The sequence below is a fragment of the Micropruina sp. genome (genome assembly GCF_047606365.1).
In the GTDB taxonomy this organism is placed as follows: domain Bacteria; phylum Actinomycetota; class Actinomycetes; order Propionibacteriales; family Propionibacteriaceae; genus Micropruina.
Genome location: NZ_JASGEN010000132.1, coordinates 1 through 43924, shown reverse-complemented (window position 1 = coordinate 43924; position 43924 = coordinate 1). Strand labels below are relative to the sequence as shown.

The 43924-nt window shown below is 68.7% G+C and carries 47 protein-coding genes; 20 read left to right on the top strand and 27 right to left on the bottom strand.

The window, feature by feature from the left end; translation table 11 throughout:
- The 3 genes from QM624_RS15400 to QM624_RS15390 all read left to right on the top strand — a co-directional run.
- Nucleotides 1-259 (top strand): hypothetical protein (locus QM624_RS15400; protein WP_415093361.1); only part of this gene is annotated, 259 nt, incomplete at its 5' end.
- A gap of 70 nt (nucleotides 260-329) precedes the next feature.
- Complete coding sequence (locus QM624_RS15395) at nucleotides 330-920, top strand: TetR/AcrR family transcriptional regulator (RefSeq protein ID WP_415093359.1); 591 nt, start codon at nucleotides 330-332, stop codon at nucleotides 918-920.
- Nucleotides 921-1042: 122 nt separating this feature from the next.
- Entirely contained in the window at nucleotides 1043-3256 is a 2214-nt protein-coding gene (locus QM624_RS15390; RefSeq protein ID WP_415093357.1) for a hypothetical protein, read from the top strand.
- Between the two features lie 12 nt (nucleotides 3257-3268).
- Here QM624_RS15390 and QM624_RS15385 read toward each other — a convergent pair whose 3' ends face one another.
- Together QM624_RS15385 and QM624_RS15380 are read right to left on the bottom strand one after the other, a co-directional pair.
- Nucleotides 3269-4681 carry an FAD-binding oxidoreductase gene (locus QM624_RS15385; protein ID WP_415093355.1) on the bottom strand — a complete coding sequence of 471 codons (1413 nt, stop codon included), beginning with the start codon at nucleotides 4679-4681 and terminating at the stop codon, nucleotides 3269-3271.
- A 50-nt stretch (nucleotides 4682-4731) separates the two neighbouring features.
- Nucleotides 4732-5766 carry a methyltransferase gene (locus QM624_RS15380; RefSeq protein WP_415093353.1) on the bottom strand — a complete coding sequence of 345 codons (1035 nt, stop codon included), beginning with the start codon at nucleotides 5764-5766 and terminating at the stop codon, nucleotides 4732-4734.
- Nucleotides 5767-5996: 230 nt separating this feature from the next.
- On the opposite strand from QM624_RS15380, the gene QM624_RS15375 reads away from it, so the two are divergent.
- A complete protein-coding gene (locus tag QM624_RS15375; RefSeq protein ID WP_415093351.1) occupies nucleotides 5997-6581 on the top strand; it encodes a dihydrofolate reductase family protein in 585 nt (194 codons plus the stop codon).
- A gap of 15 nt (nucleotides 6582-6596) precedes the next feature.
- On the opposite strand, the gene QM624_RS15370 is transcribed toward QM624_RS15375, so the two are convergent.
- On the bottom strand, nucleotides 6597-7745 hold the full coding sequence (locus tag QM624_RS15370; protein WP_415093349.1) for a MalY/PatB family protein: 1149 nt from the start codon (nucleotides 7743-7745) through the stop codon (nucleotides 6597-6599).
- A gap of 62 nt (nucleotides 7746-7807) precedes the next feature.
- On the opposite strand from QM624_RS15370, the gene QM624_RS15365 reads away from it, so the two are divergent.
- Nucleotides 7808-8431, top strand: coding sequence for an L-threonylcarbamoyladenylate synthase (locus QM624_RS15365; RefSeq protein ID WP_415093347.1), 624 nt, complete (start codon nucleotides 7808-7810; stop codon nucleotides 8429-8431).
- Nucleotides 8432-8452: 21 nt separating this feature from the next.
- Here QM624_RS15365 and QM624_RS15360 read toward each other — a convergent pair whose 3' ends face one another.
- The 3 genes from QM624_RS15360 to QM624_RS15350 all read right to left on the bottom strand — a co-directional run bounded on the left by QM624_RS15360 (nucleotide 8453) and on the right by QM624_RS15350 (nucleotide 11542).
- Nucleotides 8453-9136 (bottom strand): DNA-binding response regulator, encoded by a 684-nt coding sequence (locus QM624_RS15360; protein ID WP_415093345.1) that lies wholly within the window; start codon nucleotides 9134-9136, stop codon nucleotides 8453-8455.
- A 77-nt stretch (nucleotides 9137-9213) separates the two neighbouring features.
- Nucleotides 9214-10074 (bottom strand): polyphosphate kinase 2, encoded by an 861-nt coding sequence (gene ppk2, locus QM624_RS15355; protein WP_415093343.1) that lies wholly within the window; start codon nucleotides 10072-10074, stop codon nucleotides 9214-9216.
- 76 nt (nucleotides 10075-10150) lie between these two features.
- Nucleotides 10151-11542, bottom strand: a complete 1392-nt coding sequence (locus QM624_RS15350) for an MDR family MFS transporter (protein WP_415093341.1) — start codon at nucleotides 11540-11542, stop codon at nucleotides 10151-10153.
- Between the two features lie 278 nt (nucleotides 11543-11820).
- Between QM624_RS15350 and QM624_RS15345 the strand changes: the two genes are divergently transcribed.
- Complete coding sequence (locus tag QM624_RS15345; protein ID WP_415093338.1) at nucleotides 11821-12219, top strand: VOC family protein; 399 nt, start codon at nucleotides 11821-11823, stop codon at nucleotides 12217-12219.
- Here QM624_RS15345 and QM624_RS15340 read toward each other — a convergent pair.
- From QM624_RS15340 to QM624_RS15330, 3 genes are read right to left on the bottom strand one after another with little or no spacing between them, the layout of a single operon-like run.
- A complete protein-coding gene (locus QM624_RS15340) occupies nucleotides 12200-12796 on the bottom strand; it encodes a metal-dependent phosphohydrolase (protein ID WP_415093336.1) in 597 nt (198 codons plus the stop codon). The two genes, QM624_RS15345 and QM624_RS15340, sit on opposite strands and share 20 nt — an antisense overlap.
- Nucleotides 12775-13197: a hypothetical protein gene (locus QM624_RS15335; protein WP_415093332.1), complete on the bottom strand. Its 423-nt coding sequence runs from the start codon at nucleotides 13195-13197 to the stop codon at nucleotides 12775-12777. The genes QM624_RS15340 and QM624_RS15335 overlap by 22 nt, the downstream gene beginning before the upstream one ends.
- Nucleotides 13194-13847, bottom strand: coding sequence for a hypothetical protein (locus QM624_RS15330; protein WP_415093330.1), 654 nt, complete (start codon nucleotides 13845-13847; stop codon nucleotides 13194-13196). The genes QM624_RS15335 and QM624_RS15330 overlap by 4 nt, the downstream gene beginning before the upstream one ends.
- A 161-nt stretch (nucleotides 13848-14008) precedes the next feature.
- Between QM624_RS15330 and QM624_RS15325 the strand changes: the two genes are divergently transcribed.
- Complete coding sequence (locus QM624_RS15325) at nucleotides 14009-14275, top strand: GlsB/YeaQ/YmgE family stress response membrane protein (RefSeq protein ID WP_415093328.1); 267 nt, start codon at nucleotides 14009-14011, stop codon at nucleotides 14273-14275.
- 98 nt (nucleotides 14276-14373) lie between these two features.
- Nucleotides 14374-15708: a dihydrolipoyl dehydrogenase family protein gene (locus tag QM624_RS15320; protein ID WP_415093326.1), complete on the top strand. Its 1335-nt coding sequence runs from the start codon at nucleotides 14374-14376 to the stop codon at nucleotides 15706-15708.
- 10 nt (nucleotides 15709-15718) lie between these two features.
- Here the strand turns inward: QM624_RS15320 and QM624_RS15315 are convergent, their stop codons facing one another.
- On the bottom strand, nucleotides 15719-16768 hold the full coding sequence (locus QM624_RS15315; protein WP_415093324.1) for an ABC transporter substrate-binding protein: 1050 nt from the start codon (nucleotides 16766-16768) through the stop codon (nucleotides 15719-15721).
- A gap of 86 nt (nucleotides 16769-16854) precedes the next feature.
- On the opposite strand from QM624_RS15315, the gene QM624_RS15310 reads away from it, so the two are divergent.
- From QM624_RS15310 to QM624_RS15300, 3 genes are read left to right on the top strand one after another with little or no spacing between them, the layout of a single operon-like run.
- Nucleotides 16855-17901 (top strand): FecCD family ABC transporter permease, encoded by a 1047-nt coding sequence (locus QM624_RS15310; RefSeq protein WP_415093322.1) that lies wholly within the window; start codon nucleotides 16855-16857, stop codon nucleotides 17899-17901.
- Nucleotides 17898-18968, top strand: a complete 1071-nt coding sequence (locus QM624_RS15305; RefSeq protein WP_415093320.1) for a FecCD family ABC transporter permease — start codon at nucleotides 17898-17900, stop codon at nucleotides 18966-18968. Before QM624_RS15310 ends, QM624_RS15305 begins: the two co-directional genes overlap by 4 nt.
- Complete coding sequence (locus QM624_RS15300) at nucleotides 18968-19771, top strand: ABC transporter ATP-binding protein (protein WP_415093318.1); 804 nt, start codon at nucleotides 18968-18970, stop codon at nucleotides 19769-19771. Before QM624_RS15305 ends, QM624_RS15300 begins: the two co-directional genes overlap by 1 nt.
- Before the next feature lie 108 nt (nucleotides 19772-19879).
- Here the strand turns inward: QM624_RS15300 and QM624_RS15295 are convergent, their stop codons facing one another.
- The 4 genes from QM624_RS15295 to QM624_RS15280 form a co-directional block, all read right to left on the bottom strand.
- On the bottom strand, nucleotides 19880-20893 hold the full coding sequence (locus tag QM624_RS15295; protein WP_415093314.1) for an LLM class flavin-dependent oxidoreductase: 1014 nt from the start codon (nucleotides 20891-20893) through the stop codon (nucleotides 19880-19882).
- A 19-nt stretch (nucleotides 20894-20912) separates the two neighbouring features.
- Nucleotides 20913-21572 carry a TMEM175 family protein gene (locus tag QM624_RS15290; protein ID WP_415093312.1) on the bottom strand — a complete coding sequence of 220 codons (660 nt, stop codon included), beginning with the start codon at nucleotides 21570-21572 and terminating at the stop codon, nucleotides 20913-20915.
- Nucleotides 21573-21630: 58 nt separating this feature from the next.
- The gene (locus tag QM624_RS15285; protein WP_415093310.1) at nucleotides 21631-22290 is read right to left on the bottom strand and encodes a M15 family metallopeptidase; all 660 of its coding nucleotides are present in this window, start codon (nucleotides 22288-22290) and stop codon (nucleotides 21631-21633) included.
- A gap of 74 nt (nucleotides 22291-22364) precedes the next feature.
- On the bottom strand, nucleotides 22365-22862 hold the full coding sequence (locus QM624_RS15280; protein ID WP_415093308.1) for a hypothetical protein: 498 nt from the start codon (nucleotides 22860-22862) through the stop codon (nucleotides 22365-22367).
- A 149-nt stretch (nucleotides 22863-23011) separates the two neighbouring features.
- Here QM624_RS15280 and QM624_RS15275 point away from each other — a divergent pair, with 149 nt between their 5' ends.
- Both QM624_RS15275 and QM624_RS15270 read left to right on the top strand, forming a co-directional pair.
- Nucleotides 23012-23530, top strand: a complete 519-nt coding sequence (locus tag QM624_RS15275; protein ID WP_415093306.1) for a GNAT family N-acetyltransferase — start codon at nucleotides 23012-23014, stop codon at nucleotides 23528-23530.
- A 13-nt stretch (nucleotides 23531-23543) separates the two neighbouring features.
- A complete protein-coding gene (locus QM624_RS15270) occupies nucleotides 23544-24254 on the top strand; it encodes a type 1 glutamine amidotransferase domain-containing protein (RefSeq protein ID WP_415093304.1) in 711 nt (236 codons plus the stop codon).
- Nucleotides 24255-24367: 113 nt separating this feature from the next.
- Here QM624_RS15270 and QM624_RS15265 read toward each other — a convergent pair whose 3' ends face one another.
- The 7 genes from QM624_RS15265 to lpdA all read right to left on the bottom strand — a co-directional run bounded on the left by QM624_RS15265 (nucleotide 24368) and on the right by lpdA (nucleotide 31268).
- A complete protein-coding gene (locus QM624_RS15265) occupies nucleotides 24368-25288 on the bottom strand; it encodes an NAD-dependent epimerase/dehydratase family protein (protein ID WP_415093302.1) in 921 nt (306 codons plus the stop codon).
- A gap of 143 nt (nucleotides 25289-25431) precedes the next feature.
- Nucleotides 25432-26412, bottom strand: coding sequence for a TerC family protein (locus tag QM624_RS15260; protein ID WP_415093300.1), 981 nt, complete (start codon nucleotides 26410-26412; stop codon nucleotides 25432-25434).
- Between the two features lie 187 nt (nucleotides 26413-26599).
- Nucleotides 26600-27061, bottom strand: a complete 462-nt coding sequence (locus QM624_RS15255; protein WP_415093298.1) for a VOC family protein — start codon at nucleotides 27059-27061, stop codon at nucleotides 26600-26602.
- A 46-nt stretch (nucleotides 27062-27107) separates the two neighbouring features.
- Nucleotides 27108-27914: a J domain-containing protein gene (locus QM624_RS15250; protein ID WP_415093296.1), complete on the bottom strand. Its 807-nt coding sequence runs from the start codon at nucleotides 27912-27914 to the stop codon at nucleotides 27108-27110.
- Between the two features lie 3 nt (nucleotides 27915-27917).
- On the bottom strand, nucleotides 27918-28475 hold the full coding sequence (locus QM624_RS15245; RefSeq protein ID WP_415093294.1) for a hypothetical protein: 558 nt from the start codon (nucleotides 28473-28475) through the stop codon (nucleotides 27918-27920).
- A 228-nt stretch (nucleotides 28476-28703) separates the two neighbouring features.
- On the bottom strand, nucleotides 28704-29678 hold the full coding sequence (locus QM624_RS15240) for a hypothetical protein (protein WP_415093292.1): 975 nt from the start codon (nucleotides 29676-29678) through the stop codon (nucleotides 28704-28706).
- A gap of 192 nt (nucleotides 29679-29870) precedes the next feature.
- Entirely contained in the window at nucleotides 29871-31268 is a 1398-nt protein-coding gene (gene lpdA, locus QM624_RS15235) for a dihydrolipoyl dehydrogenase (protein WP_415093290.1), read from the bottom strand.
- Nucleotides 31269-31383: 115 nt separating this feature from the next.
- On the opposite strand from lpdA, the gene QM624_RS15230 reads away from it, so the two are divergent.
- Nucleotides 31384-32904: a helix-turn-helix domain-containing protein gene (locus QM624_RS15230; RefSeq protein ID WP_415093288.1), complete on the top strand. Its 1521-nt coding sequence runs from the start codon at nucleotides 31384-31386 to the stop codon at nucleotides 32902-32904.
- Nucleotides 32905-32991: 87 nt separating this feature from the next.
- On the opposite strand, the gene pdxY is transcribed toward QM624_RS15230, so the two are convergent.
- Together pdxY and QM624_RS15220 are read right to left on the bottom strand one after the other, a co-directional pair.
- Nucleotides 32992-33846, bottom strand: coding sequence for a pyridoxal kinase PdxY (gene pdxY, locus QM624_RS15225; RefSeq protein WP_415093286.1), 855 nt, complete (start codon nucleotides 33844-33846; stop codon nucleotides 32992-32994).
- Between the two features lie 50 nt (nucleotides 33847-33896).
- The gene (locus tag QM624_RS15220) at nucleotides 33897-34268 is read right to left on the bottom strand and encodes a hypothetical protein (RefSeq protein ID WP_415093284.1); all 372 of its coding nucleotides are present in this window, start codon (nucleotides 34266-34268) and stop codon (nucleotides 33897-33899) included.
- A gap of 46 nt (nucleotides 34269-34314) precedes the next feature.
- Between QM624_RS15220 and QM624_RS15215 the strand changes: the two genes are divergently transcribed.
- The 3 genes from QM624_RS15215 to QM624_RS15205 all read left to right on the top strand — a co-directional run bounded on the left by QM624_RS15215 (nucleotide 34315) and on the right by QM624_RS15205 (nucleotide 36870).
- Nucleotides 34315-35097, top strand: a complete 783-nt coding sequence (locus tag QM624_RS15215; protein ID WP_415093282.1) for a glycerophosphodiester phosphodiesterase — start codon at nucleotides 34315-34317, stop codon at nucleotides 35095-35097.
- Nucleotides 35097-36467 carry an MFS transporter gene (locus tag QM624_RS15210; protein ID WP_415093280.1) on the top strand — a complete coding sequence of 457 codons (1371 nt, stop codon included), beginning with the start codon at nucleotides 35097-35099 and terminating at the stop codon, nucleotides 36465-36467. The genes QM624_RS15215 and QM624_RS15210 overlap by 1 nt, the downstream gene beginning before the upstream one ends.
- A gap of 73 nt (nucleotides 36468-36540) precedes the next feature.
- Complete coding sequence (locus QM624_RS15205) at nucleotides 36541-36870, top strand: RNA polymerase-binding protein RbpA (protein ID WP_298134079.1); 330 nt, start codon at nucleotides 36541-36543, stop codon at nucleotides 36868-36870.
- A gap of 105 nt (nucleotides 36871-36975) precedes the next feature.
- Here the strand turns inward: QM624_RS15205 and QM624_RS15200 are convergent, their stop codons facing one another.
- From QM624_RS15200 to QM624_RS15185, 4 genes are read right to left on the bottom strand one after another with little or no spacing between them, the layout of a single operon-like run.
- Nucleotides 36976-37539: an FxsA family protein gene (locus tag QM624_RS15200; RefSeq protein WP_415093278.1), complete on the bottom strand. Its 564-nt coding sequence runs from the start codon at nucleotides 37537-37539 to the stop codon at nucleotides 36976-36978.
- Complete coding sequence (locus QM624_RS15195; RefSeq protein ID WP_415093276.1) at nucleotides 37536-38339, bottom strand: polyprenol monophosphomannose synthase; 804 nt, start codon at nucleotides 38337-38339, stop codon at nucleotides 37536-37538. The genes QM624_RS15200 and QM624_RS15195 overlap by 4 nt, the downstream gene beginning before the upstream one ends.
- On the bottom strand, nucleotides 38336-39907 hold the full coding sequence (lnt, locus tag QM624_RS15190; protein WP_415093274.1) for an apolipoprotein N-acyltransferase: 1572 nt from the start codon (nucleotides 39905-39907) through the stop codon (nucleotides 38336-38338). Before lnt ends, QM624_RS15195 begins: the two co-directional genes overlap by 4 nt.
- A 33-nt stretch (nucleotides 39908-39940) precedes the next feature.
- Nucleotides 39941-40378, bottom strand: coding sequence for an Lrp/AsnC family transcriptional regulator (locus tag QM624_RS15185; protein WP_415093272.1), 438 nt, complete (start codon nucleotides 40376-40378; stop codon nucleotides 39941-39943).
- Between the two features lie 25 nt (nucleotides 40379-40403).
- Between QM624_RS15185 and QM624_RS15180 the strand changes: the two genes are divergently transcribed.
- The 3 genes from QM624_RS15180 to QM624_RS15170 all read left to right on the top strand — a co-directional run bounded on the left by QM624_RS15180 (nucleotide 40404) and on the right by QM624_RS15170 (nucleotide 43654).
- Entirely contained in the window at nucleotides 40404-41318 is a 915-nt protein-coding gene (locus QM624_RS15180) for a 5'-3' exonuclease (protein WP_415093270.1), read from the top strand.
- A 218-nt stretch (nucleotides 41319-41536) separates the two neighbouring features.
- Nucleotides 41537-41977, top strand: coding sequence for an HNH endonuclease (locus QM624_RS15175; protein ID WP_415093268.1), 441 nt, complete (start codon nucleotides 41537-41539; stop codon nucleotides 41975-41977).
- A 63-nt stretch (nucleotides 41978-42040) separates the two neighbouring features.
- The gene (locus QM624_RS15170; protein ID WP_415093266.1) at nucleotides 42041-43654 is read left to right on the top strand and encodes an MFS transporter; all 1614 of its coding nucleotides are present in this window, start codon (nucleotides 42041-42043) and stop codon (nucleotides 43652-43654) included.
- The last annotated feature ends 270 nt before the right edge of the window (nucleotides 43655-43924 follow it).

Below are 43924 nucleotides of genomic sequence, written 5' to 3'. Positions count from 1 at the left end.
TGCCGCAGCCGCCCGCGCCGCCGTCGACGCCACCGCGCCGCAGCGTCAGGCCGGGCACCGTCCGGACGCCGGCGTGGCACTCGCCGCGGCCCAGGAAGTGATCGCCGGCGAACCGGGCATCCAGGGCAATGTCAGCCTGGCCGCCGACGGCACCGTCCGGGTGACCACGTCGACCTCGGTGGACACCGTCCTGCTCAGCCTGATCGGGATCACCCGGCTGCCCGGCAACGGCAACGCCGCCGCCCAGCTCTACGACTGATTTCCACGACTGAGTGCTATCAGGGTGAGCGCCCCCGCCGTGGCTGATCGGGCGGAGGTACGGTGCGTGCATGGTCGAGGTCAAGCCGGCGCCGGCGAGAGAGCGCCTGATCGCAGCAGCGGGCGAGCTCTTCTACGCCCACGGGATCGCGGCGACGGGTGTCGACGCGGTCCTGAGCCGGGCCCGGGTTGCCCCGGCCACGCTGTATGCCCACTTCCCGGGCGGCAAGGACGCCCTGGTCGCGGAATACCTGCGACAGCGGTTCGCGCAGTGGCAGCAGCTGTGGGGCGAGATGCTCGACCGCAGCAGCGATGCGCCGGCGCGGGCGCTGTCGGTCTTCGATGCGCTCGTGGAGTACCGCAGGGCGGGCTACCTGCGTGGCTGCACGTTCCTCTCCGCCGCGGTGGAGCTGCCGGCCGAGCATCCGGGCCGGGAATGGCTGGCGGCTGATACCGCCTTCCTCCGCCAGCAGTTGCGGAGCCTGGCCGACGCGCTCGGCGTGCCCGACCCGGAGTTGCTGAGCCGCCAACTCGTCCTGCTCTACGACGGCGCGCTGGCCGACGGTCTCCGGGAGAGCCGCGAGACGTCCGAGGCGATCGCCGTGGTGCGCACCGCTCGGGCCACGGCTGCGCGGCTGATCGAAGAGGCCCGGCGCGCCTGACTCCTTGCCGGCCGGCCACCGGTGAGCTACCGTGGCATGAGGTGAAACGATCGTTATAGTCGTACGCCGTTGGCCCATGGCCTTGGGGTGCCAGCGAGCGGCGTCCGGCGGACGGGGGGCGCATGCTCCACGCACACAGAAGCGCGAGGAACCCGGCCTTCAAGCGGGGGACGGCCGAGGGCGTCCGCGCGTCCGACCCCGACTGCGGCACGATCGGCTCGTCGAACGGTTCCCGGGGGAGAGCGACGGCACAATCTGCGCCCCACCTGCGCGAGCTGCTGCAACGTGAGCGGAACAGACGTTTCGTCGGCCGGACGATCGAGCTGAAGGTCTTCAGCGATCACCTGGAGCGGACTCGCGGGGACGCCTCGCCCGCCGCGGTGTGGGTCCATGGACCGGGCGGCATCGGCAAATCGACCCTGCTCGAGGCGTACGCGCACGTGGCGCGGGCCGCCGGACGACGGGTCGCAGCCCTCGATGCCCGCCGCGTCGGCTCGCACCGGGAGGCGATCCGGGCGGCCCTGCTGAACGCCCTCGGCGCCGCCGATTCGGGTCTGGTCTGCGCAGACCGGCCGGTGGTGCTGCTGGACACCGTCGAGGCCTGGGCCGCCGACGAGGATTGGCTGCGCGAGGAACTGTTGCCGTCGCTGCCGGGGCAGAGCCTGGTCGTCGTCGCACACCGCCGACCACCCGGGCATCGCTGGCTCGCGGACGCCGGATGGCGACGGCTGATGTACGTGCTGCCGCTGAGTGACCTCGACCGGGACGCCGTGCGCGGGCTGTTGGCCATCGAAGGGTTTCCAGAGCAGCTGCTGCCCGACCTGATGCGACTCACCCACGGCCACCCGCTGGCCGCCGCACTGTGCCTGGAGGCGCTGCGGCGGTCCGGGACGCTGCAGGTGCCCGGATCGCTGGAGGACGTGCCCGGACTGGTCGATCAACTGCTGGAGGGCACCGTCGACGAGGCGCCCAGCGGCGGCCACCGGCTGGCGCTGCAGGCCACCGCGCACGCCGCGGTCACCACCGAGCCTGTCCTGCGCGCCGCCCTGCCGGGGGCTCCCGAGCACCAGGTTTCGCAGTTGTGGCAATGGCTGCGCGGGTTGCCGTTCGTGGAGGACGCGCAGGTCGGGCTCCGGCCGGCACCCCTGATCCGCGCCGTGGTCGAGGCCGATCTGCGGCGCCGCGACCCGGAGGGCTACGCGGACCTGCATGGCCGGCTGCGGACGCACCTGGTCGAGCAGCTGCGTCGCTCGGCGGACCATCCCGCGACAGCTCAGCAGGCCGCGGAGGAGCTGCTTTTTCTGGCCCGACCCCTGCTGGGCGACCAGCCGGACGGCCCGGAGCCCGACCTTCGACTCCTGCCGACGACCGCCGCAGGCCCGGCGGACGTCCACGACGCCGTCGCCCTGGCCCGCTCGGTGCGCGGCGCAGGGACGGGCCTGGCGCACTGGCTCCAGCGGCATGCCGAGTATCTGCGAGTGGTCCGGGACGACGCGGGCGTGTTGTCTGGATTCGGCGTCCGGCTGCCGCTGCAGCTGGCGCAACCCGACGACCTGGCTGCCGACCCGGAAATCGCAGCCCTGCTGGACCACGTCGAGCGGAACGCGCCCGCCCGGCCGGGGGAGCAGGTGCTGGCCTGGCTTTTCGTGATCGCCCCGGAAGCCGCACCCGGCGAACGACGGCGGGTGGCGGCAACCTTCCGCGCGTGGCACCTCGAGGACATCCTGCTCAGGGGATCGACCGCCTGGGAGTTCGTCGTCCTCGACGAGAAGGACACGGCGTGGGCGGAGCTGCTGAGCAACTGGGATTTCGACACCCTGCCGGGAGACGACTCCGGCGTCGTCCGGTTCGCCCACGACTGGCGTCGGATGGGGGTCGAGCTGTGGCTGGAGCGGACCGCCGTCCGCGAACTGGGGGAGCAGCTGCCGGACCAGACCTGGGACGAAGCGGCGGCCCTGTCGTACGAGGAGTTCACCGCGTCGGTCAAGCAGGTGCTGCGCGACCTGCACCGGCCGTCCGCACTGTTGCGGAACCCATTGCTGGCCACCGGTATCGCCCGGGCCCGGCGTCGCGCCGACCCCGAACTGAGGCCCGATCGGGTCCTGCGCGCCCTGGTCGCCGACGCCGCGCAGGTGCTCAAGGTGGATCCGAAGAGCGAGCATCTCTTCCGGGTTCTCGACCGCACCTACCTGCGGCCCGCGCCCACCCAGGAGAAGGCGGCCGAGATACTCGACCTGCCGTTCACGACGTATCGCCGCTATCGAGACCGTGCCGTCGCGCGGATCAGCGACTGGTTGTGGGAGTTGGACGTCGACAGCGGAGTGCTGTCCGCCTGAGGCGCTCCTCCCTCACTTCGACGGCGCGCCGTTCTCCCAGAGCCGCGGAATCGGGTGATTCGCCACGAACAGGCCATCCGGGTCGATCGCGCTGCGAATTCCCTTGAGCTGCAGCCAGGCCTCCTCCCGGAATCCCGGCGCGACCTCGGTCTCGTGCTCGACGAAGTTCAGGTACGCGGCACCCGTGCCGAACGGACGCAGTGCGTCGGTCAACCGGACGGCGTCCGCTCGGCCCCTGGCCTCGAGCTCCGCCGTCGGCGCGACGGCGGCAGCGAAGCCGGCGAAGGCGCCGTCCAGCCGATCGACTGCGCCGCCCCCGGCGCGGACGGAGAGGGCACCGCCCAACTGCCGCAGCTCTCCGACCAGCAGGCTGGTCTCCGCCCCGGGTCCGACCGCCGCCACGAACGCGTCGATGGCGGCGTCCGGCAGGTCACCGAGCAGAGTCGAATCCGACACCACGGCGGCTTCCCCCTCGGGGTCCATGTGCAGCCGGATCAACGAGGCCGCGGGGACGCGGGCGAAGGTGTCCCGCTCAGGACGCAGCGCCCGCAGACCCGCAAGGAGCTCGGCCCCCTCATCGTCGGAACCCAGCACCGCCCCGTCGATCATGACCAGCGAACGGCCGCGCAGGAAGTCCGGCATCTCCGGCAACGCGGGGAGCCGCAACGCGCGCAACGACGTGGTGATCGCGTCAGGGGCCTCGGGGGCCCATGCTGCCCACACCCGCAGCACCCGGTCGAGGTCGGCCAGATCCCACAACAGGAATCCCGCGTAGGCGGTGTCGATGGGGTACATCGCGAACTCGAGGGCGGTCAGCACGCCGAAGTTGCCGCCGCCGCCACGAAGAGCCCAGAGCAGTTGCGGATTCTCCTCGGCGCTGGTGCGCACCAGGGTGCCGTCGCTGATCACCAGTTCCGCCGCGACCATGCTGCTCGCAGCCAGGCCGAGCTTGCGCGCGTACCAGCCGATGCCGCCCCCGAGGGTGTAACCGGCGATTCCGACGTCGGGCGATGAGCCGTGCAGGACGGCCCTGCCGTGTGTGGCGGCCGCGGCGACCGCCGGCCCCCACAGGGCACCTCCCTCGGCACGGACGATCCCGCGGGCCGGGTCGGAGGTGACCCGGTTCATCCTGGAGGTCTTGAGCAGAACCGTGTCGTCAAGGCGCTGCGCAGCGAGCGGACCCGCATTGTGGCCGGTGCTCTGCGGCGCGACGCGCAGGCCGTGCTCGGCGGCGGCACGCACGACGGTGGCCACCTCGGCCGCATCGGCGGGCATCGCGACGGCTGCCGGCAACTGGTCGACAGCGACGTTCCACGGCGTCCGGGCCTGATCGTAGAGCCGGTCGCCGGGCAGATGGACATGGCCGTTGATGAGGCCACGCATCGGTGCGGCCGCGGCTGTGCGGCCTCGGGTTTGGTCGTTCATTGCAGGAATCTCCTTGGATGTGGGGGATAGGGGTGCGCGAGGTCGCGGTGTCACGGCTTCCGGCCGATCACCGCACCGTTCGCACCCGCCGCCTCGAACCAGACGGTGTCGATGTCGTGGAAGCCCAGGTCGCCCAGCCAGTCGGCGTATTCGCCTGGTGTGTAGTTGCGGCCTTCGGTTTCGACCAGCATGTTCAGGCTCATCAGGGCTGCGGGCGCAGGCCCCGTCCGCTCGTCGTTGACCAGCAGCTCAGCGATGATCAGCCGGCCGCCGCTGGGCAGCGCCGCCCAACACTTCCGCAGGATCGTGCGGCACCGGTCCTCCGCCCAGTCGTGCATGATCATGGACAGCAGGATCGTGTCGTGCCCACCGGGCAGCGACGGGTCGGCGAAGAAGTCGCCGGCCACCGTCCCGATGCGCTCGCTCAAGCCGGCGGCGTCGATCTTGCCGGCGGCGATGTCGGCGACCTGCGGCAACTCGTAGACCGTCGCCGTCAGTTGCGGGTAGAGCCGGCACAGTTCGATGTCGAACGCGGCGGAACCACCCCCGACGTCGAGCAGCCGGCGGACGCCGCTGAGGTCGACGGCCTGACCGAGCGCGCGGGCGCTGAACGTCGACAGCGAATGCATCGCCTCCCAGAACACCGCCAGCAGCTCGGGGTCCTCGCCGTCGAACAGCGAGCTCTGCCGCTCCGGATCCCAGGTGGTGGGGCGGTTGGTCCGAATGGCCTCCGTCAGCCTGCCCCAGCCGGGGTAGAGCCGCTGATCTGCCATCTGGACGAATCCACCGAAGTAGTAGGGCTTGCCGCGGACCAGGAACTCCTCGGCCAGCGCGCTGTTGAGGTAGCGACCGTCGCGCTTGTCGAGCAGCCCAAGCGCGGCACAGCCGGTGAGCAGCATCTCCGCCGGTCGCACGGCGATCCGCAGCATCGCAGCGAGTTCTTCGGCGGTGGTGCCGGTCGTGCCGGACAGGCGGCTGAACAGGTCGAGCTCGTCGGCCGCGGCGAGCGTCTTCGACGCCCAGAAGCCGGTCGCCAATTGCATCAAGGGGACGGGGGACAGGGTGCTGTCGGTGTCGGCAGTCATGGGACCTCCAAAGGTGCGCCGGGTATCTACACCGGCCACCCTCAGCCGCCCCGGTGACCAGCGACCAGGTCAGTCAGTGCCCAGTCGCTGCCACCTCAGGGTGCTGACGTCAGAGGAACGCGACAGCGGTGTGGCGCAGTGGCACCAAACGGACAGCGGGTGGCCTGGCCGTTGGTCAGCCGGTCCACGGAGCATCACGCCAGGTGAACAATCCGATGAAGGAGCAGGCAATGGGACGCGTGGTTTTCGACATCAGCATGTCGCTGGACGGCTTCATGACCGCGGCGGGGCAGACCGCGGAGGAACCGCTCGGCCCCGGCGGCCAGCGGCTCAACGAATGGGCGTTCGGGGGCGACCCACGTAACGGCGACTACCTGGCCGAGCAGGTGGCGGGTCTCGGCGCGGTGATCACCGGCCGCACCACCTACGACACCTCGCTGCCCTGGTGGGGTGCGGACGGGCCCAGCGGCGGCGCCCGCCGTCCGGTGTTCGTGGTGACTCACTCCGCTGCCTCCGACGCGCCGGAGAACGGTGTCTACACCTTCGTCACTGACGGCTTGGAGAGGGCGCTGCGCCAGGCGCAGGCCGCCGCGGGAGAGCGCACCGTCTGCATCATGGGCGGCGCGGACATCGGGCAGCAGTTCATCGCGGCAGGCCTGGTCGACGAGCTCTCGGTGCATGTCGTGCCGGTCCTGTTCGGCGCCGGCACCCGGATGTTCGACCACCTCGGCACCGACCACCTCCAGCTCGAGGCGCTGGACGCCGTGGCCACACCGACCGCCATCCACACCACGTTCAGAGTTCGCACCCGGTAGGGGTTGCGCGCTGCGTCAAACCCGGGGCGACTCCACGGATCGACGCAGCGCGATGGCCATCCGTTCGACCCCCTGGGTGATCATCGACGGCGAGGCGGCCAGGTTGATCCGCACCCATTGCCGGTGATCGGGGGAGAAGTTCTGGCCGGCCGAGAACGCCACCCGTCCGGCCTTCAGGAAATGCCGGTAGGGGTCGTCCAGGCCGAGTTCGGTGCAATCGACCCAGGCCAGGTAGGTGCCGGGCTGAGCCTGGTAGCGGGCACCCGGCACCAGAGCGTGCAGCAGGTCGCCGAGCAGCCGCTTGTTGGTGGCGATCTCGGCGCAGACCTGGTCGACCCAGTCCTGCCCCTCACGCAGCGCCGCGGCATGCGCGATCGCCCCCAGGTGGCCGGTCGAGCCGTAGGCGAGCGGAGGCAGGTTGCGCAGCAGCGCACCAGCCTCGGTGCCCACGATGTACAGCCCGGCCTTGAAGGCGGCCAGATTCCAGGACTTGCCCGCCGAGGTGACGACGGCCGCGTTCTGGGCCGCCGGCACGCTGAGCGTCGGCACGAACTCGGTAGCGGGGTCGACCAGCCAGGCGTGGATCTCGTCCACCACCAGCTGGACGCCGTGCGCCGTGCACAGTTCGGCGACCGCGGTCAGCTCCTCGGCGGTGTGCACGGTACCGGTCGGATTGTGCGGCGAGCACAGTAGGAAGGCGGTGACGTCGGGAGCGGCGAAGGCCTCGGCCAGGGCGTCCAGATCGAGCCGTCCCTCAGCAGTCAGCGCGACCGGAACGGTGCGCCGCCGATAGCCGCTGGTGACCTGCCAGAACGGGGGATACACCGGTGCGGTGATGACGATGCCGTCACCGGGATCGGTGGTGGCCTCCAGCACGCACAGCACCGCGTTCATCACGTCGCCGCCGTTGCGCACCTGGCTGGGGGCCAGCTCCAGGCCCCAGCGGGCGGCGGCGGAAGCCCGGTAGGCGTCGGCGTAGTCGGTGCCGTAGGGGTAACCGGTGTCGCCGCGGTCGAGGGCGGCGTCCAGGCTCTCCCGGACGGCGGGCAGCACGGCCGAATCCATCTCCGCGACCCACATCGGCAGCACGTCCGATTCGTAGGTGCACCACTTCAGGCTGCGTCGCTGTCGCAATTCCGCCTCGGTCAGGGAGAAGATCGTCATAGCTGCATTCTGGCGGCTCGCCCGAGCTCTGGGCGCAAGGTCTCGACAGGAAGGTAGTGACGATGGCCCGGTACTTCGACGTCCACCCCGACAATCCGCAACCCCGTTCGCTCGGCCAGATCGCCGGCATCCTCCGCGACGGAGGCTTGGTGGCCTACCCGACCGACTCCGGCTACGCGTTGGGCTGCGTGATGGGTAACCGTTCCGGGCTGGATCGCATCCGGGAGTTGCGCGACCTGGACGCCAAGCACAACTTCACCCTGGTGTGCAGCGAGTTCGCCCAGCTGGGCCAGTACGTGCAGATGAGCAACGACGTCTTCCGGGCCATCAAGGCGGCCACGCCCGGCGGCTACACGTTCATCCTGAAGGCGACCCGCGAAGCACCGAAGGTGATGCTGCAGCCGAAACGGAAGACCGTCGGCGTCCGGCTCCCGGCGCACGTGACCGCGCTGGCCCTGCTGCACGAACTGGGCGAGCCGCTGATGTCCAGCACCCTGCTGTTGCCCGGCCAGACCGATCCGATGTCGGACGGCTGGACGGTCAACGATGAGATCGGCCAGGCCCTGGACGCCGTCGTCGATTCGGGCGACTGCGGCACCGAGCCGACCAGCGTGATCGACCTGAGCGGCGACGAGATCGAGATCATCCGGCGCGGCTCGGGCGACGTCAGCCTCTTCGAGGGCTGAGCCGCCGGAGATGCGCCGCGGTCAGGAGGCGGACTTGCTCGCCTCGTCATCGGGTTGGACGTCTTCGGGATCGAAACGGATGTAGTCGCTGGAGAAGCCGTGCCGCATGCCCCAGGAGACCGCCTGGGAACGCCGCACCACCCCGATCTTCCGGTACGCCGAACGGATGTAGCTCTTCACCGAGTTGGGGCTGAGGTACATGCCCTGGGCGATCTCGGCGTTGGGCAGCCCGTGGGTGATCAGTGCGATCACCTCGCTCTCGCGATAGGACAGCCCCTCTTCACGACCGGGCCAGTTGCCGCCGGTGGGGTTCGCCGACTTCGGTGCCGGGCTGACCACCATCCGGCCGGCATGCACCTGTTCCAGTGCCTCGACCAGCACCCGCGCCGGGAGCGTCTTCGACAGGTAGCCGGCAATGCCCTGCTGGCGGGCGCGTTCGACGAGAGCGCGCTGGAAGTTCCAGGTGTAGATCACCGTCCGGCCGACCAGCGGGTTGGCCAGCACACCCTCGATGCGCGGGCTGTCGGGTGGCAGTTGGCCGAAGCTGTCGTAGAGCGCGATGTCGACCGGTTCGCGCACCTCGCGGCCGGCGACCAGCTTCACCACCTGGACGCGGTCGGTGTAGTTGGCGAACATGTGCAGCAGGCCGGTGACCACCACTTCGTAGTCGTTGACCAGTGCGACTCTGATCGGCTTGCTGTGCACGCGGTCAGTATTCCACTACGGCCCGACATGCCTGCGCGGCGGGCCCGGAATGTCCGTGCCCGCCGCGCAGAATGGTGTCAGCCCTCGTCGGCGTGGAGATCTTCCTCGGGGTCGACGTACTTCTTCTTCTTTTTGCCCTTGACCAGGCCGTTGGTGACGTCGGGCACCTCGTACTGCAGACCGCGGTCGGTGCGCTGGTAGCCCGTCGACGGCGGGCGCTCCGGCAGCGTCAGCTCGGGCCGCTCGATCTTCTGGTACGGAATCGACGACAGCAGGTGCGCGATCATGTTGATCCGGGCACGCTTCTTGTCCTCGGACTCGACGACATTCCAGCGGGCCTCGGGAATGTCGGTGTGCACGAACATCTCGTCCTTGGCCCGGGAGTAGTCCTCCCACCGGGTCAGCGACTCGAGATCGGTCGGCGACAGCTTCCACTGCCGCATCGGATCGGTCAGTCGCGACTTGAACCGCTTCTCCTGCATCTTGTCGGACACCGAGAACCAGTACTTGCGCAGCATGATGCCGTCTTCGATCAGCATGCGCTCGAAGATCGGGCACTGGCGCAGGAAGCGCCGATGCTGTTCGGTCGTGCAGTAGCCCATGACCCGCTCCACGCCTGCCCGGTTGTACCAGGACCGGTCGAACAACTTGATCTGGCCCGCGGACGGCAGGTGCTGGATGTACCGCTGGAAGTACCACTGCGACTGCTGCCGCTCAGTCGGTGCCGGCAGCGCCACCACCTGAGCGATCCGGGGGCTGAGGTACTCGGTAATCCGCTTGATCGCGCCGCCCTTACCCGCTGCATCGCGACCTTCGAACACCACCACCAATCGCTTGCCCTCGGTACGCAACCATTCCTGCATCTCTACCAGTTCCGACTGCAACCGCAGCAGCTCGGCTTCGTAGAGTTCGTTATCCAGCTTCGGGAGTTTCGCCATGGGCGTATCGTGCCGTATCCGGCCGCGGGCCACCAGCACTCCGCCAAATTGCGTTCAGTTCTTGTACATCCGCTTGTCAGTGAACCGACGGCATTTCGTCGCTGGGTTCTGGTGTGCGCAGGAATCCGGTCGCCACGATGGCGAGCAGCCACACCGCACCCGCTCCCAGGAAGGCCAGGTGCGAGCCGTACAGCAGGCTCTCCTCGACACCGGCACCGGTGGCTTTGTGCGCGTCCGACTGGGCGGCGAAGACGGTGACGAAGACGGCGGTGCCGAAGGCGCCGGCCAGCTGCTGCACCGTGCCCACGATGGCTGAACCATGGGTATAGAGCTGGCGGGGCAGCGAGCCGAGCGCGATGGTGAACAGCGGCGTGAACATGAAGGCGAAGGATGCGCTCATCGCCATGTGGCAGGCCAGCACGAACCACCAGGGGGTGTCGGGCTGAATGGTGGACAGCAGCCAGAACACACCCGCCACCACGATGGAGGCCGGCAGCATCAGCGGCCGGGCGCCGACCCGGTCGAACAGCCGGCCGACGATCGGGCCGAGCAGGCCCATCAGCACACCGCCCGGCAGCAGCATCAGGCCGACGCTCAGGGCGGGCAGATGCAGCGCCTGCTGCAACAACAGCGGCAGCATGATGACGGTGCCGAACAGGGCCATCATGGCCAGCGACATCACGATCACGCTGATCGAGAACGAACCGTGCTGGAACGCTCGAAGGTCGAGCAGCGCGCGGTCGTCGCGGGCCAGGATCACCTGGCGCCACAGGAAGGCGATCAGCGCGAGCACGCCGACCGCGAAGGCGACGGCCACCTCGGCCGCGGGCACGGAGCTGTCCCCGATCAGGCTGAGCCCGTAGACCAGGCCGCCGAAGCCGAGCACCGTCAGCGGGATCGACAGCACATCCAGCGGGACGCGGACCGTCTCGTTGACGTTGGTGATCCGCAGTGCACCGATGATCAGCATGGCCAGCCCGATCGGCACCATGACGCCGAAGACCCCGCGCCAGCTGGTGAACTGCAGGACGAGGCCGGCCATGGTGGGTCCGAGAGCGGGAGCCACCGAGATCACCAGCGAGATGTTGCCCATCACCGCACCGCGGTGAGCGGGCGGAACGAGCTGCATGATCGTCGTCATCAGCAGCGGCATCATGATCGCGGTGCCGCTGGCCTGGACGATCCGTCCGGCCAGCACCAGCGGGAAGGTGCCGGCCAGCCCGCAGACCAGGGTGCCGGTGGTGAACAGGCTCATGGCAAGGATGAACGCGGCCCGGGTCGGGATGCGTTCCAGCAGCCAGCCGGTGATCGGAATGACCACCGCCATGGTCAGCATGAACGAGGTGGTCAGCCATTGCACGCTGCGCTCGTCGACATGCAGGTCGCTCATCACCGAGGTCAGCGCGACGTTCAGCGCGGTCTCGTTGAGGATCACCACGAACGCGGCGATCAACAGGATCGTGATCACCGACCGGTCCCTGGGCGCCAGCCAATGTCTATCCGTTGCGTGCTCTGTCTGATTCATCCGTCGTCTCCCGTTCGCAGCCGAGCAACCTTACGGGCTCGCACCGGACGGCCCCAAATCGGCCGGGTGGACCTGGTGGTCGGCACCCGTCGAGACCTTGAACCGGAAAAGAACCGTCCTCATTCCGTCCAGGGGACGGTTCCTTCCGATGCAGTGCGGACGGCGGAATCGGTCAGGATCCGAGAAGCCCGGGCGATCGGCCGCTGGCTAGCCTCCTGCCCATGACCATTGCGATCTCCCGCTGTTTCGTGGCGGCGAACGACATCGACGCCGCGCTCACCTTCTACCGCGACCTTCTCGGCCTCGACGTGCTCAACGACGTCGGGCAGGAAGACTTCCGCTGGATCACCCTCGCGGCGTCCGGACAGGACGGCGTGGCGGTGGTGCTCAGCAATTACCTGGCCGACGCGCCGGCGGACGCCGAGGCGCTGCGCGGCCTGCTCACCAAGGGCGCGCTGGGCACCGTCCACTTCCGCAGCGGCGATCTGGACGGACTCTTCGCCCGGCTGGTCGAAGCCGGCGTCGAGGTGCTGGAGAAGCCGACCGATCAGTTCTGGGGGGTGCGCGACTGCGCCGTCCGTGACCCTTCCGGAAATGTGGTCAGGATCGACCAGGCCTGAGCAGCGACTCCAGCTCGGCGGTCAGGTTGGCCCGGGCCCGGGCCTCACGCCGGGCACCTGCCGGCGTGCGATAGATCGGGCCGGCCAGCCGGGCCGTCAACTGGTGCCGTCGGGCCTTCGCCCAGGCCGGCCCGTCGAGTCCGGTCTCGGTGCGCAGGTCGGACACCGACTGGGCGTACCGGTTCGGTTCGGCACCGAGCACCCACAGGTCGGCGTCGCAGACCACCGCGCCCGCCACATCGCCCGGTTCGGGCCGGTGATGGCGGGTGAGCAGCACCAGCCGGGTCGCTTCGGCCAGCTGAGGTTCGGGCAGCCGGCCGGTGAGCAGGCTGAGCAACAGCGCGGCCGAGGCGGCCTCGTCGACGCCCGGGGTGTTGGTGTGGACGGCGTCGTGGAACCACAGAGCCACCAGTTCGTCGCGACCCCCGCCGAGCCGGACGGCAGCCTCCAGGCATTCCTGCAGGTGCCGGACGTCGTGGTAGCGCCGATGCGGCTCGCGCCAGCCGGCCAGCACCGCCTGGGCGACCTCGGGCACCTCAGGGAGCGGCCAGCGGCTCAGAAGAGCTGGATCAGCCATAGCGCCAGTCCGGCGGATGCGCAGGCGAAGAGCACGCTCACGAAGGTGCCGATGATGAACCGTTCGGCCGCTCCGGTGCTGCTCGCCTTGAGTTCGGGGTAGCGGGCGAAACCCTTGAGGATCATCGCCACGGCCAGCCCTTCGGGGAAGCCGGCCAGCAGGGTCGCGAAGATGGCCAGCCGTTCGAGCATGCCGATCCACTGCCCGCCGCGCAGGGTGCCGGCCGCCTTGGTCAGCGGCGCGATCGGCTGCGCCGCGGACTCGTCGTCGCCCAATTCGGTGGCCCGGGAGCGTTCGGCCAGCCGGAACACGGCGGTGACCACCCGGCCACCGGCCAGCACGGCGAGCGCCGCACACACAGCGACGATCGCGGCCTTCGCCACAACAAGCCAGAACGTCACCACGCCACCCCCATCGCCTCGGCCAGCAGTGACTGGGCGAGTTCGGCGCCCAGCCTCGCCTCAGCGCGGGCAGCGCGGGCAGCGCGCTGCGAGACCGCGGACGGGCTGACGCCGAGGCGGTGCGCAGCCAGCTTGCCGCTGCCGGTCGCGTCCAACATGTCGATGACCTCCCATCCTTGTGCGGTGCGGCGACCGACCAGCGCCCGCAGCATCACCAGTGCTGCCTCGGCTCGTCGTACCGCAGTTTCACCATAGGGTCCGGCACTGACAGTTCCGGCGGCCACCAGGCGCAGGTTGGACGGCGCGGCCCGGGCCTCGTCGACGGCCGTCCGGGCCGCCAGGTAGGCAGCTCCGCGCGCAGCCCTGGTCGAGTCGGGTAGTGGCTGGTCGACGGGCCCGAGGCCGATCCCGACGTGCCAGTCGTCGAGCCGGGTGAGGGCGAGCATGATGTCCACGACGGCTCCGGGATCGCCGGTAAGGGCCTGGATCTCGTCGCCGGCGGTGCGTTCGAACGGCAACGCAAGCCGGTCGCCGGCGACCGCGTCCAGGGTGCTGAGAGCGGCGGGCACCCGGTCGGCGGCCCGCCTGCTGTTGCGCTGATCGGCAGTCACCACCGCCCAGATTGTTAAGTCCGGACCCTTCATCGTCATCGATTCAGTGTGCAGCCTGAATCGAGTGCTGTCCAGTACCGGGAACCTCACCCGTAGGGGTGGCATTGCGCGTAGTCAGGGGTTCTTCAGGGCCTCTGCTGGGTACCTCGCGCCTACAGTGGAAACAGCTAGAACTGCCACGAGACAAGGAGCGACAGCCAATGTTGAGTTGGGGATTTCTGGGTTGGATCATTCTCGGCGGAATCGCCGGATGGATCGCCAGCAAGATCATGAAGACCGATGCCCAGATGGGCATCGTGCTGAACATCATCGTCGGAATCGTCGGAGGACTGTTGGGCGGCTGGATCCTCAGCGCGTTCGGCGTCGACGTGTCCGGCGGCGGGTTGATCTTCAGCATGCTCACCGCGATCGGTGGCGCGGTGATTCTGTTGTGGTTGGTCGGACTGGTCACCGGACGCCGACGCTGACCTTCGCGAAAAGGGCCGGCAACCTTGAACGGTTGCCGGCCCTTTGCCGTCCCCGGGGGTGATTGCCACCGCCGCGGAGTGCGGGGAGCATGGCCGGTATGAACAACAGCTACGACGTCATAGTTCTCGGCGCCGGACCGGTGGGCGAGAACGTCGCGGACTACGTCGTCCGGGGCGGCGGCCTGACGGCAGCGCTGGTCGAGGTCGAACTGCTCGGCGGCGAATGCTCCTATTACGCGTGCATGCCGAGCAAGGCGCTGCTCCGGCCGATCGCGGTCGCCGCGACGACCCGCGACCTGCGCGGCGTCCGGCCCACGACGATCGACATCGATGCCGTCCTGGCCCGCCGCGACTATTGGGTGAGTGACTACGACGACGCCGGCCAGGCGTCCTGGGCAGCCTCGGCCGGTATCGAGGTGGTGCGCGGCTACGGACGGGTGGTCGGTGAGCGCCGCGTCGAGGTGGGGGAGCGGACGCTGACCGCCCGGCATGCGGTCGTGGTGGCCACCGGCAGCCGGCCCGCGATCCCGGCGGGGCTGGCCGGTGTGCGGCCCTGGACGAATCGGGACGTCACCGGTGTGGTGGAGGTGCCGCCACGGCTGGCGATCGTCGGCGGCGGGGTGGTGGCCTGTGAGGCGGCGACCTGGATGGCGGCGCTGGGTAGCCGGGTGACGATGCTGGTCCGGCACGGTTTGCTGGACCGTGTCGAGCCGTTCGCCGCCACCCTGGTGCGGGAATCGTTGCAGCAGGCCGGGGTGGAGATTCGGCTCGGCGCCTCCGTGCAGTCCGCGGAACGCGACGGGCACCATCAGGAGCGGCTCGGACGTCCGCACGGCGGCCCGGTCCGGCTCGCGGTCGACGGTGAGACGCTGGAGGTCGACGAGGTGCTGGTGGCGACCGGACGGGTGCCGAACATCGAGCCGTTGCCGAGCGGCAACCGCCCGGATTGGCTGCACCTGGTCGGTGACGTCTCGGGCGAACCGGCGCTGACCCACTGGGGCAAATACCGGGCCCGGTTGCTCGGTGCCCGGCTGCGCGCCGAGGCGCTGGGCCGTCCGGTCGCCGACGAGCCGGACAACGTGCCGGTGCCGCAGGTGATCTTCACCCATCCCGAGGTGGCCACGGTCGGCGCCACCCTCGACCAGGCACAAGCCGACGACCCGGACGCCCGCGCCCTCGACGTTGCGATGAGTTCCGCCGCGGGTGCGGCGCTGCTGGTCGACCATCCGATCGGTTCGGCGCGACTGGTGGTCGGCAGCGACGACCGGATTGTCGGGGCCACCTTCGCCGGCGTCGAGGTCGCGGAGTTGTTGCATGCCGCCACGGTGGCGATCGTCGGCGGGCTCACTGTGCAGCAGCTGTGGCATGCCGTGCCCAGCTACCCCACGGCGAGCGAGGTGTGGCTACGGCTGCTCGATCAGGCGATGGGCTGAGAGGGCCGGGTCAGCCGTTCTTCAGGGCGCCGGCCAGCATCGGGGTGAGCTTGTCCACCACGTAGGGCAGGCTGAGCGGAGAGGCGAAGTAGATGGCGCCGGCCAGCTCGCCGCCGGTGTAGAGCGAGCGGCCCGCCTGCACCGCGGTCAGCGAGCTGAAGCCGGGCACCTTCTCCAGCGCGGCCCGGTCGGCGTCCTTCTCGGTGCCCCAGAGCAGCACGTCGGCCGAGTTGAGCACACTGATCTTCTCCACCGGAATGTAGGCCTGCTCGCCGTCCTTCACGTAGGGATCGATCTCGGCGGGGATCTCGAAGCCGAGATCGGTCAGGAACTCGGTGCTGAGCCCCTTCGGGTAGGCGATCAGGCTGCCGTCGTAGACGGCGTTCTGCAGGAAGATGGCCTTCTTGCCGGCGAAGCTCGGATTGCCGGCCGCGGCATCGGTGAACTTCTGCTGGACGGAGTTCGTCAGCTGCTCACCTTCGGCGACTTTGCCGACCGCCTGGGCGATCGCCGCCAGCATCTCGGTCCAGGGCGAGAACCACATCGCGTCTGCGCGGGCATGGGCGATGGTCGGCGCGATCTTGGACAGCTTGGTGTAGTCGGCCTGCTTCATCCCCGAGTTGGGGCCGACGATCAGATCGGGCTTGAGCTTGGCGATCTCCAGGAACTGGAAGCCGTCGTCGTTCTTCAACACCTTGGGTTGTGCCGAACCCAGCGCCGCCTGCGCCCAGGGCCAGGTGGCGTAGGGCTGGTCGCCGTACCAGTCGGTGACGCCGATCGGAGTGACGCCGAGGGCGAGCAGGAAGTCCTGCTCGGTGACTCCGACCGAGACCACCTTGCTGGGCTGGCTCTCGATGACGGTGGAGCCGTAGGCGTGGGTGACGGTGGTGGGGAACCCGGCCGGCGTGCCGTCCGACGGCGCCGCGGACGGGGAACCGGAAGCGGCTGGCGCGGGGGCGGACCCACACCCCACCAGGCTCGCACCCGCGACACCCAGCGCCGCCAGGCCGAGGCCGCGGCGGCTCAGCTTGTGCGCCCATACCGAATCGTTGTGCCCCATTGCCCATCCTTCGTCGTCGCGATCAACGCAGCACACACTAATCGGACTTAGGTAAGGCAATCCAAAGTTTCTCGTACTGTAGGCGCGTGCCAGCGCCCACCACGACCCGCGACGTGCGGCGCGTCCCGGTTCGGGTGGGCGGCACCGCGCTGTCCAGGGCCACCGTGCTTCTTGCGATCGGCGCCCTGCTGGCCGCCTGCCTGGCCAGCCTGATGGTGGGGGCGAATCCGCTGAGCCCCGCCCAGGTATGGGCCGGCCTGCTCGGGCAGGAGCAGGAGGCGATGGACGTGGTCCGCGGCGGCCGGCTGCCCCGCACCGTGCTCGGACTGTTGATCGGATCCGCGCTGGGCGCGGCGGGGGCGGTGATGCAGTCGATCACCCGCAATCCGTTGGCCGACCCGCAGCTGCTGGGCGTGAACGGTGGCGCGGCCGCCGCGGTGGTGACGGCGATCAGCGTCTTCGGCATCACCCAGCCCGGTGGCTACATCTGGTTCGCGTTGATCGGCGCGGCGTGCGCGGCGGTGCTGGTCTATCTGCTCGGCACCGGACGCCGCAGCGCGTCCAACCCGGTGCGACTGCTGCTCGCCGGTGCCGCCGTCCAGGCCGCCCTGCAGTCCTATGTGGTGGCCACCATGCTGGCCGACCCGACCGCCTACTACAGCTTCCGGTACTGGGACATCGGCGCCCTGACCGGCCGGACCCTGGAGGATGTCGGCCCGGTGGTGTGGTTCCTGGCCGCCGGCCTGCTGGGCATGATGCTGCTGGCCCGCCCGCTCAACGCGCTGTCACTGGGCGAAGAGGCCGGACGCGCGCTGGGCGCCAACATTCCGGGCACCCGGACGGCGAGCGCGGCGGTGATCGTGATGCTGTGCGGGGCAGCCACCGCCGCCGTCGGCCCGATCGCGTTCGTCGGGCTGGCCGTCCCGCATCTGGCCCGGCTCACCGTCGGCGTCGATCACCGCACCATGCTGCCGGCGTCCGCGCTGCTGGGCGCATTGCTGCTGATCAGCGCCGACGTGGTCGGCCGGGTGATCGCCTGGCCGCAGGAGATCGGGGTCGGCATCATCACCGGAATCGTCGGGGCACCGGTGCTGGTCTGGCTGGTCCGCGCCCGGAGGGTCGGCCGGCTGTGACCACCTCCACCGATCTCGACCCGCGCCGGCGGCTCCCGGAACCGAGCACCCTGCGGCTCGGTCCGTGGCGGGTGCTCGCGTCATGGCGGGGCGCCCTGGTGACTCTCGTGCTGGTCTGCTGCGCGGTGCTGATCGTCTTCGCCACCCTCGGCACCGGACCGTTGCCGGTCAACCCGTCCGAAGTCCTCGACACCGTGCTGCGCCGCACCGACGAGTTCGACTTCGTGGTGCTCGACATCGGATTGCCGCGCGCCTGCGTCGGCCTGCTGGTCGGCGCCGGGCTGGGAGCGGCCGGCTCGCTGCTGCAGGCGTTGACCCGCAACCCGTTGGGCAGCCCCGACGTGATCGGCTTCGACTCCGGCGCCGCGGCCGGAGCACTGGTGGCGATGCTGACCTTCGGTATCAGCGATCGCACCGAGACGGCGATCTTCGCCATCGCCGGCGGGGGAGTCGCGGCACTGGTGGTCTTCCTGCTGTCGTCGGGGGCCCGGGGCACCGGCTACCGGATCATCCTGATCGGCATCGGGCTCGGCGCACTGCTCGACTCGGTGTCGGCGTATCTGCTCACCCGCAGCGGCGTCCGGGAGTCGATGGAGGCGACCCGCTGGCTGGTCGGCAGCCTGAACAGCAGCGACTGGCCGGACGTGATGGTGGCCGGCCTGGGCCTGCTGATCCTGCTGCCCGCCGCGATCGCGTTGGGGCGGCAGTTGCGGCTGGTGCTGCTCGGCCCGGAGGTGGCGTCCGCGTTGGGCGTCCGGCTGGGTTTCGTGACCGGGGCCACGCTGGCGGTGTCGGTCGGGTTGTCCGCGGTGGCGGTGCTGGCGGCGGGACCGATCTCGTTCGTGGCGCTGGCCGCGCCGCAGCTGGCGGCTCGCCTGGTGGGTCAGCGGCGGACGCCGTCCGTGGTGGCGTCGGCGGCGATGGGTGCAGTGCTGCTGACGGCGTCCGACCTGATCGGATCGCGCGCCTTCGGTGACACCGACCTGCCGGTCGGAGTGATCACCGGCGGAGTGGGCGGGGTGTATCTGGCGTGGCTGTTGTCCCGGGAATGGCGAAGGAGAATGTGATGAGCGGCGAGACGTCCAGGCTGGTCGCCGAGCAACTGGAACTGCGCTACGACGACCGGGTCGTGGTCGAGGGGCTCGACATCGCCGTCCCCGACGACCGGTTCAGCGTGATCGTCGGGCCGAACGCCTGCGGCAAATCGACCCTGCTGCGTGCCCTGGCGCGGATCCTGCGGCCGCACGCCGGGAAGGTGCTGCTGGACGGCCGGACGATCCACTCGATGCCGGCCAAGGAGGTGGCCCGCACGCTGGGCATGCTGCCACAGTCCGCCGTCGCGCCCGAGACCATCACCGTGCTGGACCTGGTCGGACGCGGCCGCTTCCCGCACCAGAGCCTGCTGCGACAATGGTCGGACGCCGACCAACAGGCGGTCGAAAAGGCGATGGACGCCGCCGGGGTGACCGAGCTGGCCGAACGCCCGGTCGATGAGTTGTCCGGCGGCCAGCGGCAGCGGGCCTGGCTGGCGATGGTGCTCGCCCAGCAGACCGAGATCCTGCTGCTGGATGAGCCGACCACCTTCCTCGACATCACCCATCAGCTGGACGTGCTCGACCTGTGCGCCGATCTGCGGGCCGACGGCTACACGATCGTCGCGGTGCTGCACGACCTCAACCACGCCGCCCGCTACGCCGATCACCTGATCGCGATGGCCGACGGCCGGATCGTCGCCGCGGGCACTCCGGACGAGGTGGTCACCCCCGAGCTGGTCGCCGAGGTGTTCGGACTGGCCTGCACGGTCGTCCCCGACCCGGCCACCGGCACCCCCATGGTGGTGCCCGCGGCCCGCACCCGCCGCCGGCGCTAAGGATGTGCTCATCAAAGCGCCTTCCCTCGTCATCCCGGACTTGATCCGGGATCTCTCCCGCCTGAGATCCCGGGATGACGCGAATGAACAGTGATCGTCCGGTTCCTGCTACTTCCAGCCCAGTTCGCGAGCCACGGCGACCAGGTTCTCGAACAGGTGAGCGTTGTAGTCGACGCCCAGCATGGACGGCAGCGCGAACAGCACGTAGTCGGCCTCCTGCACCGCCTCGTCGCCACGAAGATCGGCGACCACCTGCTCGGGCGGCCCGGCGAAGGTGGGCCCGGAGCGGGCGGTGGTGCCGTCCAGGAAGCCCACGCCCTCGCCGCCCCGCTCGAGCCCGAAGTAGGAGCGGTCCTCGGCGGTGGTCAGCGGGAACACGCTGCGGGTGACGGCCGCCTGCCCGCCGGAGGTGTGCCCGGCGGCGGCGAACGCCGTCCGGTAGTCGCGGACCTGATCGGCCTGCTGCAGATGGAACGGACGCCCGTCGTCGGCCAGCAGCAGGGTCGACGACAGCAGGTTGTAGCCCTGCTCACCGGCTCGGACGCCGGTGGCGTGGCTGCCCGAACCCCACCAGATCCGGCTGCTCAGGCCGGGGGAGAGCGGCCCGATCGGCAGGTCCGGTCCGCGTCCGGCAGCCAGCGCACGATGCGAGTGGGCCACCGGCTCGCCGGCGATCGCCCGGCGGAACAACTCGGCCCTGTCGTGGGTGACGGTGGCCCAGTCCTGCCCGTCTGCCAGCCGGTAGCCGAAGGCGGCCTGGCCGTCCGCGGCGGGCTCGGGGGATCCCCGGCTGATGCCGAGTTGCAGCCGTCCGTCGCCGATCAGGTCGGTGGCCGCCGCCTCCTCGGCCAAGTAGAGCGGATTTTCGTAGCGGAGATCTACCACGCCGGTGCCCACGTCGATGGTGGACGTCCGGGCCGCCATCGCGGCCAGCAGCGGGAAGGGTGCCGACAGGCTGTGGTCGAAGTGGTGCACCCGCAGCCAGGCGCCGTCCATTCCGGCGGCCTCGGCGGCGACGGCCAACTCGATGTGGTCGCGCAGCGCGTCGCCGGCGCTCCGCACCCGAGAGCCGGGAACGTCACGGTGGTGCCCGAAGGAGAGGAAACCGATCTTCTTGGTCATGGTCCCCATCCTTGCGCGCTCAGTGCGGCAGGTAGCGCCGCAGCCAGTTGTGCAGCGGGCCGGTCAGCGCGAGCAGGAACATCGGCAGATAGCTGAGCACGGGAAACACGATGGTGAGCAGATAGGCGAGCGCGAACAGCGCCGAGGCGATCGCGTCGGCGAGGATGCCGCTGCGCAGATTGGCGACCGGCATGTCGTGCAGTTCGGGGTGCCGCAGGGCGTACCAGCCGAGCACCGTCATCATCACGCTGGTCGCGAACAGCGAGCCGATGTACAGCGTCTTCTGCACCGGGTCGTTGTCCATCAGACCGACGATCGCGGTGGCGACCGGTAGCCAGACGATGGTGAACATCCACGCGATGGTGAGTACCAGTAGCCGTCCGGTGACCAGGTGGACGCGGTCGAACAGCCGGTGGTGGCTCAGCCAGAACGCGCCGATCAGCACGAAGCTCAACGCGAAACTGAACAGCTGGTCACCGTTCTCGGTGACCCATTCCGCGGCGTTGCCGCCTTCCCTGGCCACCTCGCTGACGCTCTCCATCAGCGGCAGGATCAGCAGTGTCATGGCGATCGCCACCACGGCGTCCGCGAACGCCTTCAGCCGCTCCGCGGAGGCCAGCCGGGACCGCTGGTTCTGCTCCGGCGGTGGGGTGGCGCCGCCTTCCTGGGTCCGATCCATACCCGGCATCCTGCCGCGCCAGGCGGGTGTTCGGAACCCGACTCGGCGGTGGTGTCGGTCAGGACGGCGGTTCGACCGGCCCGAAGAGGGCGTGCGGGGCGCCGGTGCTGAACGCCCAGTACCGCTCGCCGTAGGACCAGTGCCACCACTCGGTCGGGTAGTTGACCAGCCCGGCGTCGGTCAGCGTGCTCACCAGGATCGCCCGGTTCGCCGCCGCCTCGCGGGGCACCTGGGCGGCCGTGAAGCAGCTTCCCGAGCTCTGCTCAGGGGTGGCGTCCAGCGGCGATCCCAGATCGAGTTCGACGCCGTCCGTATCGCACAGGGTGAGATCGACGGCGCCACCGGTGCAGTGCGGGGCGACCTCAGGCGGCGCCACCCAGCGGGTGGCGAGGTGGTAGAGCCGCGGATCGGTGAGGCCGGGGTAGTGGGCACGCAACTCGTCGCGGTAGCCGTCCCAATAGCCCCGCTGCCGTGCCGGGCTGCGGAACGCCTCGACGATCAGCAATTCGATTCCGGACGGCAGCGCCGCGGCCGCGTTGGCCAGCCGCTCGGCCAAGCCGGCGCGGGCGTGATGCCAGCCGCCGGTGTGGTCGGCCTTGCGGGGGTCGATCCGCAGCCGCGGGATGGGACGCAGGTCGACCAGGGGTTCGTTCGACTCACGAACCTCGATCGCGGTGACGCGCGGGTCACCGATCAGCACGATGCCTGAGTCCGCCACCGGGTAAGTCTCGCACGCGGCATGGCGCGGCGCTCAGCCTCGATCGCCGGATCGAAGCTGAGCGCCGTGGAGGGTCACAACTTCTTCATGCAATACACGGTGCCGTTGCCCTTGTTCCGGCCCTCCCAGTAGACGCTGGTGGTGTCGGGGAACTCCTTGCAGGCGCCCATCCGTGCCGAGATCTGGCTCTGCTTCTCGACGATGCCGAGAATGGAGTACTGCGCGTCGGCTGAGCTGCAGTCGACGACCTTGACGTCGTCCTCGCCGACCTGCTGGACGCAGTCGCCGACCTTCATCGACGGGCTGTCGAAGACGCCGCTGCGCACGGCGATGCCGATGGCGATGGCGACGATCACTCCCACGATGGTGACCAGGAAGCGCTTGAGCACGCTCTTCTTCTGCGGTGCCGGCGGCTGGGGGGCGAAGGCTGCGGGCGGGTAGGTGCCGGGTGCGGCGTCCGGTGCCTGTGGCTGGCCGGCTGTGAAGGCCGGGTCGGCGCCCGGCGGGGGAGACTGCGGAGGTCCGGCGGGCGTTTGGGGCGCGTTGTTCTCGGGAGGTTGATTCGCGGTCATCGGGGGTGGTCCCTTCTTGGCAAGGCAAAAGATCGGCCGCCATTGTGTCAGCCCAGAGGGTCGGGCCAGCGCGGTGGATCTCGGAGCGGGCGCCACGACCGTAGGATTCGACCGAGGCGAGAGGACGGGTGATGTCGATAGAGCCGGAGATGCTCGAGACCGAGCGTCTCGTCCTTCGCCCCCAAGTCGTAAGTGATGCTGCCGTCTTCCATCAGTTGTGGACGGAGCGGGACGTCCGCGTGCCGCCGCATCGACAGTTGAGCTCCGATGGCCGTCCGACGGTGGCCGACATCGCGGCGCAGATTCAGGACGCGTCCGAGACCTCGAAGCCGGGACTGCTGACGGTGCAGCGTAAGGACGACGCCGCCGTGCTCGGCTATTGCGGGCTGGTGTTCACCGGGAACGGCGCACCCGACGAACCCGAGCTGGCTTTCGAGCTCCTCCGAGCCGTCCACAATCGTGGCTACGCCACCGAAGCCGGCCGGATCGTCATCGAATGGGCCCATCGGTCCGGCTATCCGCGCTTGTGGGCGACCGTTTGGGACTGGAACGTGGCCTCGCGGCGGGTTCTGCAGAAGCTCGGCTTCCGCGACACCGGAGAGACTCACGGCGAGTCCGTTCACGGTCGTAGTCTGCTGACTGTGCTCGATGTTGATCGACCTCAATGAAAGGGATTGTCCGATGACCCGCGTTCTGTTCGTGATCTCTGCCGCCAACGGCTGGACGTTGGCTGATGGCACCGTGCATCCGACTGGCTACTGGGCCGAGGAGGTCGCCGAGCCACATCGTGTGTTCAGCGAGGCGGGTTGGCGGATCACCATCGCCACACCGGGCGGTGTGGCACCCACGCTCGACGAGTTGAGTCTCGGCATCGCCGGAGGCCTGCCGGGGACTCGGAAGAAGATCCGGGCTTACCTGAACTCGATCACCGACGAGTTGAACCATCCGGTCAGCCTCGACGGTGTCGACGAGAGCGAGTTCGACCTGGTCTTCTACCCAGGCGGACACGGGCCGATGGAGGACTTGGCCGTGGACGCCGTCTCGGGTGCGTTGCTGACCCGCCGGCTGGCCTCCGGAAGGCCGCTGGCGCTGCTGTGCCATGCGCCCGCGGCGATCCTCGCTGCCACGAATCCCGACGGTACGAATCCCTTCGCCGGACGCCGCATGACCGGCCTGTCCAACACCGAAGAGCGCCTCAACAGCTTCGCCCGCAAGGCGAAATGGCTGCTGGAGGACCGGCTCGTCGAGGTCGGCGTCCGCTACGACAAGGCCCGGCTTCCGCTGCGCCCGCACGTGGTCGTCGACGGCAACCTGTACACCGGTCAGAATCCGCAGTCCGCGACGGCGCTCGCCACCAGGCTGGTCGAGGCGCTTTCGACACCGTCTACTTAGGGAACGCTGACCAAAGCTCGCCATCGTCCTCCCGGACTTGATCCGGGATCTCTTCCACCTTCAGATCCCGGGTCGGAGCCCGGGATGACGTGAATGCTCAGCCTCGAGGGCTGTCACCCTTGGAGGATCTGGCTGATTCCCTCGCGGTAGCCGGTAACGACGAAGTCGGGAAAGCGTCCGGTGAACTTCGAGCAGTCGAAGATGTTGTCTCCGCGGTAGCGGGGGAGCAGCTCGTACACCTCCCGCAACGGCTGGGCCAGCCGCCGGCCGATGCCGAAGACGAACCAGGGCAATACCGTGGACCGGATCCGGCGGCCGGTGACCTGCTCGGCGGTCCGGATCATCTCGGCATAGGTCGGACGCGCGGTGTCGACGGGCAGGTGCCAGGTCTGGCCGTAGGCGTCGGGGGAGTTGCCGATCAGCGCCATCGCCCGGCTGGCGTCCGGCGTCCAGATCAGCGAACGGTGTGCCTTGGCGTTCAGCGGAACGAAGGGCCGTTTGCCGGCCTTGATCCGGTCGAAGACCAGCGAGTTGGTCAGGCTCTTCGTCTTGGCCGGCCCGTAGAACTCGGGTGCGCGGCAGATCGCCGCGTCCACCGATCCGGACGCCATCGCGTCCAACAGCATGGTTGCGAGTTGCGCGCGGACCCGGCCCTTGCGTCCGTTGGGCTGGAACGCGGTCGTCTCGGTCTGCGGGGTCGTGGTGCCGGGATACATGTAGGTGTTGTCGAAGAAGACGAGTTTCGTGTCGTGTCTGGCGCAGGCGTCGATGACGTTGCGCATCATCACCGGAAACTGCCTCTCCCACAGCTCCGAATCCATCGGCAGGCCCACGGTCAGGTAGGCGATCTGGCTGCCCTCGACGGCCCGGCTCGTGGCCGCGGGGTCGGTCAGGTCGGCGCTCACCAACTCGTCGGTGTCGTGGACTTTCCTAGGACGGCGACTGACCAGCCGGATGTCCTGGGTGAAGTTCCGATACAACTCGCGAGTCAGCTCTTCGGCGATCTGCCCGTTGGCACCGAGCACCGTCTGCATCCGATTCACACCCTTCGTCACTATGAGGAATCACCATGGTGTCACTTGACCCGTGTGAAAGAGAGGAGTGCGAAGAACGTCCGCCCATGGCTTTCTGACATAATGTTGCTTATCGGACAGTTGTGCCGTCCGTCCCTAAGGGGTTAGTCGATGGATGCGGGCGTCCTCTCACGGGTCTTGACCAGGCTCGCAACGGTCGCCACTGCGATCGTCGCTCCGATGAACGTCAGCGAGAACCAGATCGGGATCTCCGGCGCCCAGGTGACCGGCTGCCCGCCGTTGACGAAACCGAGCTCGTTGACGTGCAACGCATGCAGCACCAGCTTCACGCCGATGAACGCCAGGATGACGGCGAGGCCCTGTGCGAGATAGACCAGACGCTGTAGCAGTTCGCCCACCAGGAAGTAGAGCTGCCGCAGGCCCATCAGGGCGAACGCGTTCGCGGTGAACACGATGTAGGGCTCCTCGGTCAGTCCGTAGATGGCCGGGATCGAGTCCAGAGCGAACACCAGGTCGACGAAGCCGATCGCGACGATCGTCAACAGCATCGGGGTGACCCAGCGCCGGCCGTCCTTGTGCACGGTCAGCTTGTCCCCGTGGTAGTCCTCGGTGACCGGGAGTACCCGCCGGACGAACCGCATGAAGCGGCTGTCGGTGGGATTGCCTTCGTGCCCGCCGCGGGCCTGCTGGTAGGCCAGCACGAGCAGGAAGGCTCCGAAGAGGTAGAAGACCCAGGAGAAGTTCTCGATCAGTGCGGCCCCGACGGCGATGAAGCCACCGCGCAGGACCAGAGCGATCACAATGCCGATCATCAGCACCTTCTGCTGGTAGATCTTCGGCACGGCGAAGCCGCTCATCACGATCAGGAAGACGAACAGGTTGTCGATCGACAACGCCTTCTCAGTGAGGTAGCCGGCGAAGTACTCGCCGCCGTAGGTCCAACCCGAGACGAGGCCGACCCCGACGCCGAACAACAACGCCAGCCCGATGTAGAAGGCGGACCAACGGGCGGACTCCCCCATCGACGGCGCATGTGGTTTCCGGACGTGGGCGAGGAACTCGTAGACGAACAGGGCGATGGTGACGGCAATGGTCACGGCCCAGACGAGCGGCGTGATCTGCAAGGGGGTGCTCCAACCTTGGTGTGACTGATCGACACCAAGGTCTCTTCCATTCCCGAGAATCAGGAACCGGTGGCCCGGGATGCAGGGCATCCGTAATGACGAACCGACCGTGGCGGAGTACTCCCCTTGGACCACCTAGCGTACGCAACGCCGGAGATTCGCTCAAACCGGCGCCCGGACCGGGGTGTTAGTCGAGGCAGAACTCGTTGCCCTCGGGATCGCGCATCACGATGAACCCGCCGCTGAACGGCGGCTCGGGCTCGAACCGTTGCACGCGGACGGCGCCGAGGGCTGTCAGCCGCTCGCACGACGCCTCCAGGGCCGTCATCCGCTCGTCACCGGCCAAGCCCGGCGCGGCACGGACGTCGAGGTGTACCCGGTTCTTGGCCTGCTTGCCCTCCGGCACCTGCTGGAAGAAGATCCGTGGACCGCGTCCCTCGGGATCGATCAGCGCCGAACTCGAGTTCCGCTGCTCGAGCGGCACCTGGGCGCGCTCCAGGAACTCGTCCCAGGCGTCCAGCGGGTCGACGCCGTCAGGCACCTCCACCCCGGGCGGGCCCGGATGGACGTAGTCGAGGACGTCGCGCCAGAAGATCGACAACGCCCGTGGATCGTGACAGTCGAAGGTGACCTGGAACTCGAGACTCATAGCGCGAGCTTAGAACATAGTTTCGATTAATGCTAGATGTCGGCGCCTAGCCGTACAGGTCGCGGCGTCGCACCTCGACCGCCCAGACGTAGCTGATCAGCCATCCGAGCAGCCAGCTCGGGGTGAGCCACGCCTGGATGCCCTGCGCGGTGGCGGCGCCCGGCACGGCGAGTAGGACGAACACCGCGCTGAGCACGACCCAGGTGACGTACCACCCGCTCATCGCCGACATCAGGATGCGTCGGCGTCCGATCTGAAACGACAGGACGGTGAGTGCGAACGGCACCACCATTGTCGACGTACTGCTCGGTACGACCACCGCACCCACGATCACCGGAACGATGCTGATCGCCAGCCACGCGACCCCGACCCAGATCGCGGTGGGCGACTCACCACGCAGATAGTGGCGGCGGACACGGCGGCGTGTGGCCGAGGGGTACACGGGCGGTGCCGTCGGGCGGACCGGTGGTGGGGTCTCCGGATAGGCCGGGCCGTATCCGCCGTGATGCGGCGGCTGGCCCTGTCCAGCCGCCTGGTGCGGGCTTGTCGGTGGATCCGGACGCCAGGGCGCCTCGGTGCCCCAGGAGTCTTCGAAAGATTGATCCTCGGCGACCATCGGGTCAGGCGCCTGTGCGGCCTCGCGCTCGGCCTGCAGCGTTGCGTCGTACGCGGCGCGGCGCGCCGGGTCCTTGAGTACATTCCAGGCGGTGGTCACCTCACTTGCGACCCGCTCGTCGCCGTCACCCGTGTCCGGATGGAAGGCCTTGGCCAGCCTGATGTAGTTGCGCCGGATCTGCTCGGCTGTTGCGTCCTGCGCTACGTGGAGCATGGCGTAGTAGTCGGGCGTAGGCATGGCTCAACGACCGCGGCCGATCGAGGCCGTCGGGTTGGTGAGCTGATAGACGAACTGCTCCACCTGCCACTTCCTCGAGCCGTCCTGACGACTGGCCAGCACCACGATGGCTTCGGACGCGTTGTGCTTGAGGGCGGTCACCGTCCAATAGACCGAGCCGTCCGAGCGTGAGTACCGCACCGCTTCGGCACAGAAGAGCTCTGGCGGATTGGCTCGCGCCTCGACACCCTCGCGCACCCGACCGGGCAGGAAGCTCAGCGCATGGTCGGCGTCCGACTCTCTCCCCTGCCTGGCCCCGCCGTCCGCGGCGGCGCGGGATTGCGCATCGTCGGCGACGTCACCGACCCGGCGTACCGGTGGCTGTGCCGCGGTCAGGGTCCGATAGATCGGTGCCGACCAGGGGCCCGCCACCTGAAACCGTCCGTCAGGTCGGGCCACCAGTTCGCGATGACTGCGAGCCAGCACTACACCGCTCGGGTCGGCCGCCCAGGCCTGCCGTCGCTTGTAGAAGCTGCCGTCGGATCGCCGCCGGGCACCGCTCTCTTCGACGGCCATGCTCACCGCCGGACGTCCCATCGACGATGGCCAGCGGACACCCATCTGGGCGGGCGTCAGGACGTCACCGGACCATTCCGCCGTTGTGACATCCCGTCCAGTACTGGGGTTGGCACGCGCACTCGGTGACGGGCGGGCCGGCGTCCCTTCGCTTCGGCGGATCAGGTTCGACATCTCGAAACTCCTTGCGGTGTCGATCCTGACGCTAGCAGGAGGCACCGACAAGGCTCCTGCTCACTCGAAGAGGATGTACTCCGGCTGGGGCTTCAGCTTCAGCACTTCCTTGGCGGTCATCAGCCGCTTCCCGGTCTGTACGTCCTCTTGGTAGAAGAGCTTGAAACCCGGATGCACATACGACGGCCGGGTCTTCATCACCCGCTGGTAGGTGCCGATCTTGGCGGCCGGTGCGCCGATGCCGTCGACCGAGTTGATGTAGACCACGCCCGGGTGCTCCTTGAGCGCCTTGGGCTGCTTCACGATGGTGACGTGCAGCTGGTGGAACAGCATCACCTTCTCGGGCAGGTTGTTGGCTGCGGTCAACTCCGAGAGATAGATGGCGACATCGTTGAGCTCTTTGCCGGTGGTGCTGCCGAAGACCCGGCCGGGCAGCTGTCCCTTGCCGACCGCCCATTCGGGGTCGAGCGCGACGCCGACGTTGGGGTATTTCAGCCACTTCTCGAAGTACTTCACTTCGTCGATGAAGTCGGCCCGGCCGGGTTGGATGTTGAGCAGCAGCATCGCCTTGTGCTTGGTCGCCATGTCGTGCCAGCGCTTGATCAGCGACTCCGGCGCCCGCGTCCGGTACATGCCGTCCTTGCCCGGCGAACCGTGCACGGTGACGGCGATCAACTCCATCACGGGCATCAGTTCGCGGCCGCCACGCCAAGCCTTGCCGCGCTGCTCGATCTCTTTCACCCGGGTTTCCAGGTCACCGATGCCGAGCCGCCCCTGCCCGGGGGCTCCCGGGTAGCCGGAGTAGCCGAACAGCCGGTAGCGCGGGAACAACTCCCGGCCGCCGCGCGGTAGTTCCAGCGCCGCGGGGGGCTCCGTGGTCTGCGGCGTCGACGGAGTACCTCCCGGCGAGCCTGACTCGGACGGCGTGGTGGCACGCCCCTGTGACGGCGGTGTCGTCTGGCCGGCGGGTGGGGCGACGCTGCAGCCGGCCAGCAGCACGACCATGGCGAAAGCGGCAAGACGATTCGAGGGCATTGCCCCATTCTTACAACGGCTCGCTCGGCGTCGCGCAGGTCGTCCGGCGGTTCGGCGGATCGATGTGTGGCGTTTTCCGGACGTAGTTCACCGGAGCCTCCGTGTGGTCTCCCCGGCGGCCGTCGACTCCAGAAACGCAACTGACCGGGCCCGCGACGCGGACCCGGTCAGAGACAGGTAGTAGGTGGCTGCTCAGAAGTTGATCATGTGTCCGGCGATGCCTTCGACGGCTTCCTTGAGCGCCTCGGACAGCGTCGGGTGGGCGTGGATGTTGCGGCCCACCTCGTCGGCGGTCAGATCCCACTGCTGGGCCAGGGTCAGCTCGGGCAGCAACTCGGTGACGTCGGGGCCGATCATGTGGGCGCCCAGGATCTCGTTGTGCTCGGCGTCCGCGACGACCTTGACGAAGCCGGTCGCGTCGCCCAGGCCGTGCGCCTTGCCGTTCGCCGAGAACGGGAACTTGGCGACCTTGACGTTGTAGCCGCGCTCCTTGGCCTGCTCTTCGGTGTAGCCGAACGAGCCGATCTGCGGCTGGCAGTAGGTGGCCCGCGGGATCATGTCGTAGTTGATCGGCATGGTCTCGGCGCCGGCGATCGTCTCGGACGCCACCACGCCCTGCGCCTCGGCGGTGTGCGCCAGGGCGAGCTTCATGGTCACGTCGCCGATCGCGTAGATGCCGGGCACGTTGGTGCGCATGTAGTCGTCGATCTTGATCGCGCCGCGCTCGGTGAGCTCGACACCGAGCTTCTCCAGGCCGTAGCCCTGGGTGCGCGGTGCGAAGCCGATGGACTGCAGCACCCGGTCGGCCTCGAGCACCTTCTGCTCGCCGCCCTTGGCCGGGCTGACGGTCACCTTCACCGATGATCCGGTGTCCTCGATCGCCTCCACCTTGGTGGAGGTGAGCACCTCGACGCCCATCTTCTTGTAGGCCTTGGTCAGTTCGCGGGAGATCTCGGGGTCCTCCAGCGGCACCATCCGGTCGAGGAACTCGACGATGGTCACCTTCACGCCGTAGTTGGCGAGCACGTAGGCGAACTCGGTGCCGATCGCACCCGAGCCGCAGATGATGATCGAACCCGGCAGGTTGTCGGCGAGGATCTGCTCCTCATAGGTGAAGACGCGAGCGCTGCGCGAGGTGCCGGGGATCATCCGGGTGGTCGAGCCGGTGGCGATGATGCAGTTGTCGAAGGTGACCGTCTCGGTGCCGGAGTCGGTCGCCACCTCGATGGTCTTGGCGTCGACGAAGGTGCCCCAGCCGTTGAGCTCGGTGATCTTGTTCTTCTTCATCAGGTAGTGGATGCCACCGACCATGCGGTTCGACACCTCACGGCTGCGCGAGAATGCCTTGCCGAAGTTGAAGGTGACCTCGCCCTCGATGCCGAAGAAGTCCTTCTCGTGGGTGAAGATATGCGCCAGCTCCGCGTTGCGGAGCAGCGACTTGGTCGGAATACAGCCCACGTTGAGGCAGACGCCGCCCCACCACTGCTTCTCGATGATGGCTACTTTCTTGCCAAGCTGCGCGGCGCGAATGGCGGCCACATAACCACCCGGGCCCGCTCCCAGGACAACGACGTCGAAGTGTGCGCTCATGAGCAGCACCCTAGTGGACCGCCTCCCCAGTTTTCAGCCTGCTGGACGCCCCGTGATCACCCTTGCCGCAGGAGGGTCGCAATCGGGGCTGGATCTGATGGCTTAAGCTTCCGGGGTGACAGAACTCTCCCCTACCAGCATCGGGTACCTGATCCGGGACGCCCGCAGGCAGCGCGGACTCTCTCAACAGGAGTTGGCGGACGAGCTGGGCACCTCACGTGAGACCGTCAACGATCTGGAGGCCGGCCAGCGGGAACTCTCCGTCGATCTGGTGAACAGGATCGCCGAGGCGCTGGAGCAGCCGCAGACCACCAGCGGTGCGCTGCACCTGCGGATCCACGGTGAGGCGACGCTCAGCGGGTCGATCAAGGTCCGGTCGTCCAAGAACGCAGCGGTCGCGCTGCTGTGCGCCTCGCTGCTGAACCGCGGCCGCACGGTGCTGCGCGGGATCGCGCAGATCGAGGAGGTCAACCGGATCCTCGAGGTGCTCACCAGCATCGGGGTGAAGGCGACCTGGTCGGACGACCGCACCGAACTCGAACTGGTCCGCCCGGACCGGTTGGAACTCGCCAAGATGGACGTCGAGGCCGCCCGCCGGACCCGCTCGATCATCATGTTCCTCGGTCCGCTGCTGCACGACGAGCAGACCTTCGAACTGCCCTACGCCGGCGGCTGCAACCTGGGCACCCGCACCGTCACGCCGCATCTGCAGGCGTTGCGCCACTTCGGCCTCGACATCAAGGCCACCGAGGGCTCCTACCACGCCCGGGTTACTCCGATCGACCCGTTCGCGCATCGCTCGATCACCCTCACCGAGCGCGGCGACACGGTGACCGAGAACGTCCTGATGGCGGCGGCGCGGCACCCGGGTGAGACCGTCATCCGCAACGCCAGCAGCAACTACATGGTGCAGGATCTGTGCTTCTTCCTGCAGCAGCTCGGCGTCCACGTCGACGGCATCGGCTCGACCACCCTGCGGGTGCGCGGACTGCCGCTGATCGACACCGACATCGCCTTCGCGCCGTCCGAGGATCCGATCGAGGCGATGAGCCTGCTCACCGCGGCCATCGTGACCGGCTCCGAGCTCACCGTGCAGCGGTGCCCGATCGAGTTCCTGGAGATCGAGCTGGAGATTCTGGCCGAGATGGGCCAGTCGTTCGACCTGTCGCCGGAGTACCCGGCCGAGAACGGCAACACCCGACTGGTCGATATCACCGTGCATCCCTCCGAGCTGTACGCCAGTTCGGACAAGATCCACCCGATGCCGTTCCCCGGCCTGAACATCGACAACCTGCCGTTCTTCGCGGTGATCGCCGCGGTGGCGCAGGGCCGGACGATGATCCACGACTGGGTGTACGAGAACCGGGCCATCCACCTGGTCGAGCTGACCAAGCTGGGCGCCAACGTCCAGCTGCTCGACCCGCACCGGATCATCGTCACCGGCCCGACCCGCTGGCGCGGCCAGGAGGTCATCTCTCCCCCGGCCCTGCGCCCCGCCGTCTGCCTGCTTTTGGCCGCCCTCGCGGCCCGGGGCACCAGCGTGCTGCGCGACGTCTACGTGATCAACCGCGGCTACGAGGATCTGCCGAACCGGCTCAACGCCCTGGGCGCCAAGATCGAGGTCTTCCGCGACTGACCCGCAACCGGTACGAAGGGACGGTTCTTTTCGTTCCACCGAATTGCTGTAGGTGGAACGAAAGGAACCGTCCCTTTCGAACCGGGGTCAGCGCACCTGGTGGACGTCGAAGTGGTACGTGGGGGTGACGATCTCGTCCTGGGCGGCCACCAACTGGAGCTCGGACAGGCCGGAATCGGCGGTCTGCTTGAGCACCGAGTAGACGATGTCGGCGGTGGCGCCGACCGCCTCCGCAGCGGACTGGGTGCGCAGCCAGTGCGCCAGGAACATGGCGGCGGTCAGATCGCCGGAACCGGTGAAGGTGCGGTCCAGCCGCGGGGTGGTCACCTGCCAGGCACCCTCGCCGGTGACGGCCAGCATGGTCAGCGAATCGTCATCGGTGGTGTCGGTCACCACGGACGTCACCAGCACCGTCTCCGGGCCGACGGCCCGCAGCGCGTGGGCGGCTTCGATCACCTCGTCCAGGGTGTGCGTCTCGCGGCCGGTGAGGAAGTCGAGTTCGAAATGGTTCGGGGTGACGATCTGCGCCTTCGGCACCACCTGGTCGCGCATGAACTCCGGAATGCCGGGCCGGACGAAGAAGCCGCGTCCGACATCGCCCATCACCGGATCACAGCAGTAGATCGCGCGCGCACTGCGCTCCTTCACCAGGGCGACCGCGTCGAGCACCACGGCGCCGACCTCTTCGGCACCCTGGTAGCCGGACAGCACAGCGTCCACCCGTGGCAGCACGCCCCGCTCGTCGATGCCCCGGATCACCTCGGCCACGTCCTCGGCGGCCAGCAGCGGTCCGCGCCATTCCCCGTACCCGGTGTGGTTGGAGAAGTGCACGGTGAGCACCGGCCAGACCTCGACACCGGACCGCATCAGCGGGAAGGTGGCTGCGCTGTTACCCACGTGGCCGTACGCGACGGACGACTGGATCGACAGGATTGTTGTCACGAGGCCCTATTGTGTCGCACACCGTCGTGCGGTGGAAACGCTCTCGGCGATCAGCACAGGAAGGCGTCCAGCGCGGCCGCCTCAGCCTCCAACTCGGCAGCCCGCTGTTCCTCACCGCGGGCCCGGTAGTCGGCCGCCGCGGCTAGCCGCTCGTCGCGTTCCGCACTGACGATCTCCAGGGTGTGGTCCTCGTCCAGCTCGCGGCGATCAGCCTCGGCCACCCCGACGCCGACCGCAGTCCCGGCCACATGCTCACTGGTCGCGGGCGGGCCGCCGGTGGTCTCGGGCACGACGGCCTCGGCGTTCTCGATGGCTGCCAGTGCCGAACGGATCGCATTGCGCGCAGGGGTGTCCCGCGCCTTCATTGCGCCCGGCAGGGCGTCCCGCAGGGCCTGACGAATGGGTGCTGAAGTCTCCGACATGCCCCGATTATGGCCCCCATGTCCATCCCTCACCCATACTGAACGCGTGCAGGCCGGTGACTACCGCTACTTCGACACACGGTTCGCCGCCATGGCGCACCGCGGCGGCTTCCTCTCCGAGGCCGACCGCCCGCGCGAGAACACCCTGTACGCCTTCAGCCGGGCCGTCGAGCGCGGCTATCGCTATCTGGAGACCGACGTCCACGTCTCCGCCGACGGCGAGCTGTTCGCCTTCCACGACAACACCCTGGACCGGGTCACCGACGCCACCGGCGTGCCCGAACGGCTGCCCTGGCGCGAACTGAGCCAGGTGCGGATCGCCGGCATCGACCCGATTCCCACCTTTGACGAACTGCTGGAGGCGCTCCCGGAGGCCCGGTTCAACATCGACCTCAAGGTGCCGCAGGCCATCGAACCGCTGATCCGGGCGCTGGACGCCCACCATGCCCACGACCGGGTGTGCGTCGGTTCGTTCTCGTCGGCCCGGATCCGGGCCTTCCGCCGGCGCACCCACGGACGCGTCGCGACCGCGGCCGGCCCGGCGGGGGTGGCCTGGCAGGCCTACGCACCACTCGGACGGCGCCTCGTCGCCTCGCCGGGCGTCGTGCTGCAGATCCCCGCGCGGGCCTGGCACGACCGGATGCCCGTCCTCACCCGCGGCCTGATCCGGACGGCGCACGCCGCCGGCCGCGCGGTGCACGTCTGGACGGTCAACGACCGGACCGAGATGGAACGACTGATCGACCTCGGCGTGGACGGCCTGGTCAGCGACCGGATCGACGTGCTGGCCGAGGTGCTGACCGAGCGCGGCCTATGGGAGGGCAACTGATGGGTGACGTCCGGCAGAAACAGCGCAGTACACCGCAGCAGCGCGCCTGGTACTGGTACGACTGGGCGAACTCGGCCTATGTGACGACGACCGCGACCGTCATTCTCGGCCCTTACCTGACCAGCCTGGCAACCAACGCCGCCTGCCCCGACCTCGAATCGGGCGCGGTCTGCGAGAACCCGGTGTCGCTGTTGGGCTTCGGTGTGCTGCCCGGAGCAGTGCATCCCTTCCTGGTCACCATCTCCACGATCCTGACCACGATCGCGCTGCTGCTGGTCGGAGTCATCGCCGACCGCTCCCGGCATCCGCAGTGGTGGCTCGGCGCTCTGGCCTGGGTGGGCGCGGCGGCGGCGTCCGCGATGTTCTTCCTGAGCGGCGACAACTGGCAGCTCGGCGCCGTCCTGATGATCGTGGCCAACCTGTGCATCGGATCGTCCCAGGTCATCTACGACGGCATTCTGGTGCGGATCGCGTCCCCCGACGACCGTGACCGGGTGTCCAGTCGCGGCTGGGCGCTCGGCTATCTCGGCGGCGGACTGCTGCTGGCGCTCAATCTGGTGGTGATGACCGCCTACGAACCGCTCGGCATCAGCTACGGCATGGCCATCCGGCTCAGCCTGCTGTCGGCAGGCCTGTGGTGGGGCGTGTTCACCATCATCCCGGTGCTGGGCCTGCGTTCACTGCCGCAACGCACCCTGGCCGAGGTGACCCACTCCCCCCCGGCCCGGCGCAATCCGCTGCGGCAGCTGGCCGACACCTTCATCGACCTGCGGCGCTACCCGCAGACCCTGCTCTTCCTGGTCGCCTACCTGTTCTTCAACGACGGCATCCAAACCGTGATCGGCCAGTCCAGCCTGTACGCCCAGCTCGAACTGGGCATGAACACCTCGCAGGTGATGATCACCTTCCTGCTCACCCAGTTCGTCGCCTTCGGCGGTGCCCTGCTGTTCGGACGCGTCGCCGCCCGGCTGGGCGCGAAACGCACCGTGCTGATCGGCATCGTGATCTGGTTCGGCGTGGTGTCGGTGGCCTTCTTCCTGCCGGCCGGCATCTTCGGCGCACTGCTCGCGCTCGGTGCGGCGATCGGGTTGGTGATGGGCGGCACCCAGGCGTTGAGCCGGTCGATGTACTCCCAGCTGGTGCCCAAGGGCCGCGAGTCGGAGTACTTCAGCTTCTATCAGGCGATGGAGCGCGGGACCAGCTGGCTGGGCACGTTGAGTTTCGCGCTGGTCTTCCAGTTCAGCCACTCCTACCGCTGGGCGATCCTCACTTTGGTGCTCTTCTTCCTAGTCGGAGGCCTGTTGCTGAGCCGGGTCGATATGCGCCGGGGAATCACCGAGGCCGGAAATGCGTTACCCAAAGTCCTGTGAGCGGCTTGGGGTCACCCGGTAGCGTGGAGACGGCCGGTCGACCGCTGGGTCGTCCGGGGTGGAGGGAGAAATTATGGCTGAGCGATCACTGCGCGGCTCGGGCTTGGGCTCGAAGAGCTTCGCCGACGGCGCCGGCGTCGAATTCGCGGCACGTCAGGAAACTGGTTTCGACTGCCCCAAGGGTCACCACTTCAGCGTCACCTTCGCCGAAGAGGCCGACCTGCCCACCGAGTGGGAATGCCCCCGGTGCGGCGCGGTCGCGCGGCGTTCGGACGGCGTCGAGCCCGAGGCCAAAGCGGTCAAGCCCCCGCGTACCCACTGGGACATGCTGCGGGAGCGACGCTCCATCGAAGAGCTGGAGGAGCTGCTGGCCGAACGGCTGGACGAGATCCGCGGCAACTGACGGCTGCAAGCAAGCACTGACCACCGCTGGTCGAGCCTGTCGAGACCCCGGCGCCACATCGCGCTGAAAGAGGTTTCGACAAGCTCAGCCGGCGGTGGTCGGGGTTTAGGGCTCGATCTCGCCTTTGATCACGGTGGGATCGGACGCCTGACCGGGCGGTTTCGGCGCGCTGTCGCGGGTGGGCTCCTCGGGTACGGCCTCACCGCGGATCACCGTGTCGCGCTCCATCTTCGCCCGCATCACGTTCAGGTCGATGCCGGAGCGGGCGGCCCGCCGCGCGATGAACAGTTGCAGCAGCCCGCGGGCCAGCGGCCGGGTGAACGGCAGCAGGAAGATCAGCCCGAACACGTCGGTGAAGAAGCCCGGCACCATCACCAGCACCCCGCCGACCATGATCAGCACCGGGTCGAGCAGTTCGCCGCCGGGCAGCCGTCCGGAACTGACCGATTCGTTGAGCGCCCGCCATGCCTTGGCGCCCTCACGTCGCATCAGCCAGCCGCCCAGGATCGCCTGGCCGATCAGGATGGCCAGCGTGGGCAGCGCGCCGATCTGCTGTGCGACGCTGACCAGCAGCCATACCTCGACCACCGGGACGAGGACGAGGAACAGCAGCACCAGCGGCGCCAGCCAGGGACGCCGTCCGCGTGCGGGCTGCTGCGGAACGGTCATTTGCTTGCCCGGCGCTTGTGGAAGCCGAGGTAGTTCTTCACCTGCTGGCCGCGCTTGGCGACGCCCCACCGGGTGGTCAGCAGGGCCGCTTCGACGGCGATGCCGCTGCTCATCTTGGAGTCGCCCCGCTCGCGCTCGATGAACTCGATAGGTACCTCGACCACCCGAAAGCCACGTTCCACCGCACGCCGGGCCAGATCGATCTGGAAGGCGTAGCCGGCCGACTCAACGGTATCGAGATCGATGCCGCGCAGCGTGTCGGCCCGGAACGCGGTGAATCCGCCGGTGATGTCCCGCAACGGAATGCCGAGCATGATCCGCGACCACAGCGAGCCGCCCAGCGAGATGAACTTGCGGTGCCAGGGCCAGTTCTTGATCGACCCGCCGGGCACCCACCGGGAGCCCTTCACCATGTCGGCGTCCTTCAACGCCCGCAACATGCTCGGCAACTGCTCCGGCTGATGCGAACCGTCGGCGTCATGCTCCACCAGCACCCCATAGCCATGCTCCAACCCCCAGGCGAAGCTGGCCAGGTAGGTGGCACCCAGGCCCTCCTTGGCCCGTCGATGCAACACATGCACCTGCTCGTCGGAGGCCGCCAGGTCGTCGGCGATCCGGCCCGTGCCGTCCGGCGAGTTGTCATCGGCGATCAGGATGTCGGCGTCCGGCACCGCCGCACGCAACCGCTGCACGATCGGAATGACGTTCTCGGCCTCGTTGTAGGTGGGGATGATGACGAGCACCTTGCCCAACTCTGCCCACTCGGGCGTGGCTGTGGCGTTGCTCGCGGTTTCGGTCACATCGTCTCCTGGGTCGATACAGAGCTTCCATTCTGCCGCATCCGTCCGGCGCTCCCCCGATGCCGCCACCCGGTCCAGACCAAGGCCAGCACGGTGGTCCCGATCAGCACCGCTTGCACGATGCCCGAGTACAGCACCGCGGGGGTGGCGCCGGTGCGCAACGGCAGTTCGGTGACTCCGGACGCCGACTGGAACTCGGGCAGGGTGAACGCGACGCTGCCGTCCGGACGGATCAGGCCGGAGGTGCCGGTGGTGGTGACCACCAGGATCTCGCGGCGCAACTCCGCCGCCCGTGCCCGGGTGATCTCGAACTGCTGCGCCACCTGACGGGTGCCCACGTACATGGCGTTGCTGCTCTGCACCACGTTCACCTCGGCGCCCCCCTGCACCGTGTCGTGCACGGTGCCGTCGTAGGCCACCTCGTAGCAGATCAGATCGCCGACCTGGATCGTCCGGCCGGGCAGGCTCACCGGAAGGACGCCGGGTCCGGTGCCGGGGATCGACTGCGCCCCCACGTAGCGCACCACCGGGAACAACGGCTCGAGGATGGACCGCAGCGGCACCCACTCACCGAACGGCACCAGGTTGCGTTTGTCGTAGCGGGCGCCCGGTCCGGTGTTCGGGTACCACATGATGGCGGCGGTCTGCCGCGTGTAGGCCGCCGGGTCCTCGGTGATGGTGCCGACCAGGATCGGGACGCCGACCGCGCTCACCGCCGTCCCCACGGCGGCACCGGTGCGGACGTCGCGGAACGGGTCGAGGTCGGTGCCGTTCTCGGGCCACACCACGAAGTCGGGTTTCGGCAGCTCGCCGGCGTTCACCTTGGCGGCCAGCCGCTGGGTTTCGGCCAGATGGTTGTAGGTGATGGTGCGGGGCGCGCCGAGACCGTAGATGCCGCCGCCGGGCGCGTTGCCCTGCACGTACCCGACGCTGACACTGCCCTGCTCGGCACCCGCGGGCACCAGTAGCCCCAGCAGCCCGCTGAGCAGGACGGCGAGTGCGGCCGCGGCGCCGATCAGCCGGCGGCGTCCGTGGGCGGTGAGCACGATCCAGGCGATCAGTTGGGCGATCAGGGCCATGGCGAACCCGGCGCCGGGGACGCCGACGAGCGGCAGCAGACCGGCCAGCGGAGAGTCGACGGTGGTGTAGCCGAGCCGCAGCCAGGGGAAGCCACCGAAGGGCACATTGCCGATCAGATATTCGACGACCAGCCAGCTACCTGCAGCCAGCAGCGGCCAGAACCGCGACCGTCCGGCCAGCCGCAGCAGCACGCCGAACAGCGCCAGATAGCAGGCCTCCAACGCCGACAACGCGATCATCGCTTCGACGAAGACGACGCTCATCCAGGTGACGCCGGTGAGATACCAGGCGAGTCCGAAACAGAAGCCGGTCACCGCGGCCTGCCACCAGCTCGGTGCGGGCAGCGCCAGCAGGGTGAGGCAACTCATCGCCAGAATCAGCACCGGCCACCAACCGGTGGGTGCGAAACCGAGGGTGGCGGCGGCACCCGCCAACGCCGCCAGCGAACTTCGCAGCCACCACGGCAGGGCGCGCAGGCGGTCGGTCACGGAGGGCATGCTACCCAGGGCTGGGAAGCCCGATCAGAGAACGGCGCGCCCCCGGAACGGGACGGACAACACCAGCGTGGTGTGGGTGGACGCGCCCGCCGCCAACCGGATCTGGGTCAGCAGCGTCTCCAGCGCGGCCGGGGTGGCCACCTGGACGATCAGGATGTAGCTGGCGTCGCCGGCGACCGAATAGCAGGACACGATGTTCGACAGGTGGGAGAGCCGTTCGGGAATCTGGTCATCGGTGGCCGGGTCGGTGCCGTTGAGCGCGATGAACGCGGTCAACGCCAGACCGAGTGCTTCCGCGCTGAGTTCGGCGCGATAACCGGTGATCAGACCGCGTTGCTCCAGCCGGCGGACCCGCTGCTGGGCCGCGGACGTCGACAGTCCGGTCTCCCTGCCGATGTCGGTGTACGACATGCGACCGTCCCGAGACAGCAGCGCGAGAATTTGGCGGTCCGTGCTCTCCATGGCCCAATCGTGTCACTATGTGCGGGTGAAACCGGAATCTTTGCAGCTTTATGACACAGCATCGCTGTATTTCCGGGCTTTTTTCGGTCTACCGAGCTCGCTGCGGGCCCTGGACGGCCAGCCGGTGAACGCCGTCCGGGGTCTGCTGGACTTCCTGGCCCGGTTCATCACCGAGTACCGGCCCACCCATGCGGCGGCCTGCTGGGACAACGCCTGGCGTCCGGCGTGGCGGGTCGAGCTGGTACCCAGCTACAAGGCGCACCGGGTGCTGGCCGGTGACGTCGAGGTCGTCCCCGACGAACTGAGCCCGCAGGTGCCGTACATCCGCGCCGTCCTGGACGCCCTCGGCATCGCCATCGTCGGTGCGGACGATCACGAGGCGGACGACGTGATCGGCACCCTGGCGTCGACGGCGTCCGTGCCGGTGGACGTGATCACCGGCGACCGGGACCTGTTCCAGCTCATCGACGACGAGCGTCAGGTGCGAGTGCTGTCGGTGGTGAAGGGCGTCCGCAACCACGAGCGGGTCACCGACGAGGTGCTGCGCCAGCGCTACGGCATCGACGGCGCCGGCTACGCCGATTTCGCCACGCTGCGCGGCGACGCCTCGGACGGCCTACCGGGCGTGGCCGGGATCGGTGAGAAGACCGCCGCCCGGCTGATCGCCGACCACGGCGACCTGGAAGGGGTGCTGGCGGCGGCGTCCGCGAAACGGCTCTCCCCCGCCCTCACCAACCGGCTCACCGCCGGCATCGACTACCTGGCCGGTGCTCGCGAGGTCGTCCGGGTCAAGCGCGATCTGCCGCTGGGCGTCACCCTGGACGACCTCCGCCTGCCCGGCGCGCCCGTCCAGCCGGAGGTGTTCGCCGAGCTCGCCGAACTGCTCAACCTGGGCGGCGCCGCCGACCGCATCGTCACGGCGCTGGCGGTCAACGCCTGAGTGTCGTCGCGACATTGCGAACTCCGGGGTTACTCTGGTCCCGTTCTCAGTCGATGGAGTACCCGATGATCAGCCTGAGTGTTCCCACACCGCGGCTCGTCGGCGTGCGGATAGCGAGCATGACTGAGACGCCTCTACCAGTTCCTGGTGCTGCCACCGTTCCGCGCTTATGCGGAACGGTTTCTTTTTGCCCGCAGCCAGCGGGAAGGAGTATCTGAATGGCCGTGCTCGTCCTGAATACTGACAACACCGCGCTGCACACCGTGTCCTTGCAGCATGCGATCGGCATGCTGCTGCGCAAGGTGGCGGTGATCGAATCCGCCCATCCCGACCTGGTGTTCGGCAGCTATCCGCAGCCGGAGGTGCTCCGGCTGGTGCGCTACGTGAAGACCACATTTCTCTACGGACGTGCGCCCGGCTGGACCAAGCGCGGGGTGCTGAAGCGGGATTCGCACACCTGCGGCTACTGCGGCGACCGGGCCACCACCGTCGACCACATCCTGCCCCAGTCCAAGGGCGGCCGGAACACCTGGACGAACACCGTCGCGGCTTGTCACACCTGCAATGCCCGGAAGGCGAACCGGACGCCGTCCGAGGCCGGGATGCCGCTGAAGACCAAGGCGTACGCGCCCAGCCGATTGCAGCTGATGGCCGCCTGACGTCGGGGCGTGTCATCGCCCCTATGCTGACCCCGGAAATTCCACATTGTGTCGAGGGGAAGCATGAGCCGTCCAGAATCACGGAGCGCGACGCTGCCCCCGGATCCCAGCGCCGAGGAGCTGGCCGACCTGGTGGCGTCCACACCGCCGTCGGGCAAGCGGCGTCCGATCGGGCTGCTGGTGGCCGTCGCCACCCTGGGCTCGCTGCTGTTCGGCTATGACACCGGCGTCATCGCGGGCGCACTGCCCTACCTCTACCTTCCGATCGCCGGCGGCGGACTGGCGCTCACCCCGCTCGATGAGGGCCTGGTCGGCGGCTGCCTGGCCGTGGGTGCGGCGATCGGCGCCATCGTCGGCGGACGGCTCGCCGACCGGCACGGACGTCGGCACAACATCCTGCTGCTCGCGCTGATCTTCATCGTCGGCACGGTCGGCTCGGCGCTGGCCGGCAACGTACTGATCCTGTCGCTGTTCCGCGTCGTTCTCGGCTTCGCTGTCGGCGGGGCCTCGTCCAGCGTGCCGATGTATCTGTCCGAGTCGGCGCCGCAACGCATCCGCGGTCCGCTGGTCGCCGTCGATCAGTTCATGATCGTGTTCGGCCAGCTGCTGGCCTACTCCACCAACGCCATGCTGTCGGCCTCCCGCGGCGGGCCCCAGGTGCAGGTGGCGTCCGACCCCAGCGGGCAGTTCGCGGCCGGGTCGTGGATTCCGTGGGATCTGGCCGGCCACATCGAAGGGCTGGTGGTCGCCGCCGGCAACGGCGGGGTGTGGCGGTACATGCTGGTGCTCGGCACGCTGCCGGCCATCGCGTTGTGGATCGGCATGCGGCTGATGCCCGAATCGAGCCGCTGGTACGCCGCCAAGCACCGCTACTACGAGGCCATCGGTGCACTGAAGCGGATCCGCGACGAGCGGCGCGACGACGTCGGGGTCGAGATCCAGGGCATGGTCGAGGTGCAGCGGGTCGAGGGCCGGCAGGCGCGCTGGACGCTGCGGCAGGCCTGGTCGACCCGGTGGACCCGTCGGGTGCTGGTGATCGGCTGCTTCCTGGGCATCTTCGATCAGCTCACCGGCATCAACACCGCGATGTACTACCTGCCGAAAGTCCTGGTCGCGGCCGGGTTCTCCTCGGCCGACGCGATCACCCTGAACGTGGTCACCGGGATCGCCTCCACGATCGGTGCCGGCATCGGCATCTACCTGGTCGGACGGCTCGCCCGGCGTCACGTCGGCATCTACCAGGAGACCGGCATCGTGCTCGCGCTGTTCTCGCTGGCACTGGTCTTCGGCTTCGGCATCGCGCCGCACATCGACGCGTCCGGCGCGATCGCGGCCACCGTGCCGGCCTACCTGCCGTGGCTGGTGCTGGCGCTGGTGACCCTGTTCGTGTTCTTCAAGCAGTCCGGCACGGTCAACTGGGTGCTGGTCTCGGAGATCTTCCCGGCCCGCATCCGCGGCACTGCGCAGGGCGTCGCGGTCGCTGCCGGCTGGATCATGAACGCCGTGGTGACCTTCGCGTTCCCGGTGATGATCGCCTACCTGGGCCCGGCCTGGACCTTCGCCTGCTTCGGCCTGTTCAACGTCTTCGCGCTGCTGTTCTACCTGCGGATCGTGCCCGAGACGAAGTTCGTCAGCCTGGAGCAGCTGGAGCAGGATCTGCAGGTCCGATTCAGCTGAAAGCGCCGATCTGTCGGTTGGGCTCGTCGAGACCCTGAGCCGCCGGCGACGAGGGGTTTCGACAAGCTCAACCAGCGGTGGTCGGCAAGGGAGGGTTTCGACAAGCTCAACCAGCGGTTGGTGGGCGTCAGGACGCCGCGAGCCGGGCCACGTTCGCGGCGAACGCGGCCTGGGGGCCGCCGGGCGGGTCACCCAGGACGTGGCGCCGCATGGCCTGCCGGGCCGGCCGCAGAGGGTCGGCGCCGAGGGCGGCGTCCAGCACCTGATCGA

Bases quoted from the DNA above. Each gene is read 5' to 3' on its own strand.
- QM624_RS15395 (WP_415093359.1), top strand. From the start codon at position 330: ATGGTCGAGGTCAAGCCGGCGCCGGCGAGAGAGCGCCTGATCGCAGCA.
- QM624_RS15390 (WP_415093357.1), top strand. From the start codon at position 1,043: ATGCTCCACGCACACAGAAGCGCGAGGAACCCGGCCTTCAAGCGGGGG.
- QM624_RS15385 (WP_415093355.1), bottom strand. From the start codon at position 4,681: ATGAACGACCAAACCCGAGGCCGCACAGCCGCGGCCGCACCGATGCGT.
- QM624_RS15380 (WP_415093353.1), bottom strand. From the start codon at position 5,766: ATGACTGCCGACACCGACAGCACCCTGTCCCCCGTCCCCTTGATGCAA.
- QM624_RS15375 (WP_415093351.1), top strand. From the start codon at position 5,997: ATGGGACGCGTGGTTTTCGACATCAGCATGTCGCTGGACGGCTTCATG.
- QM624_RS15370 (WP_415093349.1), bottom strand. From the start codon at position 7,745: ATGACGATCTTCTCCCTGACCGAGGCGGAATTGCGACAGCGACGCAGC.
- QM624_RS15365 (WP_415093347.1), top strand. From the start codon at position 7,808: ATGGCCCGGTACTTCGACGTCCACCCCGACAATCCGCAACCCCGTTCG.
- ppk2 (WP_415093343.1), bottom strand. From the start codon at position 10,074: ATGGCGAAACTCCCGAAGCTGGATAACGAACTCTACGAAGCCGAGCTG.
- QM624_RS15345 (WP_415093338.1), top strand. From the start codon at position 11,821: ATGACCATTGCGATCTCCCGCTGTTTCGTGGCGGCGAACGACATCGAC.
- QM624_RS15340 (WP_415093336.1), bottom strand. From the start codon at position 12,796: ATGGCTGATCCAGCTCTTCTGAGCCGCTGGCCGCTCCCTGAGGTGCCC.
- QM624_RS15330 (WP_415093330.1), bottom strand. From the start codon at position 13,847: ATGACGATGAAGGGTCCGGACTTAACAATCTGGGCGGTGGTGACTGCC.
- QM624_RS15325 (WP_415093328.1), top strand. From the start codon at position 14,009: ATGTTGAGTTGGGGATTTCTGGGTTGGATCATTCTCGGCGGAATCGCC.
- QM624_RS15320 (WP_415093326.1), top strand. From the start codon at position 14,374: ATGAACAACAGCTACGACGTCATAGTTCTCGGCGCCGGACCGGTGGGC.
- QM624_RS15315 (WP_415093324.1), bottom strand. From the start codon at position 16,768: ATGGGGCACAACGATTCGGTATGGGCGCACAAGCTGAGCCGCCGCGGC.
- QM624_RS15300 (WP_415093318.1), top strand. From the start codon at position 18,968: ATGAGCGGCGAGACGTCCAGGCTGGTCGCCGAGCAACTGGAACTGCGC.
- QM624_RS15295 (WP_415093314.1), bottom strand. From the start codon at position 20,893: ATGACCAAGAAGATCGGTTTCCTCTCCTTCGGGCACCACCGTGACGTT.
- QM624_RS15290 (WP_415093312.1), bottom strand. From the start codon at position 21,572: ATGGATCGGACCCAGGAAGGCGGCGCCACCCCACCGCCGGAGCAGAAC.
- QM624_RS15280 (WP_415093308.1), bottom strand. From the start codon at position 22,862: ATGACCGCGAATCAACCTCCCGAGAACAACGCGCCCCAAACGCCCGCC.
- QM624_RS15275 (WP_415093306.1), top strand. From the start codon at position 23,012: ATGCTCGAGACCGAGCGTCTCGTCCTTCGCCCCCAAGTCGTAAGTGAT.
- QM624_RS15270 (WP_415093304.1), top strand. From the start codon at position 23,544: ATGACCCGCGTTCTGTTCGTGATCTCTGCCGCCAACGGCTGGACGTTG.
- QM624_RS15265 (WP_415093302.1), bottom strand. From the start codon at position 25,288: ATGCAGACGGTGCTCGGTGCCAACGGGCAGATCGCCGAAGAGCTGACT.
- QM624_RS15255 (WP_415093298.1), bottom strand. From the start codon at position 27,061: ATGAGTCTCGAGTTCCAGGTCACCTTCGACTGTCACGATCCACGGGCG.
- QM624_RS15250 (WP_415093296.1), bottom strand. From the start codon at position 27,914: ATGCCTACGCCCGACTACTACGCCATGCTCCACGTAGCGCAGGACGCA.
- QM624_RS15240 (WP_415093292.1), bottom strand. From the start codon at position 29,678: ATGCCCTCGAATCGTCTTGCCGCTTTCGCCATGGTCGTGCTGCTGGCC.
- lpdA (WP_415093290.1), bottom strand. From the start codon at position 31,268: ATGAGCGCACACTTCGACGTCGTTGTCCTGGGAGCGGGCCCGGGTGGT.
- QM624_RS15220 (WP_415093284.1), bottom strand. From the start codon at position 34,268: ATGTCGGAGACTTCAGCACCCATTCGTCAGGCCCTGCGGGACGCCCTG.
- QM624_RS15210 (WP_415093280.1), top strand. From the start codon at position 35,097: ATGGGTGACGTCCGGCAGAAACAGCGCAGTACACCGCAGCAGCGCGCC.
- QM624_RS15205 (WP_298134079.1), top strand. From the start codon at position 36,541: ATGGCTGAGCGATCACTGCGCGGCTCGGGCTTGGGCTCGAAGAGCTTC.
- QM624_RS15200 (WP_415093278.1), bottom strand. From the start codon at position 37,539: ATGACCGTTCCGCAGCAGCCCGCACGCGGACGGCGTCCCTGGCTGGCG.
- QM624_RS15185 (WP_415093272.1), bottom strand. From the start codon at position 40,378: ATGGAGAGCACGGACCGCCAAATTCTCGCGCTGCTGTCTCGGGACGGT.
- QM624_RS15175 (WP_415093268.1), top strand. From the start codon at position 41,537: ATGGCCGTGCTCGTCCTGAATACTGACAACACCGCGCTGCACACCGTG.
- QM624_RS15170 (WP_415093266.1), top strand. From the start codon at position 42,041: ATGAGCCGTCCAGAATCACGGAGCGCGACGCTGCCCCCGGATCCCAGC.